Raw genomic sequence first — 56,819 nt, forward strand, 5'->3', positions numbered from 1 at the left:
GCATCCGCTTGCAACTCGTCATCGATGCGCATAACCAACGCATAGAAGCAGATGGCTAATCACCTGCTATTTTACCACCACCAGATTTTTTTGAACCTCACGTCTACCTTGTAAATGATCAAGCTAAAAAAACTTTACAGCCAGCCAGAAATATTTGACCCTATCACCTTTGAGTATGGGTTAAATATAATTATGGGCGAAAGATCAGAAAGCAGTGACAAAAAAATCGGGGTTGGAAAATCTATCTGCATAGAATTCCTTAACTATTGTTTGCTCAAAAATTATTCTACGAGCAGAATATCTTTAATACCTAAAGAGGCTTTAGATCTTGATACTATAATTTGCCTTGACCTTGATTTCAAATCATATCAATTAACCATTAATCGCTCTCTTGGAAACCATGAAAGGATAGTCATCTTCAAAGATGGCGAACCTATTGTTTTCGAAAAGGCCGATGAGGCTTCTGAATATCTAGGAAGCCTGTATTTTGAAGATTATCCAGTAGCAACAACACGAATTAGCTTTAGAAATTTATTAGCTCCAATTATAAGAGATGAAAGATCTGAGTTTAAGGATATAATCAAATGCTTTGATACAAGCAAATTAATACCAAGAGATTATAAACCCCACCTATTTTTCTTAAATTTAGATATTGAGCTGTACAATGAAATTGCAAAAACTATTTCTAACTACGACAAAAAAAGTAGCTTTGTATCTGAAACAAAGAAACTACTAACCAATAATGGTACAGTTAAAATAAGTGATGCTAAAGCTCATTTAAATGAACTTGAAAGCGAAGTATCTAAGATCAATTCCTCTATAGAACAGCTAAAAAGCTATGAATCATTTGACGTCATACAAAGTGACGTTATTAAATTTGAAAGCAAATTATCAGATTTAAGAAGCAAACAAAAAGCAATTAGACACGAAATAAAACAGATAACTTCTTTTCCGCAACACGAAAATATTGATGACAATGAGATAGGAATGCTCTTTAATCAATTTAAAAGCGGATTGGGAGACATAGTAAGCAAATCCGTAGAACAAACTAGAGAATTCAAATATAAGATTGACAATTTTAGAAATACAATTATACATAATAGGTTAGAAACCATAAAGCTTGAACTTTCTATAATTACTAACGAAATCAAAGATATTGACGAAATACTATCTAACAAACTTAATTTAATAGACAATGGAACACTGGTTAAAGATCTTAAATCAGCAATAAACATTTTTAACAGCAAAAACACTGAATTAAGCAGACTTAGATCTTTAATAGATAGATATGACACTTCCGAAAGGGAGAAAAAGAAGCTACAAGCAGAAAAAATCAAGCTTATCTCAAAACTTGACCAACATATTTTTGAAACTGAGCTAATTATAAATAGTTTTAAAAACACAATATTAGATATACACGAAAAAATAATGGGCAACAAAGAAGCTCATTTTGAAATAAAAACCACAAATAATAAAGAATTTATAAATTTCATACTAAGAACAGATTATGATGGAAGTCATACAACAGAGCGAATGAAAGTCTTTATATATGACACAGCTCTAATGTTTAACGAATACACAAAATCAAGACACCCTGGCTTTTTAGTACATGACAACATATTTGATAAAGATGATGATACTTTAGAGAAGAGTTTAAACTTTATTTTTAAACAGGATTTTGACAATCCTAACACCTTTCAATATATATTAACATTAAATAGTGACTTAGTAGATTCTATAATCAGAACAAATACGTTAAATTTCGATATTTCAGATTACAAAGTAGCCTCTTTCACAAAAGATTCCCGTTTTTTAAAGCATACTCCAAAATACACAGAATTGGCAAGCAAGAAATAAAAAGCGGCTGAAGCTTCATAAAGCTCCAGCCGCTTTCGCGTTAATGATGTTCAGCAGGAATTACATGTGAATCGCGCGGTTCTCTGTAGCAGCTAAGCAGGCTTCCTTCATGGCTTCGGCGTAGGTGGGGTGGGCGTGGCTCATGCGGGCTACGTCCTCGGCGGAGGCGCGGAACTCCATGGCCGTAACGGCTTCGGCAATGAGGTCGGCGATGCGCGGGCCAATCATGTGCACACCCAGGATTTCGTCGGTTTCCTTGTCGGCCAGTACTTTCACGAAGCCATCGAGGTCCATGGAGGCGCGGGCGCGGCCCGAGGCACGGAAGGGGAACGAGCCGGTTTTGTAGGCCTTGCCCTGCTCCTTCAGCTGCTCCTCGGTATAGCCGACTCCCGCCACTTCGGGCCAGGTGTACACTACCCCCGGGATGAGCAGGTAGTTTACGTGCGGCTTCTGGCCGGCAATGGTTTCGGCCACGAACACGCCTTCTTCCTCGGCCTTGTGGGCCAGCATAGCTCCCCGAATCACGTCGCCGATGGCGTAGATGCCGGGCACCGAGGTTTGCAGGTGTTCATCGACCTTGATGCGGCCGCGCTCCTCCATTTCTACGCCGGCCGCTTCCAGATTCAGGCCTGCGGTGTAGGGCACGCGGCCCACAGCTACCAGGCAGTAGTCGCCTTCAAACTTCACTTCCTCGCCTTTGGGGTTGGTAGCGGTTACGGTTACGGCGTCGCCCTCGCGGGTAGCACCGGTTACTTTGTGGCTCAGGAAGAACTCAATGCCGATTTTGCCCAGGATGCGCTTCAGCTCTTTGCCGAGGGCGCGGTCCATGGTCGGGATGAGGGAGTCCATGAACTCAATCACCGATACTTTCGCGCCGAGGCGAGCGTACACTGAAGCCATTTCCAGCCCGATTACGCCGCCGCCAATCACAATCATGTGCTTGGGCACCTCCCGGATGTTCAGGGCCTCGGTGCTGGTGATGATGCGCTGCTTGTCCTGCTGAATGAAGGGTAGCACGGTGGGCTTGGAGCCAGTCGCAATGATGACGTTTTTCGTCTCGATCTGCTGCTCCTCACCGCCCGCGGTGGGCTGGATTTTGATGTGATTCTTATCCACGAACGAACCGACGCCGTGCAGCACGTCGATCTTGTTCTTCTTCATCAGAAACTGGATGCCGTCGGTATTGGCCTTCACCACCCCGTTCTTCCGGTCGATGAGTTGGTTCATGTTGATCTGCAAGTCGCTCAGCTCAATGCCGTGCTCCTTGAAGGTGTGGCCGGCATTGTGGAAGTGCTCCGTGGAGTCGAGCAGGGCCTTGCTGGGAATGCAGCCCACGTTGAGGCAGGTGCCGCCCAGGGTGTCGTACTTCTCGATAAGGGCCGTTTTGAGGCCGAGCTGGGCGCAGCGGATGGCCGCCACATAACCGCCGGGCCCGGAGCCGATGACGGTAACGTCGTATTGGTTCATGCTAAGGTGAATTCGGTGGAAATCAACGGAGCGAAGGTACGGACGGCGAAGTTGGGAAATGGTGCAATGGCAAGTTTTTACGTTCCAATGATGCAGGTGGCAACGTTGCTTAAACCAGGTCAGAGCCAGAAACCATCTTTGCCTTTCGGCTGAAAAGCAGAACCGTTTTCTGCTGGACAGGCCACCCCGAAAAACGAGCAGCTCCCTTTCCGGGTTGGAAAGGGAGCTGCTCGTAATCATAGCTCAGATGGCGGCATCTCTACCCCACAGCAGGCTCCAACTGCCCCACCTGGCTGCGCAGCACCTCGCGGGCCATGGCCAGGCTGGTGCTACCGGAGTCGACGACCAGGTAGATAAACCGTCCGCCGTTGTCCGTTAGTTGCAGCAAGTGCAGCTGGCTGGAAAGGGTAATGAGGATGTCCTCGATGGCCTCACCCTGCAACGCCAGCGCGGTCAGGGCTTTGAGCTTGTGCTTGACCACTTCCGCGTTGTAGGCGGCCGCCGTGCCGGGGTCGATGGCAGATGAGTTGGTGTGCACCGCCAGGCTAGTGCCGGTGGCTACCTCTACTACGGCCACGGCCAGCAGCTCCGGCAGCTGCGCCAGCACGTTTTGCACGACCAGAGTCGCTAGCGGGTCGGGCTTGGGAAGCCTGTCGGGCCGGCGGGAGGCTTTCTTACGGTACGATTTCGGCTTCACTCCCTCTGGTTACTAGGTACTCAGGCGCGGTAGGCGCCTAGAAAAACAGCCAGCGCTTTTTCTGCTGGGCGCGGGGCAATAGGGTTACATCGGCGGTGCGGGAGCCTTTCACGGCCACCTCTTCGTCGTGGTAACCACCGTAGCCATACTTCAGAGAGCTGGTGCCGGCGGGTACCGTCAGCACGTACTCGCCCTGGGCGTTGGTAGATACCCCGCGCAGGCTGCCGGGCTGCATCACGGTAGCACCTACCAGGGGCTGACCGTTTTCGCCCTTAATCTGGCCGCGCACGGTAATCATGCGCATGGAAGCAGCTGCGGAGGCCATTTCGGCCGAGGCGCCGGCTTCCAGCGCTTCCTTAGCTGCTACATCCGTAGGCAGGCTGCCAGTGGGCAGGTTCTCGGTGGGGGTGCGAGTGCCGGCAAATACCACGGTGCCTACCAGCACGGCCGAGGCCACGAGGGTAGTGGCGCGACGGCGGAAGCGCACGGGCTCGGCCCGGATGTATTGAATCTGACGGTTTACCCAGCTCGGGGCCAGGGCTGCCTCTTGGGCGGCCTGCAACTCCTGCCAACGGGTAAGGGTCGAGTGGGCCTGATCGGCATCCCGATGCAGGTAGGCTTCCACGGCTTGCGCCGAAGCCTTGCTTAAGTCGCCACGTAGGTAGGCGTCCCGGTACACGGGCAGCAGCTCACCGGTTTGCGGATCGAAGGGAGAAGCTGTCAATTTCATAGGCGGGTAGGAAGTTGAAGTGAATAATTAGAAAAAGGAAACGTGGTACTCTTCTCCTCACAACACGGCAGCCCGATCCGCAACTACTCCTCACAGGTCCGCATCACCTCGCGGGCAATGCCCAGGTTGGTGTCCCGGCAGTCCACGGCTACGTACAGAAACCGCCGGCCATCGGGCAGCAGACGCAGCAAGTGCAACTGTGAGTGCAGCGTAATCAGGATTTCTTCCAGCTGCTCCTCGGCCCCCAACTGCAAGGCGGCCAGCGCCCGGCGCTGCTGGCGTACTACCTCGGCGTTGAAGTCCAGTGCCTTACTGAGGTTAAACTCGCGGGAAGTGGTGTAAGTAGCCAGGGCCTGCCCGGAGTCTACTTCTACCACGGCCGCTCCCAGCAATTCAGGAAGGCCAGTCAGTACCTGCTGTAGTATTCGTTCAGAGGCAGCCTTTTCAGGACCCGTTGCTGAGGAAACAATCCGGTTGGTAACGGGCCCCGTTAGCTCCTGCAACCGTTGAAAAAAAGGAATTTGCATAGGCCTACTTAAAAGCGCCGGTGCACAAGCGCCCCTCGGGCATCGGCCCTGGCCGGCCACTCTGGCCCTTCGCCGCCACGCCAAGCAGCGCCACCGGAACGGAACCGGCGAGTACCGAACGAGTGGGCCCGGCCCAACCCGTCCGGCCTGGCTTTAGGTGTACAGCTCCCGTCCTTAGGCTTAGTTATTAAGGGTAGCCACGTGGCTGCGCAGCACCTCGCGGGCAATGGCCAGGTTCGTGTCGCGGGAATTTACTACCAGGTAAATGAACTTGGTGCCGGCCTCAGTCAGCTTCAGCAGGTGAATCTGGTTGGAGAGGGTAATGAGGATGTCCTCGATGGTTTCCCCCTGCAGCTTCAGGGCCGTCATGGCCTTTTGCTTCTGCTTTACTACTTCGGTGTTGTAAGCGGCCGCCGTATCGGGGTTGAGGGCAGGCGAGTTGGAGTGCGACGCCAGGCTCATGCCGGAGGTAACATCAACTACAGCCACGGCCACCAGGCTGGGCAGGTCGTTGATGATGCCTTCTACTACTTTACCGGCGGGGTTATTAACTGAGTAAGCCATGCTACTGAATGGAGAAAATATAAGAGGAGGTGAAAAGTCAATCCGCACAAGCCGCCTGTTCCTCTGCTGCTACCCAGCCCCCGGCCCACGCGTTGGCCCGTTGCTGATTGCTTAAAAGAAGTCGTAAGTAAAACTTGTGGCAAGACTCCTGACTTGCTGGCACCGAGGGCCACAACAGGATGAATTGGTTTACAAATCTCTCTAGAATCCCGCCCCTAAAAAATGACTTTCGTCAACACAAAAAATGATATTGATTAAATTTTTCCCGCTGCTTACAGCCTGGGAAACCATAATGGGATTAATAAAGTACTATAAATACTAACTTATAAAATACTCCTCATTAAAACAAAACTCCCCCGCCAATTAGTACCGGCCGGGGGAGTACGGAAAGGCTGTTCTGCTGGTTTCAGCAAGGGGCATTTTTTTTCAGGCCAGGCCAGCTAACCTGTTTTACCAGGTTGCCTTATAGCATACCAGCCGTAGTACGAGCTACGCGGGAGGCCCACCGCTAGAATGAGCGGGTACTCGACCAAGACCTGACTAATGCTACCCCTGCCTTAATCGTAAAGGGCAGCCAAATAGGTCAGCTTATCTACGTTTAGGATAGTGATGCGGCTGCCTTGGGTGGCCACCAGCCCTTCGTCGCGGAACTCGGAGAGCAGGCGGCTGGCGGTTTCCTTGGCCGTACCCATTAGCGCGGCCAGGTCTTCGCGGGAGATGGGGATACTGAAGGGCTCATCGGTGGCGGGCCGAAATACGTTGTAGAGCAGTAGCAGGGCTTCGGCCAGCCGCTCACGCACGGGTTTGTAGGAGCCGTGCAGCATCCGCTCCTCAGCCTCGCCCAGGGCCTTGGCCAGCAGGCGCATCAGGGAATGAGCAAACTGAGCATTCTGCTCAATGAGGCTGAAAAAATCAGTGCGCGGCACCAGGCACACCACGCAGTCGGTGAGGGCGGTGGCAGCCGTGGAGTAGCTGCCCCCCATCATCAGGGAGCGGTAGCCGATAACGTCGCCTTCCTTCACCAACCGGATGATGTGCTCCTTGCCATCAGCACTGAGTTTGGACACCTTAATCTTGCCCTGGTGCACGCAGTAGAGCCCATTGGCCCGGCTACCCTGCTGAAATATTACTTGCCCTTTGTGGTAGGACTGGTGCACCTTTCCACCCGAAATAAAGGCCAACTCGCCGTGCTGGCAGGCCCCCAGCAACGACTGTTGCACGTGCGGGCAGTTCTGACAATTGACGGGAACAGAGGGAACTATCATAAGGTAATACGATATAGACTACTTGCCCTGGCGCTGCAGGCTGTGCTGAAAGCCGTTGGTAGTACGACTGCCTTGGCAAAATTCAAATCACCTTCTCTTCAAAAGCTAGCCCATTGCTGCGGCTATCGTTCTCTTAATTGGCTATCTAAACTACAGATAGCACGCATTTGTGCCATTACCACCAGCAAAATTAACTTATTTTTAATCCTATAATGCACTTAATTAGCTCACGCACTGTCCTATAATGACACAATGCTTTTCCATTAAGAGAATGAGCTTCTTAAAATAAGACTACTAGTACGTTTACCCCTGTCCCCTTGGCTGTTTAGTCGTAGCTACAACGGCGCGCTTATATTTATCCTAACCTCCCCTATCTGTTACCCATAGCTTTGGACGTAAGCCTGGGTTATTCTACCAGCACCCCGATATAGTAGTTTTCCGTGTCAACTTCCAGATTCTCGCGGGTGAGGCCGGGCAGGTTCAGGGGCTGGAAGGAGGTAGTAAGCGGCAGGGTGCGGTACTCGCCGCCTTTGGTGCGCAGCCGGATGGGTAGGTTGAACTCCGGCACGTTGGCAATCCAGCGGCCCAGGGGCTTGCCCTCCTCGAAACGAATTTCCAAAGTAGGCAGGCTGGAATAGCGCAGGTACTGGTCGAAAATGAGCGTGAGGTTGTAGCCGGTTTGCTGGCTGAGGTAGCCCACCACCTGTGGGGTAGTCACGGTTTGGTGGTAGAAGGTGCGCGAAAGGCCTCGCAGCAGTTCCCGCCACCGGGCATCGTCGGGCACGTAGGCCGTCCGGATCAGGTTCAGCACGTTGCTACCCTTGTCGTACATATCGGATGAGCCCTCCCGGTTTACTTCATAAGGACCGATGATTGGCGCGTCGTTCTGGATATTACGGCGCTGCCCGCGGATGTACTGCTGGGCGGCCGGCTTGCCGAACTGGCTTTCCACGAACAAGGCTTCAGAGTAGGTAGTAAAGCTTTCGTGAATCCACATGTCGGCAATGTCCTTGCTGGTGATGTTATTGCCAAACCACTCGTGCCCGCTTTCGTGGATGATGATGAAGTCCCACTTCAAGCCCCAGCCCGTGGCGGAGCGGTCCTTGCCCAGGTAGCCGTTCTGGTACTTGTTGCCGTAGGCCACGGCACTCTGGTGCTCCATGCCCAGGTGCGGGGCCTCCACCAGCTTATAGCCATCCTCATAGAACGGGTAGGGCCCAAACCACGACTCCAGGGATTTGAGCATGGGTTTTACGTTGGCCGCAAACTGGGTTTTGGCCTTGGTCAGGTTTTCGGGCAGCACCCAGTAGTCCAGGGTCAGCCTGCCTTTTTCGCCGGCGTACTCATCGGCGAAGTGCGTGTAGTCGCCCACGTTCAGGGCCACGTCGTAGTTGTTGATGGGGTTGCTTACAAACCAGTCGAAGCGGGTAGCGCCGCCCTTCAGGGTGGTAGTACGGCGCAGGCGGCCGTTCGACACGTCCTTCAGGCCCTTGGGCACCGTCACGCTGATAAGCATGGAATCGGGCTCGTCGGACTGGTGGTCTTTGGTAGGCCACCAGATGCTGGCCCCTACCCCCTGGCAGGCCGAGGCAACCCAGGGCTGGCCCTTGCTGTCCTGGGTAAACACCAGCCCGCCGTCCCAGGGCGCGTGCTTGGCTTCGGTGGGCTGCCCGGAGTAAAACACGGTGAAGGCGGCGCGGCTCCCCCTGCGAATGGGCGCCGGAAACGTAACGAACACGGCGTTGGCCTCGCGGGTAAATGGCACCGACTTGCCCTGGAACTCCACCTTTTCCACCTTCAGGTTCGCAAACAGATCAAACTGCAGCCGGCTAAAATCCTGGGTGGCCGTGAAACCGAACAGGTTGGAGCCGCTGATGGCTTTCCGGCCGACATCCAGCCGCACATCCAGGTGGTAGTAGGTAACGTCGTAGCAGGTACGCAGGGGCGTAAGGGCCCCGCGCAAAGAATCGGCGCGGGTGAAGGCGGGCTTGGCCTGGAGCAGCTGGGCGGCGGCCGGACCGCTCAGGCCCACCGACAGGCTCAGCCACAGAAGCAGAAGAGAAGAGCGCACGGGCAAACAAGGTAGGAGTACGCGGTAAAGAACGGCATTCGGGCGCAAGCGCTGCACCCAATGGCTCAAACGAGCTGGTAAGCCGCCTCACCTGCTTTGCCCTGCCGCTCGTTGCCCGGCAAAGTAGTTCGAGGAGCTGGTGGTAGCGCGCGGCCATCCTGCCAAAACCGGCGTAGGTTTGCAGCCTACTTCCTTTCGGCTTTCATGGCAACTCAGCTACCTCCTTCCCGCACGGCCCTGCTGTTGGCCTTCGCGGCCATCTACCTTATCTGGGGCTCCACCTACCTGGGCATCCGTTTTGCCATCGACTCAATGCCGCCCCTGCTTATGGCGGGCAGCCGCTACGCGCTGGCTGGCGCAACACTCTACGGCTTCATGCGCCTGCGCGGGGAGCCGGCCCCTAGCTGGCGCGGCTGGGGCGTGGCCCTGCTGATTGGTATCTGTCTGCTGGCTTTCGGCAACGGGGGCGTCACGCTGGGCGAGCAGTACATTCCCTCGGGGCTGGCGGCGTTGCTGGTGGCCACGGTACCCATGTTCCTGGCCGTGCTGGGGTGGTGGAGCGGGGTAGCCCAGCGCCCTACCCCGGCCGTAACTCTAGGGCTGGTGTGCGGCCTGGGCGGCGTGTATCTGCTGGCCCGCACGCCCGGCGTTAGCCACGTAGCGCTGCCCGGCCACGAGGGCATTGGCCTAACCCTAGTGCTAACCGCGGCGCTGGTGTGGGCCATTGGCTCGTTGTACTCCAAGCGTCACCAGCCGAGTCCGTCCCCTTTCTTGTCAGGAGGTATGCAGATGCTATGCGGGGGGTTGGTGATGCTGGTCGTAGGCTTTATCCGGGGCGAGGCCCAGGGCTTTGAGCTGGCGCAGGTGACTTCCAAATCGTGGCTGGCGTATATCTATCTGGTTACGTTTGGGTCGATTGTCGCCTTTACGGCCTACATCTGGCTGTTGCGGGCCGTGGAGCCGGCGCTGGCCGGTACCTATGCTTTTGTGAACCCCGTGGTGGCCGTGCTGCTGGGCTGGGCCTTTGCCGGCGAGCAGCTGAACGCCGGCATGCTCGGGGGTGCGGCCCTGATTGTGCTAGCCGTGGGGCTGGTGGTGCTGGGGGGCAGGCACGCCGCCTGAGGCCGTTTCTTCTACCAGAAGTAAAAGCTAGCAACCCGAATTTCCTCTGCTCCGATTCCTTCTGCCTGCTACCGCCATGGAACATCTACCTGATATACAATCCGAAGAGGACATTCGCCTGTTGGTCGACGCCTTCTACAGCCGGGTGCAATCCGACGAGCTGATTGGGCCTATCTTCGAGGCAGTAGTGCAGGGTCAGTGGCCCCGCCATTTAGCTACCATGTACGACTTCTGGAGCAGCCTGCTGCTGGGCACGGGGCGCTACCGGGGCCGGCCCTTTCCCAAACACTTGGCCCTGCCCGTCGACAGCCAACACTTTCGGCGCTGGCTTACTCTATTCGTGGAAACGGTTGAGGCTCACTTCGAAGGCCCTACCGCCGACGAGGCGCTGCATAAAGCGGGTAACCTTGCCTCCATTTTCGAGTATCGTATCCAGCAAGCCAGAAATCCGCTAAATCTGCTTTGAAACTTTTTTATGCAGAGTTCAGCTTTAGTAGCTGCTAATCAGCTAGAAAGGATATAATTTCAAGGAATCAGAAAAATATTTTTCGCTCGTTAGCGAAATTTGCGCAACCTGCGTAAATTCGCTGCGTATCCACTGGTCCTACCTCTGCTCGTATGGCTACTTCTACTCTTCCCGATTTGTGCACCGAAGGTGACATCAAGACGCTGGTGGATACCGCGTTCAGCAAAGCCAATGAAGATGAGCTTTTGGCTCCTCTGTGCAGTGCCGTTGCGCGCGTGCACTGGCCCCGCCACCTTACTTCCATGTATGATTACTGGAGCACAGCACTGCTAGGCACCACCCGCTACCAGGAAGGACAACTGGTTCCCCTGCACTCAGCACTGCCGGCCCAGGGGCCTTTGTTTCAGCGTTGGGTGTCCTTGCTGAAGCGCACCGTTGACGAGAAGTTTGCTGGCTCCAAAGCCGAAGAAGCTAAAAGCAAAGTAGCAACGCTGGCCTCCAACTCCCGCGCTGCCTAACTCATACTACCCCGCTCTTTTCCCCACCCCCAATTCCCGCTCCTTTCTCACCCACCCATCCACCCACCCGCTGAAAAGCCCTCTGGTTTATTCCAGAGGGCTTTTTTGCTATAACCCCTTCTTGATATTAACACAGAAAGGGCTACCCATCATAACGGGTAGCCCTTTCTGTTCACGCATCAACACTAGGTTTACACGCCCAGCAGCAGACGGGTGGGGTCTTCGAGCAGTTCCTTCACGCGCACCAGGAACGACACTGACTCGCGGCCGTCAATGATGCGGTGGTCGTAGCTCAGGGCCAGGTACATCATGGGCCGAATTACTACTTGACCGTTTTCGGCAATGGGGCGCTGCACGATGTTGTGCATACCCAGGATGGCCGACTGTGGGGCGTTGATAATCGGGGTACTCATCATGGAGCCGAACACGCCACCGTTGGTGATGGTGAACGTGCCGCCGGTCATCTGCTCAATGGTGAGCTTGTTGTCGCGGGCCAGGGTAGCGAGGCGCACGATTTCCTTCTCAATGCCATCAAACGACAGTTCCTCGGCGTTGCGAATCACCGGTACCACCAGCCCTTTCGGGGCCGATACGGCAATGCTGATGTCGCAGAAGTCGTTGTACACGATGTCGGTACCGTCAATCTGGGCATTCACGGCGGGCCACTCTTTCAGGGCCACGCACACGGCCTTGGTGAAGAATGACATGAAGCCGAGGCCGACCGAGTGCTTCTCCTTGAACTTGTCTTTGAACTTGTTGCGCAGGTCCATGATGGGCTGCATGTTCACCTCGTTGAAGGTGGTGAGCATGGCCGTCTCGTTCTTCACTGACACCAGACGGCGGGCTACCGTCTTGCGCAGGTTGCTCATCCGCTCCCGGCGCACGTTGCGGTTGCCGCTTGTAGCCGGAGCTGCTGCTACTGGCGCGGCAGCTTTGGCCGGAGCTGCAGGGGTAGCAGCCGGAGCGGCCGGACGAGCCTGGGCGTTTTGAGCATCTTCTTTCGTGATGCGCCCGTCGCGGCCGGAGCCTTGCACATCGGCAGGGCTGATGCCCTTTTCACCCAGGATCTTACCAGCCGCCGGCGACGGGGTGCCGGTAGCATAGCTAGTAGCGCTGGAGGTTGCTGGGGCTGTAGCGGCCGAAGCAGCCTGCGCGGCGGCCGGAGCAGTGGCCGGAGCCGAAGCTACCGGAGCAGCGCCGCTGCCGCCCTCAATGCGGGCAATGGTAGCGCCGATGCCGATGGTTTCGCCTTCCTTAGCGGCGTGACGCAAGGTGCCGCTACCCTCAGCGGGCAGTTCAAACGTAGCCTTATCAGACTCCAGCTCGGCAATGATTTCGTCGCGCTGCACTTGGGCTCCATCTTCCTTCAGCCACTTGGCCACGGTTACTTCTGTAATGGACTCGCCAACAGCCGGAATCTTCATTTCTACGGTAGCCGCGCTTCCGCCGCCATTGCTGGCGGGTGTAGCAGCCGGGGCCGGGGCCGCTGCGGTAGGCGTATCAGCCGAGCCAGCCTGGGAGCCGCCGTAGCCGCTTTGGTTGCTGGCCTCGGGGTTTTGCTCGCCCTGGGATACTGGATCAGCACTGGCCGCGGCAGCTGGCGCACTGGCTGCCGGAGCGGCAGCGGGGGCCGGAGCCGCCGAAGCGCCAGCGGCGCCGTCGATATCGGCAATGGTGGTACCGATGCCGATGGTTTCGCCCTCGGCCACGCGAATTTTCAGGATACCGTCAGTTTCAGCGGGCAGCTCAAACGTGGCTTTGTCTGATTCCAGCTCAGCAATTACTTCGTCGCGCTTCACGGCGTCGCCGTCGGCTTTCAGCCATTTAGCAATGGTAACCTCGGTGATGGACTCGCCGACGGCGGGGATTTTAATTTCCAGACCCATAAGTGGGAGAGTTGAAGGGTTTCGGTGGGTAGTAGGGCAAGCCAAGCTAGGCAGCTTGCACTCCTGAACGACTATCGGAAAGAGCTTGGCACAACCCGCCGGTCAGCGAGGCAGTTGCCTGGCCAACCGGCGAGCAACCAGCTTAGTCAGCTTTTTGGGCGTTGGCAGCAGTTTCCTTGATGGTGGCATCGGCCACGGCTTCTTTAGGCTTGTCGAAGGCGCGGGCCACGAGGTCCTTTTGCTCCTTGATATGCACCTTGTTGTAGCCGGTAGCGGGCGAAGCGGAAGGTTTGCGCGAAATCACGTCTTCCAGCTCACGGCGCATGAAGCGCAGCAGGTAGTTCCAGTAGCCCATGTTTTCGGGCTCCTCCTGTACCCAGTACACTTTGGCCTTCGGATACTTCGCCAGCTCGGTGGCCAGCTGTTTCTGCGGGAAGGGGTGCAGCTGCTCCAGGCGCACAATGGCCACGTCGCGGCGCTCCGACTTCTGCTGCTCTTCCAGCAGGTCAAAGTACACTTTACCCGTGCACAGCAGCACGCGCTTCACCTTTTTGTCCTCGGCGTACACGTCGCCGAGCACTTCGCGGAAGGTACCGGAGGTGAACTCCTCCACCGGCGACACGCACAGCGGGTGGCGCAACATCGACTTGGGCGACATCACCACCAACGGCTTGCGGAACTCCCAGGTCAGCTGCCGGCGCAGGGCGTGGAAGAAGTTGGCCGGCGTGGTCATGTTGGCTACCACGATGTTGTGCTCGGCGGCCAGCTGCAGGAACCGCTCGGGGCGGGCGTTGGAGTGCTCCGGGCCTTGGCCTTCGTAGCCGTGGGGCAAGAGCATCACCAAGCCGTTCATGCGCTGCCACTTGCTTTCCGACGACACAATGAACTGGTCAATCATGGTCTGGGCACCGTTGGCGAAGTCGCCGAACTGCGCTTCCCAGATAACCAGGGCCGTGGGGTTGGCCATGGCGTAGCCGAATTCAAAGCCCAGCACCCCGTACTCGCTCAACAGGGAGTTGTAGATGCGCAGCTGCTCCTGGCCTTGCTCAATATAGTTCAGGGAGTTGTAAGGTGCCGAGGTTTCGGCATCGTGCAGAACGGCGTGGCGGTGCGAGAACGTGCCGCGCTGCACATCCTGGCCGCTCAGGCGCACAATGTGCTTTTCGGCCAGCAACGAACCGTAAGCCAGCAGTTCACCCGCCGCCCAGTTCAGGTTCCGCGACTCAAAGAACATCTTCCGACGCTCCTCCATCAGCTTTTCAATCTGCTTCAGCGGGCGGAAGCCTTCGGGCAGGGTTGTCAGGGCCTTGCCTACTTTCTGCACCAGCTCCTCGCTGATGCCGGTTACCGGCGACTGGTCAAAGTCCTCGGGCTTGCTGCGGCGCAGGCTGCGCCACTCGTTTTCGAGGGCCTGGTAGTTGTAGGGCAACGGCTTCTGCTTCACCAAGTCCAAGCGGGCCTGCAGGGTGTCGCGGAACTCTTTGTCCATCTGGTTGGCCAGCTCCTTGTCCACGTCGCCGCGCTCTACCAGCATGGCATTGTACACCTCGCGGGGGTTCTGGTGCTTGCTGATGAGGTTGTAGAGCGTGGGCTGCGTGAACTTGGGCTCGTCCGACTCGTTGTGGCCGTGGCGGCGGTAGCACACCATATCGATAAAGATATCGGCGTGGAACTGCTGGCGGTACTCGGTGGCCAGCTGCACGGCAAATACCACGGCTTCGGGGTCGTCGCCGTTCACGTGCATTACCGGCGCGTCGATAATCTTGGCCAAGTCGGTGCTGTAGATAGACGAGCGGGCGTCCTCGAAGTCGGTGGTGAAGCCTACCTGGTTATTGATGACGAAGTGCACGGTGCCGCCGGTTTTGTAGCCTTCCAGCTGCGACATCTGGGTCACCTCGTAGCCAATGCCCTGCCCGGCCACGGCGGCGTCGCCGTGAATCAGGATGGGCAACACCTTATTGTAGTCGTTCTGGTAGCCGTGGTCGAGCTTGGCCCGCACGAAGCCTTCCACTACCGGGTTTACCGCCTCCAAGTGGCTGGGGTTGGGCGCTAGCTTCAGGTTCACGGTGCGGCCACCGGCCTCTACCTGGCTGCTGTAGCCCATGTGGTACTTCACGTCGCCGTCGCCCATGGTCAGGTCCGGTACGGCCGTGCCCTCGAATTCCGAGAAGATCTGCTCATAGGTTTTGCCCATGATGTTGGCCAGCACGTTCAGGCGGCCGCGGTGGGCCATGCCAATCATCACTTCTTCTACCCCCAGCTCGGCGCCCTTCCGAATGATGGCATCGAGGGCCGGAATGGTGGTTTCGCCGCCTTCCAGGGAGAAGCGTTTCTGCCCCAAGAATTTAGTATGCAGGAAGTTCTCGAATACAACGGCCTCGTTGAGCTTGCTCAGGATGCGCTTCTTGTATTCTACGCCGGGGTTGAAGCTCAGCGAGTCCTTTTCTACCTTCTCGCGGAACCAGTCGAGCACCTGTGGGTCGCGGATATACATGTACTCGAACCCGATGGTGCGGGTGTACACTTTATCCAAAGCGGCCACAATGTCGCGGAGCTTGGCGTTCGATCCGAGGCCTAGTACTTCGCCGTTTTTGAACGTCGTATCCAAATCAGCCTCGCTCAAGCCAAAATCCGACAAGCTCAGGCGGGCTTTCCGGTCTTTTCGCTCCCGCACCGGGTTGGTGCGGGCTACTAGGTGGCCCCGGCTGCGGTAGGCGTGGATCAGGTTGCGAACCTGAGTTTCCTTGTCGGCCGAGACGGTATCTACGGCGCGGATAGCCCCAGCTTGGTTGGTGCTGGCAGTAGTGCTTAGCACACCTTCACCGTCTGCTTGCGTACCCCCATCTTCGGAGTACTGCTGGGCGAAATCGAAACCTTCAAAGAATTTCTGCCAGCTTACGTCAACCGATTGCGGATCGGCCTTGTACGATTGGTAGAGCTGATCAATGTATTCGCCATGTGCGTTGGCGATGTAAGAGTAAGCATCCATGCGGTGGGAACTGGTAGTGTCAGGAGTAAAGGTAAATAGCTTGAGTAGAAAGCTAAAACCAATATGCGCATATGCAAATAAACTTGTTAATCAAGCGTATGCGCATCTTCAACACTGAGTGGGTAGTTAGAATGCCCAATCTATCAAATAAATACAAAAGCCGTCCCTATAATCAGGGACGGCTTTTCTACTCATCCACTTACTTCTTATTTCGGTAAGCTCATCTTAAAGATGTGGTAGGGCTGGTCCTGCTTGCCAACACCTTTGTTCCAAGTAGGCGTTTTGTGGATGGCCGAATTGGTAACGTACAAGGTGCCGTCAGCCGTGAGCGAAAAGCTGTCGGGCCACTCCAGGCGCGGATCCTGGACCACCAGTTCGATCTTGCCTGCGGGCGTGCGGCGCTTAATGGAATGATCCTCGAACGTGGTCATGTATAGGTTGTTCTGTGCATCCAACTCCATACCGTCGCAGGCCGGCACCTTGCCCAAGTCCTCAATTTGCTGGGCTAGTTGCGCATCCGACAAAGCCGGATTGCGCAAAGCTTCGGTTTTGATGCGGTAGAGCTTATAACTGGTCAGGGGCTTCCAGTAGAGGTACTGCAGGTCCTGGCTCAACGCAATGCCATCAGCGTTGAAGCGGGCCTTGTTGCCGCTGGGGTCAATCAGCTCGTGCCCGTCGGCCTTGATGTTGAGGGTAGTGTCGGCCATCATGGTAGGGTGCTGGGCCAGCAACTTCCGCGACTTGCCTGATTTCAAGTCAACCACCACCAAACTCCCTACCCCCGACTCGGTGATGTAAGCGTACTGATTTTGGGTATCAACACGCACGTCGTTAAGGTAAGATTTGCGCGAGGCCACGCTTTCGGGGATGCTGATATTCTGCACCACCTTATCCGTTTTAGGATCTATCTTGACCAGTTTGGGGCCGCCGGGCACGGTGCCTTTGATGCCGGGGGAAGCGGGATCAAGCACCCACAACATGCCGGTTTTATCCGTGTACACGCTCTGTGGGCAGATCCAGTGCTTCTGCGGCTCATTGCGCACGCTCTCATTCCACAGGTTCCAGTTGGCATCGGGGTAGCCTTTCACAGACCCATCGGGCATGATTTCGGCCACGGGGTTCACCGGGTTGTTGTCCCAGCGCGGAAAGTCGCCGAACACGCGGCCATCGGGCGTAACGGCCACGCCCACAATCTGCGGCTCCCGGAACCGGGCCACCACCTGCAAGGGCGAATTGGCCGGCGCGACGGGAGCAGTGGTACTGGCAGAATCCGTAGCGGTAGTAGTACCGGCCGCATCACTGGGGGTAGTGGAAGGCGAAGAACAAGCCGTTAGAAGGCCAGCAAGCGCGCCCGCCAGGGCAGTAGCAGTTGGCTTTGACAAAGTAGGGTGAAGCATAGTTGGCAAGGGTTGGTTGGAAATGAGGCAGGGCAAAAGGCTAATAATTTCTAATCATGTCCATACGGCCTGACCTCAAGCAGGTTCCTACCTCGCCTATAACCTTGCCCTGACAACTCCCGTAAGGGGCGGGACTATTCGCGTTTTGAAAGCCGTTTTCTACTAATTTTTTTAGCATTGCGTAGAAAGGCCACTTAAAAAAAAGTTCTTACCTTTGAGGCCTTAAAAACGACAACATTTTGTAAGTACAACTAATTATAATAATTATCTATATTTAACTCCTTAACATTCCTTTCTCACGCATGTTTTCGGCCTTTAAAGCCGCTTACCATACCTAAAAGGCGTTTTTATTCTGCTAATGCAGATGGCGCGCTTCCCACTAGCCGAGTCGGGCCGGCTGTCCATCCTCTCCGGACCCAAGTGAGAGTTCACGAACCCAACCATCATGTCCATTGCGTTATTCTTACTGACCTTCCTCTTCCCTCCCCGTACTCTTTCTGTCTCCGCTCTGGCTCTTCCTTCCACGGTTGCTAGCCTAAGCCCCCGCCCGGTATCCGTAGCCATACCGGTTGTGCCCTTAAAAAAGGCCCCCCAAACCCTGTCGTACCGCGTAACGGCAACCACCTACTGGCCCGAAGTGGGTCAGACCGATGATAACCCGATGGAAACCGCCGATGGCTCCATCATCCCTACCCGGCACTCCAGCAAAACCCGCTGGCTAGCCGTTTCCCGCGACCTGCTTAGCAAGTGGGGCGGCCCTTTCCACTACGGCGACAAGGTGCGCGTACGTGGCATTTCCGACGACCTAGATGGCGTTTATGTAATTCACGATACTATGAACCGACGCCACCGCCACTGCGTGGATGTACTGGTTAGTGAGCGTGAATGCAAGAAGAAAAGCGGTTTTGAAGGCCGCTGGACCAACATCAAAATCACGAAGTACGCGGAGCCTACCCCCTGGCAAGCCAGCTAGGTTCGGCGCGTCAGCTAGTGCCCCCGGCCATTTTAGGAAAATGCTCCAGCAACTGGGGCTGCCCGTCCGCATCATACAGGAAGGTGAGCGGCTCGGCCGGATTACGCATGATTTCCTTCAACGGAATCTGCCATTTTTTCCACATTTCCAGCAGCGACTGCGCGTACCCGCTATTCTCCCAGGGGTTGAATATAGCGGTGTTGATGTCGTCAATTAGCGTATCCAGGGTTACTTCCGTGTCGCCGGGCTTTACGGCGCGGGGGTAGTAGTCAGGGATGATGTTCAGCAAGTACGCTGCGTAATATACCCGTGCCTTAAATTCGGCTATCTGCACGGGGTGTAGCGGCCGGTACGCATCTTGGTACACGCGGCGCATGGCTTGCTGAATAATGCCGTTATCTACTAGACAAGCCACTAGCACGGTATTGTCCAGCTTAATACTGAAGGCTATGGTGCTCAGGTCGTCGTCGTACTCAAAGGGAATGGTGTCCTCGCGCGGGTCAGTTTCCAGAATAAAGATGGACCCGGGCGTGAAGTCATCATACTCCATGGGCACCCGCAAGGCCTGCAGGGGCTGGAAAAACGCCTGAAAGCGGCGCAGCAGCAGGGCATTTTCGGCCAGCGGGTACTGGGGGCGGGCCAACGGGTCCAGCTCGTTCAGCAGTTCGGTTACCAGAATGCCGTAGAACATTTTGCCCAGCCAGAGAAACAGCGTTTGCTCGTCGAGGCTGCGGAAGCCGGTTATTCCTTCGGCGGCGGCCGCTTCTACCTGGGCCTCCAGGGGCGCTACGTGCTGGGTGCGGCAGTGGGCACAGCAAGCAATACGGAGTTGCTGATACTGCACAATGCTCATATCCAGCAACTTAATTTGCCGCTCGTGTAGGTTATAGCGGTGCATTAGCCACTCGGCAAACACGGGTATGGTATCCTGAGGAGGCATGGTAGGGGCACCGCACAGAAAGCAGTGACGCATGCCGAAGCGCATCCCTTCGAAAGGATCATACAAGGTTAACTTGGCGAGGGGCGGAAATTCAGACATAACAGCTGGAATGAAACCGCAAAAGTACGGCAAGCAGGCGTCTGACCGCACAAGCACCGACAGACAACTTCTTACCGTTGCGGTAAGTGAAGCCTAAGTACTTGGCCGCTGGCGAATTGTTTGCTGCGAAAGGCCTAACAGAGCACAGCCCCTGACTACTGAGTAGTCAGGGGCTGTGCTCTGTTGCTTAAGTCGCTAACCCTTAGCGCGAAAGGCTGGAACCTAGCTTGATGAGCAGCTTTCCTAGCTGGGCCAGGGGTGCACTGTAGTCATCCGAGGTTTCGTCGGCTACTTTCGACGTTTCGGCCCCGAGCGTGGCCATGGTTTCGGCAATATCGTGCGCTTCGGTTTCCGGGGTACTTAGTTGCTCGCGCAGGGTAGTCAGCTCCTGAATAATTTTAGCCAGCCCAGGACGCTCCGAAGCGCGCAACACTTCAGCCCACCGGTCGATTTCGGTCAGGCCTTTTTCACCCGCTTTATCGGGCGCCCCGGCGCTCAGCAGGCTCAGGGTATCATCAAGCAGGGCAGAGTTCTGCTGATCCGTAACGTCGAGGGGTACGGTAGGGGTAGCCGGGGTTTGGGGGGTGGAGGCGGTGGAATCCATAAGCGGTAAAAAAATCAAACGGATGAGTAAGAAGGCTACAACCTATACTTGCCCCGGCTCGGAAAAGTTGGCATACCCCAACCGCTAAATGACCGTACAATGCCGCGCGGCCCATTCTGGCCGGAAAGTTGCGGCCCGCGCCGCCCACCTATGCTGCACATCTACCAATCGGCTCCATTTTCTTCTCCCTCCCGGCAGCAACAGTTTGAAGCCGTAGTGGCCGCCTTGCGCGCGGAGGCGGGGGCTCCCTACACGCTAGTTCTAGCGAACATCACCCCTGACCCTACCCAGCCCGACCTACCGATAGATGCAGTAGTTATTCGACCGCGCAGCCTCACTGTTCTGCAGCTGGTGCCTGCCGGAGGGCTGCTGCACATTCCGGATTTGCGCGCCAGCACTTGGCTACTGGATGGTATGCCCTTGGAGCTGCCCGGCGAAGCAGCTAACCCGTTTGCCTTATTTGAGCAGCAGCGCACTATGCTGGTCACGTGGCTGGCCCCGCATTTACCACCCGAAGCAGCGAATCTTCAGTTTACCACTGGCTTGGTGCTGTTTGGGGCGCCGGTGCGGTTTGGGCCCGAGGTAGAGGCGCGCATGGCGGCCGTGCCCGCTGCCTCTGCCTTTCATTTGCTCGCCGACCCGGCCCGCTTCACACGCCGCCTGGCCCAGCTGGCCACCCCAGAAATCGACCTGACGCCTGCCGACCTTGAGCAGCTTAGCCACAGCCTCGGCCTTAGCGCAGGTTCTCCGTCGGTTGCGGCAGCGCCCGAGCCTGATCAGCCAGTAGCGACTGAACCGGCCCGGACCGGCGACTTGCTGCGGCAGAAAGCCGGCCAACTGTGGCGGTGGCTGGGTGCTGAAGATGTGGATGAGCTGGACCGCCGCTCCACGGGCTATGAGGTTGACTTGGAAGCGCGCAGCCAGGAAAAGCAGGAGTTGGAGCAGCTCCGCACCAGCTTACAGACCGACCTGACTCAGCAGCTGCGCGCCATGGAAACCCGCGAAACCGAGCGGGAGCAGCGTATTCAGCAACTACAGCAGCAACTGGCCGCCGCCCCCATAGCCGCCGAGGCCCCCGACCTGCAAGCCCAGCTGGCCGCCGAAAAGCGTGAAAAGGATGCGCTGGAATCCTCCATCCAAGCGTATCGTACGGAGCTAGAAAGTAGGAATCAGGAGCTGGGCAGCAAGATTCAGCAGTTAGAAAACCTGATTCAGCGCCTTTCTGCGGCCCCTACCGTCGTGCCCCCGGGTAGTTCGGCTACCTTCCCCGAACCACCCGTTACACCCCAGTCGGTCCCCAACCCGGACCCTACACCTGTTGCGCCAGCACCTGCGGCACCGGTACTTCCGCTGGCACCTCCTGCGCCCACGCCACCAGTGGCAGCCGCTCCGGCGGCACCCCAGCCGGCTACCACGGCGCCCCCGCGGCGGGAGCAGTTTGGCCGGCCAGCCGAGGCGCGGCAGCGGTTGTTGGCCGGGCTGGACCGCTGGCGGCCGGCCGTGCGCCACTTAGCTAGCCGCTTCGGACCGTGGGCACACAAGGTGCGCCAGCAGCCCCGGCGCACCTTGTATGCCGTTGGCGGCGGGGTAGCCCTGCTGCTGGCCGTGGGTATTACTCGCTGTGGTGGTTCCAAAGCGCCGGTTCCTTTTGAGCAGCAAGGGCGCTTTGGGCTGTTAGCTTCCGATGGCGACACGCTCCTGCCGGCTCGCTACACCACAATTGGCGAGTTCAAAGACCACTTGGCGGTGGTGGAGCAGAACGGTGTATTCGGGTTTGTGCGCGACGATGGTACCGAAGCGGTGAAGCCTGCTTACGACGCCCTGTATCCGTATTCCGATGGGTACGCCCGCGCCCGGGTAGGTCAGCTCTATACTTTTCTGGACGCTAAAGGCCAGGAGTTTGGGGCTTATTACTACGCCGCCCGCGACTTTGCTGGGGGCTACGCCGCCGTGCTCGACTACCGGGGCTGGCACTACCTGACTGGACCCGATGAGCCGGCCACGGCGCCCGTTATTTTTCAGGAAGCTTACTCCTTTGACCAGGAACTAGCCCGGGTCAAGACGCAAAACAAGTTCACCTTTATCCGGCCCGAATTCTTGGCCGACACTACCGTGGGAACGGCTCCGTTCGGCCGCTACAATAGTGCCACCGACTTCGATGCTCAAGGCCGCGCCCGGGTCAGTCAGCAGGGTCGCACCTTTTTCATCGACCGGGACGGCGACGAAGTCAAGGAGTAGCCCGCCGGGGGCGCTAATCGTCGTTGCGCTTGTGTTTGCGCTTGTACTTGCCGTGCCCTTTGCCCTTGCCGTGCCCTTTGCCCTTGCCCCGGCCTTCCAGCCACTGCCACACGGCCGCCTGGTAGCTGCTCACGGAAGCGGAAGTGGAGCGGCCGCTGGGGCGGGAAGCCGAAGCCGTAGCCAAGAGCACCCGCCCGTCGGGCTGGGGCTTGGTGGCCACGGCTTCTCCAAGCAGAGAACAGCCCTGGCCGTCCTTCACCTCGGTCCGGCTTCCGTCGCGCCCTACCACAAACCCGTCGCGGGTAATCAGGCGGCCATTGGGCAGGCGTACGTCGTGGGTCATGGGGCGGCTTTCCCCGTTTCGGATCAGGTACATGCTCCCGTCGCGTCGCTGAAAACCATCATTGGCCTGGGCGGTAGCGCAGTGGGAAATCAGGGCTAAGCAGCAGGTCAGTAGGCTTAATCGGGACAACATAGGTAGGCGAAATTCCAAGGGAAGCTGAGCGGTTAGGGGCTGCCCGCAGTACGCGGAAGCCGGCAGGAAGTTAGAAGTGCAAAGCAGAAGCCAAAATCTGGGCTGAGGCTGGGTTACCTTCTGCGCGGGGAGTTATAAAAGCGTACGCAACAGCAACTGTTGTGCTTCCCAACTACCCTCACTTTACATTTTAACATCATGAAAGCTACCTTCAAATCGATGTTCTTGGCCGTTGCCGTTGCTTTTGCTGCTACTTCCTGCACCCAGGAGGGCAAAGAAAACGCCGATGCTGCCGCTGCCAACACGGAGGCTGCCGCCGAAAACGCCGGCGACGCCGCTGCTGCTGAAGCCAGCAACGCCGCTAACGCCACCGAAGCCGCCGCTGAAAACGCTGGTCAGGCCGTAGAAAATGCTGCCGACAACGCCGCTAACAAAACGGAAGCTGCCGCCACCGAAGCCGCCGCCGAAACCAAGGCTGCTGCCAACCGAACCGAAGCTGCCGCCGACAAAGCCGCCGCTGACGCCAAAGCCGAAATCAACGCGGCCACCCAAAACGACTAATTGCCGCCAAGGCTATTGGCCTTCTAAAGAGCCCGTGCTGCTAAGTAGCACGGGCTCTTTTCGTATCTATCTGCCTAGCTAACCAGGGCCGCGTCGGAAGCGCCGGCTAGCTCCAGCAGCACCTCGTAGTACGGGCGGCCTTCGATGCGGGCTTGCAACCAGCTGTAGAAGCTCAGGGCTTGTAAGTCCTCCTGCTCCAGGGGTACAAAGGAGGGAATACTGGCCGCGCGGGCGACAAACTCCGGGGTGCGGGCCAGGGTAGGCTCATCGATAATATCGCGCACCAGCTGCAGGTAGTAAAGTACGGCCGCGTAGCCGCCGCCATCGGGCCCGAATCGCTCCTTAATCAGGCGCTCAATGGCCCGCAGCCGGTTCAGGGCCAGATCGGGGTTGCCGAGTTCCAGCTGGGTCAGCATTTCGCCCATGTTGCGGTTGAGCACCCACTCCACGCCCATTTCCTGCTCGCACCAGTGGTCGGTGCGGCCAATAGCCAGCAAGATTTGGTTGGTTTTCTGAAACTGCCCTTCGGCAAAATAATGGAAGCCCAGGCCCAGGCGGGCCGTGAGCTGGTCGCGGGAAGTAAGCGGAGTGCGCAGAATGTCTTCCAGCAGCCGGATGCTGTCGGCGTTGCGGCGCAGAAAGGCGTAGTTGGCGGCCAGCAGGAAGGTGTAGCGGGCCAGCAGCTCGGTAGCCTGCAGTTTCGGGCCCGCTTCCAGCACAGCCCGCAGCCGCTCCAGGTACTCCACCGATTCGCGGAACCGCCGAGTGCGGTACAGGGAGTGCGCAATCATGTAGAGCAGGCCCAGCTGCGCCTCGCGGTGGGCGGGCTGGAAGCCGTGGCGCTTCTCCATGATGTGGTAGCAGCGCATCACAAAGGGCGCAAACGAGAGGTAGTCGCGGCGCACGAGCATGGCCGCCCGGGCAATGGACATGAGCCGGTAAAGCAGGGCCGGGCGCCGGGCAAAGGCTTCCTGCAAATCATACTCGCGCAACACGTCCTGCAGAATGGTATCGAACGACTCGCCGGCCCGGCCTTTCACGCGCGCCTCGCGCAGGCGCTGCCGAATCAGGCTGTCGGCAATGTTGGCGCGCTCCTCTTCGTCGGCCGCTTTTTTGTTGAGGTTGCGCCGCTGAATAATGTCCGCCAAGTCATCGGCGTACTTACTACCGGCCTGGGCAATCTGCAGGTTGTACACGGTGTTGAGCAGCTGGTATTGCTCGTTCTGGCGGGCCAGCTTTTCGGCTTTGCGCACCGTGTTCCAAGCCAACCGGGGCACGCTTACCTCAAACAGGTACTGGGCCAGGGTCAGGAGCCCGCGCACGGAGGAAGCCGCCGTGGGGTCTTGCTGGCGCTGGCGCAGCAACAGGTAATCGGTGAGGTGGCGCATGAGGCGCTTGCGCAGGGCGTAATAGGCCACGGCGTTGGGCTCCTCGGGGTACAAGCGGGCCAGCAGCTCCTCGGTAGCATACTCTTTCTGGTGCAAGAGCAGGTCGCAGAGACGGACGTCCATGCGGCCTTTCTGTTTGCGGCGCTGACGCTGGATGAACTGGCGGAAATCCTTCCGGTCGTCAGCAGAAAAAGTAAGTAATGTGGTACGCAAATCATCCATGTCCGGAAGATATAGCACCGCTTGTTATCCCCCAATTCTCCAACCGATAAGTCAGAATATATTTACGCAACTTGTTGTTTGTCAGCAGTTTATTTGTTAGTATATAAGTATTGCATAGTCTGAATAAAACAAAAGCTGGTTGGGGTTATCGGTTCTGAATACTCACCTTCGATTCATCATTTATCTCCCTCTCATTCTGTTCCGTTGTATGACCCGGATACTGTTTACTTTCTTATTTGTCTTGGTTGGGGTAGTAGTCCAGGCCCAGGATTTGCTTACTAAATCCAGCGGGGAGGAGCTGCAGGTAAAGGTGCTGGAAATTACCCCCACCGAAATCCGATACAAGCGTACCGACAACCCCGACGGCCCGCTTATCACGGTGCGCCGCACCGACGTGTTCATGATTCGCTACGCCAACGGCACGAAGGAGCTCCTGGGTGGGGCCAGTGCGCTACCCAGCGCGCCACCGGCGGGTAGTAGCGCAGCCGCCCCCAGAACCGGAACCGTGCCCGGCGATGAGGAGTCGATGTACGAGGAGGTGCAGTTGAACGGCCCCCGCCTGGGCTTTACCGTCCTGAGCGGCGGAGTTGCCGCCAAGGCCGAGCGGGATTACAACGTCAACCCATTCCTGACGCAGTTCGGCTGGCAGTTTGAAACCCGGATTTTCCGCCTGCAGAACGGCACCTCGGGCCTGTTGGAGCTGGTACCCCTGATTGGCGGCCTGGAGCAAGGCAAGTTTCTGCCCAGCCTGAACGCGCTGATTGGGATTCGCGGGCCCAAGGGCTTCGAGTTTGGCCTGGGGCCCAACGTGTCGCCGGCCGGGGCCAGCATTGCTTTGGCCGTGGGCACTTCCTTCCGCAGCCAGGGAATCAATTTCCCGGTGAATTTTGCGGTAGTTCCCGGCAACGGTGGAGCCCGCTTTAGCTTGTTATTTGGCTTCAACTCCCGCCGTCGGTAGTTTATTTTTTCGCCTACTTATTCCCATCCGCATGCGCTTTATTCTACTCTTCCTCTGCGGCTTACTCCTGACGCTGCGCACCACGGCCCAGGACATTATCCTGCAAGCTGATGGCACCGAAACTCCGGGTAAAGTTCTGACCATCACGCCAGAGCGCATTACCTACGTAAGCGCCACCGCCGATACCATGCAGCTGCCCGCCGCGCAGGTATTTCTGATCCGCTACGCCAATGGCACGAAGGAGGTGCTACGCAACCTGGCTGCCCCGGCCCCCGCCCTCAACCCAACAGAAGCTTACGCCCAGGGCCGCCACGATGCCCGCGTGCATTTTAAGGCTCCGGGCGCATTCTGGGGTACGTTTGGGGCTACGGCCGCCACCATACCCGTGCTGGGTGGCCTGGGCGGCCTGGCTACCGGCACGGCCATTGCCGTGACGCCCCCGAAGGAATACAACCTGCGCGTGCCCGACCCCATGCGCCAAGCGGATGCAAACTACATGCGGGGCTACGAAAAGCAGGCGCAGCGCAAAAAGGTAGGCAAAGCCGCCGCCGGTTTTGGCACAGGCCTAGTGGTTGGGTCCGCCCTATGGGTGCTCATTGCACTTTCCACCATCAACCATATGTAGCCGCGGGCTGGAGCAGGCCGCCCTTTCCCGCTTCTATAATTCCGTCACTTGCCAGGAAGTAGCAACGCTTACCCTCCTGGAGCAAGGCTAATTAAGTACTGTGCACTATCGGGGCTTACCCTGCGGTGGGGCAAGTAAGATTTTGGTTTCTACCGCAGCCGGAAAAGGGTTAGGTAGGTGCTCGTTACTGGATACGTTCAGTGTAACCCGGGGCCCACCCAGTGGAACTTCAGCATAACCCCGCGCCAAGCTGGACCGTACACCGGGTATCCACCTACTTAACCCCCTTTCCCATGGACGCTAATAACAACGGCATCAACGACTCCACCGAACTGCGTGCTCGAGGTAACTGGAACGAAGTAAAAGGACAGGCCAAGCAGAAGTGGGGCAACCTCACCGACGACGACCTGCACTACGAAGAAGGCAAACAGGACGAATGGTTTGGCCGCTTGCAGGCAAAAACCGGTGAAACCATCGACGACATCAAAACCTGGTTCCAGCGCACTTTCTAAGTGCCTACCACGCCACGAAGAGCAGCGCCCGACACTACGCTAGTGTCGGGCGCTGCTTTTTTATAAGTAGTTGAAGCTGCGCAACATATAACCTATTGCATATTATTTATAACTTAACACGTGTAAGGAGGAAGAAAGATGGTGGCTGAAGAATTAAGAACATTAGGCAACGCGGCCCTGCTGCGTCTACCTAAAACTGCATTTTTGTGCTCCCGGGAATATCCAGTGAGCGTTCAACGGACTACCTACCTCTGGGCCATGGAACAGCGTCAGCTCGGCTACTGCGTGGTTTCAGGGTTTAATTCCCGGCTGGAGCAGTCCGTCTTTCGGTTTTTGCGGCAGGATCTGCAGCAGCCTATTGTGTACGTACTGGGCCGGGGCATCCAGCCCAACTTGCCATTTGACTACGAACGGGACATTCAGCTCGGCCGGCTGCTGTTCGTGTCGCCCTTCGAGCCCTCGGTTTCAACGGTCACTCAGGAAGCGGCCGACATCCGCGACCTGCTGCTGGTGGAGCTGGCCGAGCGCTTTTTTATTCCCTACGTCACGCCAGGGGGCAACCTGGAACGGCTATTGCAAAGCGAGGCAGCCCGCTGCAAGCCCATCATTACGCTGGACCTGCCCCAAAACGAGGCCTTGCTGCGCTGCGGCGCCCATATTTATCAGCCCCCGGGCCTACTGACGCACTCCGTGGCGGCGCCTCAGCCTAACCTTAGTTGAGCTTTCTCCCGTAGTGGGGGTATCCTTCACCTAGCTCCCCTACCCTATGTCTGCTGCCGATACTGTACTTTCTGCCGTGCCCAACTCGCCTTCCTCGGGCATCCGGGCCCTGGCGCGTTTTGGTTTTGCCGCCAAGGGCGTAGTCTACCTCCTGATGGGAATTCTGGCCCTATTGGCGGCTACTGGCCAACAGGGCGGCCAAACTGCCGACAAAAAGCAGGCCGTGCAAACGCTGCAAGATTTGCCCGGCGGCTCGGTTTTGCTGGGCCTGGTTGCCTTTGGTTTGCTCGGCTACATTATTTGGCGGTTTACCCAGGCCCTAATCGACACCGAGCAAAAAGGCTCCGGTGCCAAAGGCCTCGGCCGGCGCCTGGGCTACGCAGGCAGCGGCCTGCTCTACGCCAGTGTGGCCTGGTATGCCGCCCAACTGGCGCTGAATGGCTCGGCGGATAGCAGCGGCAACGGCCAACAGACTCTAACCGCAAAAATCCTGAGCTGGCCCGCCGGCGACTGGATTATCATGGCCCTTGGCCTAGCTATCATTGGCGGTGGCATCTACCAAATTTACAAGGCGTATTCTGGTTCTTTCCATAAGCACGTAAACGCCAGCGGGCTACCGGCCAACCAGCAGCAGGTAGTGTACCGCGCCGGCCAAGTGGGCTACACGGCCCGGGGCATTGTAATGAGCCTCATCGGCTACTTCTTTGTGCAGGCGGGCCAGCAGTCGCGCGCCGCAGCTGTTGGCACTACCGGCGAAGCTTTTGATCTGCTGGCTACCATGGGCCCGGCCGTGCTGGGAATCGTGGCCCTGGGCCTGATGGCCTACGGGTTCTACATGCTGGTACAGGCCCGCTACCCCGTGCTGCGCATCTGATGTAGTTGCTGGCTGGTAGTAGCTGCTTACTTGGCAATTGGTAGCAAAAGGCTGTCATCCAGAGCGGGAGCGAAGAACCTTATCACGCCTGAACGACCTCGTTATAACGAATCGTCTAAACGTGACAAGGTCCTTCGCTCCCGCTCTGGATGACAGCCTTTTGCTGATATCTGACAGCTACCGACTACAACCAACAACTAACCAACGGCTACATAATCAGCCAGGTATTGATACCGTTCCGTGAGCTGGCCGCCGCGGGCAATGGTGGCCCGTTCTACTACCTCATCGGGGCCGTGTGCGTGCACCAAGTGGGGTAACACGTTATCGATGAGCTGACGGCCGAAGTCGCGGCTAGCGTTGCGGGGTAGCTCGCAGGGCAGGTTGTCCACGGCCATAACGGTGATGTTGTTGGGGCGGGAGTAAGCAGGCTCCAGCTGCCGGGTCTGGCAGTTGTAGTCGAAGGCGGGCTCCTGAATGCTGCTGCTGCGCAACGTGGTCGGAATGGAGCCGTTCACGTCGCAGGTCACGTCGGCAATAGTGTCGATGCGGAAGTGGGCGCGGCAGGTATCCTCCAGGGTAAACAGCTTGGGCGCGGCCGGATGCCAGTAGGCGCAGGCTATTAAAAGGTTGGTAACGGGCAGGAAATTCTGAAACGTGGATTCGTACTCCTGGGGGTTGCGGTGAAAATCGGGCGTATCCCACACGCGGCCGTCGCGGCGGTTGTAATCGGCGCTGCGCAGCTGGGTGTACACCGGCTCGTTGAAGTCCTGGTAGAGGTAGTCGTACACGCTTACCCGCCGGATGCGCATCAGGTTTAGCACTTCCACGGCGCCCTGGGCCACGCGGCCGGAGCCGGTAACGGCAATTTTGATGGGCGGCAGCTTCTTCACCTTAAAGAACTCCTCCTGCATGTCCTCCATGTCGACGCACTGGTAGGCGGGCTTTAGCTCATACAGGCCGTGCTTGCGGCCGTAGGTGAGCAGGGCATTGTAAGCGCCCACAATACCGGCCCAACGCCCGAAAGCCACAATTCTTTCGCCCTGCTCGTTGGTCAGCATTTCGTAGTCGATGAGGGTAATGTTCTTGGCCAGCACCTGCCGTAGCAGTTCCCGGTTGGCCGGCTGCTTTTTCACGGTGTGCGAAAAAAACAGGTAGGTTTTATTGGGAATAAGCTGAGCGACTGGCACTTCCTTCACGCCCATGAGAATGTCGCAGTCGGCTACCTCGGGGCGCACCTCAATGCCCAGGCTGCGGTATTCCTGATCCGAAAAGCAGCGGACCGGGCTTTCCTGCACCACCAGCTTCAGGCCCGGAAACCGCGCTTCGGCTTCGGCGCATTTCTTGGGGGTGAGCGGTACGCGCTTGTCGGGCGGGACTTTTCCTTCGCAAATCAGGCCAATGGTTATGGGGCGCATGGGGTAGAATGGGTAGGATGGGGCCTCAATCTGGGCAAAAAAATTTACCTGTGCCGTGGTGCTGCTCCCGCTGGTGCGTAGCGGCGGAACAAGGCCAAACATTTGCGGGTTTTAGGACTTACCTGTGAAGCCGTTTCGCGCTACCTTTGTCAAGGGCCTACCCCTGGGCCTGTTCTGTTGCCACCCTCACCCCTTCTTTTATGTTGCTTCAACCCAAGCCCGCTGATGTGTTCGTGGACCGCCACAACGGCCCCGACGACGCTGCCGTAGCCCAGATGCTGCGCACCATCGGTGTGGAGTCGATTGACCAGCTCATCGACGAAACCGTGCCGGCCGCCATCCGCTTGCAAAAGCCGCTGAACCTGCCCGCAGCCCTCACGGAGCGGGCCTTTTTGGCGAAATTCAAGAAGATTGCCGGGAAGAATAAGCTCTTCAAGAACTACATCGGCCTGGGCTACCACGACACCCAGCTACCTCCCGTCATCCAGCGCAACATTCTGGAGAACCCGGGCTGGTACACGGCTTATACGCCCTACCAGGCCGAAATTGCCCAGGGCCGCCTGGAAGCCCTCATCAATTATCAGACGATGATAATTGACCTCACGGGCCTGGAAATTGCCAACGCCAGCCTGCTCGACGAAGGCACCGCCGCCGCCGAGACCCTGCACATGTTCCACTCCCTGACCAAGAAGAAGAATGCTACCCGCTACTTCGTCTCGGAACAGGTATTGCCCCAAACCATTGACGTGCTGCGCACCCGCGCCACACCCCTGGGCATTGAGCTGGTAGTAGGCGACCACCGCACGATTGACCTAACCGACGAAACGTTGTTCGGGGCCATTTTGCAGTATCCCGCCGCCGATGGGGCCGTGTACGACTACACCGACTTTATTGCCCAGGCCCACGACAATAACCTGTTCGTGACCGTAGCCGCCGACCTGCTGGCCCTGACCCTGCTCACGCCGCCCGGCGAAATGGGGGCCGATGCCGTGGTAGGTAACTCCCAGCGCTTTGGCGTGCCCATGGGCTACGGCGGACCGCACGCCGGTTTCCTGGCCACTAAGGATGCTTTTAAGCGCGTGATTCCGGGCCGTATCATCGGCCAGAGCATTGACGCCGCTGGCAACAAGGCTTACCGCATGGCCCTGCAAACCCGCGAGCAGCACATTCGCCGCGAAAAAGCTACCTCCAACATTTGCACGGCGCAGGTGCTGCTGTCGGTGCTGGCGGGCATGTACGCCGTGTACCACGGCCCCCAGCGCATCCGGCAGTTTGCCGCCAACGTGCACACGCTAGCCCAGACGCTGGCCGGCGCCCTGACCGGCCTGGGCCTGAACCAGCGCAACGAGTTCTACTTCGACACGCTGGATATCAAGCTGGAAAGTGCCGAGCTGCAGCAGGCCATCCGGCAGGAGGCCGAAGCGGCGGGCATCAACTTCCGCTACTTCGAGGAGCACGGCTCGCCCCGCGTGGGCATTTCCTTGCACCAGAACACCGAAATCGAGGATGTGCAGGACATCGTGGCCGTGTTTGCCAAGGTCCTGGGTAAAGACGCGCCGCAGGTAACGCTACCCGCCGAAGTATCGGTAAACTGGACCAATGAGCTGATCCGTAAGAGCGAATACCTGACCCATCCCGTCTTCAATACCCACCACTCCGAGACGGAGATGCTGCGCTACATGAAGCAGCTGGAAAACAAGGATTTGAGCTTGGCTCACTCCATGATTCCGCTGGGTTCCTGCACCATGAAGCTGAACGCTACCGCCGAAATGATTCCGGTAACGTGGCCGGAAATTGGCGGTTTGCACCCCTTCGCCCCGCGGGAACAGGCCCAGGGCTACGCTGAAATCTTCCGCGACCTGGAAGCGTGGCTCTGCGAGGTAACGGGCTTTGCGGCCGTTTCGCTGCAGCCCAACTCCGGGGCCCAGGGCGAGTACGCCGGCCTGCTGGCCATTAAAGGCTACCACGATGCCCGCGGCGACCAGCACCGCAACGTGGCCCTGATTCCGGCCTCGGCCCACGGCACCAACCCCGCTTCGGCCGTCATGGCCGGCATGCAGGTAGTGGTGGTGAAGAGCACCGAGGAAGGCAACATCGACGTGGAGGACCTCAAGGCCAAAGCCGCCCAGTACGCCGACAAGCTGAGCTGCCTGATGGTGACCTACCCCAGCACCCACGGCGTGTACGAGGAAACCATCATCGACATCTGCCAGACTGTCCATAACCACGGCGGCCGCGTGTACATGGACGGCGCCAACATGAACGCCCAGGTAGGCCTCACCTCGCCCGCTACCATTGGGGCCGACGTGTGCCACCTGAACCTGCACAAAACGTTCTGCATTCCGCACGGCGGCGGCGGGCCTGGCGTAGGCCCCATCGGGGTGGTGGCCGATCTGGCCCCCTACCTTTCCGGCCACGTGTTAGTTGATGCCGATGGCCGCACGGCCGGCGCCGTAACCTCGGCGCCGTGGGGTTCGGCCAGCATTCTGCCCATCAGCTACGCCTACATCAACATGATGGGCGGCGAGGGGCTAACCCAGGCTACCCGCACGGCCATCCTGAACGCTAACTACATTAAGGCCCGCCTGGAGGCGCACTACCCCGTGCTCTACACCGGCGCCAACGGCCGCTGCGCCCACGAAATGATTCTCGACTGCCGCCAGTTCAAGAAGACCGGTATTGAGGTGGAGGACATTGCCAAGCGCCTGATGGACTACGGCTTCCACGCCCCCACGGTATCCTTCCCGGTGGCGGGCACGCTGATGGTGGAGCCCACGGAATCAGAAAGCAAGGAGGAGCTGGACCGCTTCATTGAGGCCATGATTTCCATCCGGAAAGAAATTGCCGCCGTGGAAGAAGGCCGGGCCGATGCCAAGGACAACGTGCTTAAGCACGCTCCGCACACCGCCGCCACCGTTCTGACTCACGAGTGGACCCGCCCCTACACCCGCGAGGAAGCCGTGTATCCCACCGAGCACGCCCGCGCCTACAAGTTCTGGCCCGCCGTGTCGCGCATCGACTCGGCCTACGGCGACCGGAACCTGATCTGCTCCTGCACCCCGCTGGAGCAGTACGTAGATGCCGAGGAGCAGCTCGTGGATACTGACAAAGGTCCTTCGTACTAAGTACTAAACAGTAGTTTAAATAAGCACCCACAAAAAGCCCCGGCTATGGCTTAGCCGGGGCTTTTTGCGTCTGGTATATTTTCCTGACGGGCTCAGAGGCGCGTAAGCAATATCCTTACTTAGAGAAGCAGGTACGGTACATGTAGCCGTTCTGGGTCTTGCCGGCCGCTGTCACCCGTACTTTCACGAAGTGAGCGTCCACCGTGTCCATCACCTGCACTTCATTGCCGGAGCCAACGGTCGTGAGTTGCTGCGATTCTTTCGTCATTCCATCGTACAAGATGCACTCTACCACGGTGTTGTGGGCCACGGGCCCCGTGGTTGCTTGGTTGGAACGGGATTCGTTGCTGGTGGCGCTGCAAGAGGCGAGCAGGGCTAGGCTGCTCAGGCAAAGTAGATGTTTTTTCATAGGTCCGTACGTGGAGAAATAGCTCCCCAAAAGATAGGCACATTTTAAGACGGAAAGGAATTTTCCTAGGCGGATTCTTCGCTTAATTATTCTGCAAGCATCCTATTTCCCGGGGAACGACCTGGAGCGTACTACTGTTTATTCGGCAGAGCTAGCCAGGAACTTCGGGTTTGTCCGCGTCTGGTGGCTTTCATCCCTACTGATTTCTTCCTATGAACCGTATTCCGAAATTCTTGGCCCTCCCCCTGACGTTGTCGGTGCTGGGGTTAACCCTGCTCCTGGGCGTGAGTGGCTGTGCTACCTCGGCTCGTGTTGGGGTTAGCAACGATTTTGATCATTCTGTAAACTTCCGCGCCTACAAAACCTGGGCCTGGTACCCGCAGCAACCAACCGATACGGAAGGTGGCCCGGCTAAAGGCTACGAGTCGTTCCTGGATAAGCGCATCCGGAGCGCCGTGGAGCAGCAGCTCGCCCAGAAAGGCCTTTCTCAGGTTGAAAAGAACCCTGATGTGTACGTGGCGTACAGTGCCCGCGTCGAGGACAAGCAGCGCACCACGGGCGGCTACGGCCCCTACGGGTATCCCTACGGCTACGGCTGGGGTGGCTGGTACGGCCGTGGCTTCAACCAAGGAGTTATCGAGTACAAAGCCGGCACCGTAATTCTTGACTTCGTAGATGCCCGCCGCAAGGAGTTGGCGTGGCGTGGTCAGGGTCAGGCCCAGGTCGACAACCAGACCATTTCCGAAACCGAAGTACAGCGCATCGTGACCAGCATTCTGGGCACTTATCCTCCCGGCGCGGAGCAGGCCAGCCGCTAAACTGCCAGCAGTCCTGTTTCTGAAAACCTATCCTGCGCTATGTGGGGTAGATTTTTTCTTTTCTGAAGATACGATAAACAACAAGGCCCCACTCTATACCAGAGCGGGGCCTTGTTGTTTCTGTTAGCTAAGCGAGTTGCTAAATAGGTACGTTTACGTGGCGCTCGGCGTGGTAGCTGGAGCGCACCAGCGGGCCGCTTTCCACGTACTTCAGGCCGCGCTTCAGGCCTTCTTCCCGGTAGTGGGCGAAGAGGTCAGGGTGAATAAACTCGGCTACCTCAATGTGGCGCTTGGTTGGCTGCAAGTACTGACCCAGGGTCAGGATGTCGAGGCCGTTGGCGGCGAGGTCGTCCATGGCCTGGTACATCTCGTCCTTGGTTTCGCCCAGGCCCAGCATAATACCCGACTTGGTGCGCTTGCCAGCCTGCTTGGTGCGGCGAATTTGCTCCAGGCTCCGGTCGTACTTGGCCTGGGGACGCACGAGGCGGTAGAGGCTACCCACGGTTTCCATGTTGTGCGACACCACCTCCTGGCCGCCGGCAATCATGGTATCCAAGGCGTCCCAGTTGGCTTTCACGTCGGGAATCAGGGTTTCAATGGTAGTGGTAGGCGAAAGCAGCTTGGTTTGCACCACGGTTTCGTACCACACGCTGGCGCCCCGGTCCTTGAGCTCGTCGCGGTTGACGGAAGTAATAACGGCGTGCTTTACGCCCATGAGCTGAATGGCTTCGGCTACCCGGCGCGGCTCATCGAGGTCGTATTCGGTGGGGCGGCCGGTAGCCACCGCGCAGAACGAGCAGGAGCGCGTGCACACGTTGCCCAGAATCATGAAGGTAGCCGTACCCGCGCCCCAGCACTCCCCCATGTTTGGGCAGTTGCCGCTTTCGCAGATGGTATGCAGCTTGTGTTCATCCACCAGGCGGCGGACATTGGCGTAGGCCGGGCCCACGGGCAGCTTCACGCGCAGCCAATCGGGTTTGCGCGGTTTGGCAGGCGCTACGGGAGCAGCCGCCACGGGCTGAATGATGGGCAGGGTCAGCAACAGTTCATCCATGTTGCAAAGGTAAGGGGAATGGGTTGCTACAGAGTCAGCCTCTAAGACAATTCCGCCCCGCTTGTGGTTTCGCGGCTTCCCCGGAAAAGGCAACAGCCCCCGAAGGATGGCTCCGGGGGCTGTTTTTCACTTTTTTAATTTCTGGTACCCAAGTAAAGCGTCAGGTAAACGGAGGGCAAAAACTGGTCGTTCAGGTCTTTGTCGGGTATCTGGGCCACCCGAATGATGGCGGGGTCCTTGGCGTAGGTTTCCAGCAGGAACCCCACTTCTACCCCGGCCACGGCATCCCGGTAGCGGCCGTACTCGAAGCTCAGGGCGCCGCGCAAGTGAGCCCCAAGGGCCGGCTTGGTTTCGCCAGCGCCCGAAAACAACGGCGCCCGGTCAACTATCAAATCGGGGGCCCGGTGAATGTCAGGATTGTACTGCTCGTTGCGGATGTCGGAGGCGCTGGGGTTGCCTTGGCCGTTGCTGTAGTCGTAGCTAATGTAATAGGGCATGAGCAACCCAATGGTAGGCCCGGCCCCCACCAGCGCATTTACCTGCACGCCCGACTCCGGCGCCTTGCGGAAGATTACCCGCTGCAGGCCCACTGAGGGCCGGATGGCAAACAAATAGTTGCTTTTGCCATACACGTAGGAGCCGCCGTAGCGCGTGGCTACCTTCTGCTCCTTGGGGTGCTTGATTTCCACGGCCTCCAAGCTCCAGAAGCGCGACCAGTCCTGGTTCAGCAGGCGGGTGGAGCGCACGGAAGCGCCGCCAATCAGGCCGCCCCGGGTATTGAAGTTAACGCCGTAGGTAAATTCCTTGCGGTACGAAGGCTCATCGTTGCTGGAGGAAGTAACCTGGGTTTGCTGGGCCTGGGCCACCGGAGCAGCCCCCAGGGCTGCCAGCAGCAGGCCGCAGCCAAGAACGAACGGAGTGCGCACGGTTCGGGGAAGGAAGGAACGGTAGGAAAATTGTGGGCGCCGCAGCTTCAGACCACCGGCAACCCTATCGAAAGTACGTAAATTTACCCGCATACCAGTACCTGATTTTCGATTTCCTATGAGCACTGCCACCGCCCGCTACGCCGGCCATTTGCGCACCGAAGCTACTCACGTCGCCTCCGGCAACACCATCCTGACCGACGCTCCCGTGGACAACCACGGCCGGGGGGAGGCCTTTTCCCCCACTGACCTGGTAAGCGCTGCCTTGGGCTCCTGCATGATGACCATTATGGGCATCGTAGCCGAACGCCACGGCCTTGACTTAACCGGGGCTAGCTGGGATGTAACCAAGCACATGCTGGCCGAACCCCGCCGCATCGGGCAGATTGACGTCACGTTTCGCCTGCCTGCTACCCTCACCGAGAAGGAGCAAACCATCCTGGAAAATGCGGCGCGCACCTGCCCGGTAGCCCTAAGTTTAAACCCGGAAATCCGCCAGGAGGTTCGGTTTATTTACGAGTAGTAAAACGGTGATTCAGTGAGTTATAGTTACCGCTGGTGCAAGAAACCACCAGTCACCTAAACTTGCGCAGGACCTTATTAGGCATGAACGGGTCGTTGGTACGAGGTCGTGCTAGCCTGATAAGGTCCTGCGCGTTGCTTAGGATGCCGGACGGTTTCAATTCGTCAGTTTCACTGCATCACTACCTCGCTAACTCACCGAATCACTATTTCACCAATTGAGCTACCTCGCTCAGGCGGATGCCCATGTGGGAGGCGTCGTAGCTGCACTCGCCGTTTTGGATCAGCAGCAGTTGGGGCGATTCGTGACGGACGCCGAATTTCTCGGCTATTTCGCTGGAAATGGGCCGGAAGCGCAGCAGATCGAGGTAGTAGAGCTTGGTAGCCGACAGGCCCACCTCGTCCCACTGGCGCTCTACCTTGCCTTTAGCCGCGGCGCTGATAGAGCAGGAAGTGCTGTGTTTGAAGATAAGAACCGGGTGCTCGTATGATTCGCGGACGATATCAGAAAGCTGCTCGGATTGCGTCAGGGGTTGCCAGGGAGTCATGGGCGGGGTGATTATTGGGAACTAGATTCTTTCTTCTTCCGAAGACGAAAACTCGCGCGGGATGGTTCGGTTACGCGCGGCGTACCGGTGCGGTCAAACTGGTAACTGGCCCGACCATCGGTAGGTTTGGCCGCCGCCTGCCGTCCGCTGCCGGCATGCTTGAGTTCGGCTTTCGTGACCGTCAGGTGCGACTCTTTGTATTCACCCTGGAACTGGGCGGCTTCGCGCAGGGCGCGGCGGTTGGCGGCGCGCTGCTGGGCCGGCGAAGTAGATTCCAGTTGCGCCTGGGCCCCGGTGCTTACTAGGCTAACCAACGCGAAAGTAGTGAGGAACAAGTAGCGCATAGAGGAAGAAGGATAACGTGAGGGGTAGAGAAATAAGCCGCCACCCGAACAGCGGGCCAGCCCCAAGATAACCCTGATACGGCAGGGCAACCAGGGTAGCTCGTTTTACTGCATGAAATCGGGCAGCGTAATACCCAGAATTTTACGCTGCCCCACTTTGCGCTTCAGGCGCCGCCGCTCGTACTTGGGCTTCTTGAGCAGCCCGTTTTTGTCGTAGCTGTTTTTCTTGGTTTTCACGGCTTCTTTCTCCACGTCCAGGGCCCGCCCGTCGGCCGATTCATTGTCGGGGTTGCTGGCTTTCTTGACTTTGGGCTGGGGCGGCCCCGTTGGGCTGGGCAGGCGGTAGCGGTGGCAGGCCGAAGCCGTGAGCAGCAGCAAAGCCGCCAGCATCAGCAGCCGTATACGCGCGCCGGAAGCAGTTAACACGTTCATTTCAAGTTCAAATCAGCTTCTTGTCAGCGGGACAGAGGACGCAAATTACAGATTTCGCGGGCTAGTAGCTGCGCAGCTTGGCCACGGTTTCGCGCAGACGCTGCTGGGGCAGAAACACCTTCTCCAGGGGCGGGGCGAAGGGCACGGCCGTGTCCAGGGAGGCCACGCGGTGCACCGGCGCATCGAGGTGGGTAAAGCAGTGCTCGGCAATCCAGGCGGCTATTTCGCCGCCCAGGCCGCCTACCAGCGTGTCCTCGTGCAGAATGATAACGCGGCCGGTTTTCTCCACGGTCTGGCGCACGGCTTCCGTATCCCAGGGCAGCAGGGTACGCAGGTCCAGAATATCAGCCGAAAGGCCTACCTCCTCCGCCAACGCCAGGGCCCAGTGCACACCGGCCCCGTAGGTGATAATGCTCATTTCGTCGCCTTCCCGCACCAGGGCTGCTTTGCCGATGGGCGTGGTGTAGTAGGCGTCGGGCACGGGCGCCGAAACGCTGCGGTAGAGCAGCTTGTGCTCGAAGAACATGACCGGGTTGGGGTCCTCAATGGCGGCGCAGAGCAAGCCTTTGGCATCCACGGGGTTGCTCGGAAACACCACTTTCAGGCCCGGGGTGTGGGTAAACCAGGCCTCGTTGCTTTGGGAGTGGAAGGGACCGGCCGCGGTGCCCGCGCCGGTGGGCATGCGCACCACCACATCGGCGTTCTGGTCCCAGCGGTAGTGGCTTTTGGCCAGGTTGTTTACAATCTGGTTGAAGCCGCAGGTCACAAAATCGGCAAACTGCATTTCCACCATGGCCTTTTTGCCCTTGATGCTCAGGCCCAGGCTAGCCCCCACAATAGCCGACTCGCAGAGGGGTGTATTGCGCACCCGGCCCTTGCCAAACTGCTGCACAAAGCCTTCCGTGACTTTGAACACGCCGCCATAGTCGGCAATGTCTTGGCCCATGAGCACCAACTCGGGGTAGCGCTCCATGCTCTGGCGCAGCCCGTCGGAAATGGCATCGACGTAGCGCTTGTCGGTAGTATTTAGAGGTGAGAGCTCAGTACTAAGAGCTGAGAACTGAGAGTTAAGCGGCGAAATAGCTACAGCTGCTATTTCCTGTGCTCTAAGTTCTAGGCTCTCATCTCTACTATCTCCAGTTGGCGCGTACATATCGGCCAGCTCCTGGCGAGCATCGGCCGTGGGCATGGGGGTAGCGTCGGCGATGCGCAGGCCTTCCTCAATTTCACGCTTGATGGTTTCGCGGTAGCGCATGCGGGCTTCCTCGTCCAGGATGCCCTCCTGCAGCAGCCACTTCTCGTAATTCTCGACCGGGTCTTTCTGGGCCCACTCCTCAAACAGCTCCTGGGGCACGTACTTGGTGCCACTGGCTTCCTCGTGGCCGCGCATCCGGAAGGTAAGCGCCTCCAGCAGCACGGGCCGCGGGTTCTGGCGCAGGTCCTCAGCTAGGCGGCGCACCGTGTCGTACACTTCCAGCACGTTGTTGCCATCGACCTGCACGGCTTCCATACCGTAGGCCGGGCCCTTGTCCACGAAGTAGCGGAAGCGGAACTGCTCCCGGCTGGGCGTGCTCAGGCCGTAGCCGTTGTTTTCAATGATGAAGATGACGGGCAGCTCCCACACGGCAGCCACGTTCAGGGCCTCGTGAAAATCACCCTCCGAAGCGCCCCCGTCGCCGCTGTACGTGATGGTTACTTTAGGCTTCTCGTCGAGCTTATCGGCCAGGGCAATGCCGCCCGCTACGGCCAGTTGGGGGCCCAGGTGCGAAATCATGCCCACGATGTGGTGCTCGTTGGTGCCGAAGTGAAACGACCGGTCGCGGCCCTTGGTGAAGCCCGTGGTTTTGCCCTGCCACTGCGCAAACAGCCGGTCCAGAGGCACGTTGCGGCCCGTGAATACGCCCAGGTTCCGGTGCAGGGGCAGGATGTACTCGTCGGGTTCCAGGGCCAGGGTGCTGCCCACCGAAATGGCTTCCTGCCCGATGCCCGAAAACCACTTGCTTACCTTGCCCTGGCGCAGCAGAATGAGCATTTTTTCCTCAATCATCCGAGGCTTGAGCAGGCCCTGGTACAGGTGCAGCAGCGTATCGTTGGCGTAGTCCTTGCGGTCGAAGTTCATCGGGAGGTAGCAGGTAGTGGTGGGTAGGGCCAAAAGTACGGGTTTGGGTTGGAAGGGAAATTATCGGCTGGGCTTTATGGATTCGGCTGCGGCCGGGCATCTATCTTCGGGACCGACTTCCTCCCTACCCATTCGCTATGGCCCGACTACTACCATTCAGTTTATTCTTTCCACTCTCCCTTCCAGCCCTGGCCCAGCAGCCCGATAGCCTCGCTTCGCGCCGCGTGGGGACGGTGATAAACTCTGCCAGCAGCTTACCTAATACTATTGTTCAAGATAGCACGATAGATAATAGACTATATCACAGGGTTAAAGGTGTTAGAATTCAATCACATCATTTCACGTCCTACCTTCCCCTGCAAGAGCAACTCCGCCAGATAGCCGGGGTGCAGGTCACGCCGTATTCCGGCGCGCCGGGAGCCCAGGTGGCGGTGCGCATCCGGGGGGCGGCCAGCCTCTCCAATAACGCGCAGCCGCTGTACGTGGTGGATGGCATGCCGGTATTTCAGCACACCTTCCGGCCGAACGGGGTGAGCTTGCTGGGCGGGGTAGTGCCGGCCGAAGTGCAGGAGCTGGACAGCAATCCGCTGCTGAGCATTCCCAATGAGGACATCGAGCGGGTAGAAATCCTGAAAGGCGCCTACGAAACTGCCCTCTACGGCTCCCAGGGAATTAACGGGGTGGTGCGCATCACTACCCGCCGGGGCCAAACGGGCAAGCCGCGCCTCAGCTACGCTGGCTACGGCGGCGCGCAGCAGGCCCGCTACCGCTACGATTTGCTGGACGCCCAGCAGTACGCGGCCCTGCGCAATGAAGTAACCCAACGGGCCGGCCAGCCCCCGCAGTATAGCGCCGCCCAACTGGCTGCTTTCGGCCGGGGTACCGACTGGCAGGAGAAGCTGCTGCGCACCGCGGCCGTGCAGGAGCATCACCTGGGCCTGTCGGGTGGCACGCCCACCACGCGCTACTACGCCGCCGCCGACTACCTGAACCAGCAGGGCGTGGTGCTAAACTCCCGGCTGCGCCGCTACGCCGCCCGCGCGGCCATTACCCAGCAACTCGGGCAGCGCCTGCACGTTGAGGCCGCCGGCAGCCTCAGCCAGACCGAGCAGCGCGTACCGGCGTACTATACCTTGCGCAATGCGCTGTTTGCTCTGCCCACGCAATCGGAGACGGACAACCCCAACCCCGGCTACTACGTGAACCCCGTGGCGCAGGCCCGGCAGAGCTACCAAACGCCGGAGCAGCGGCGGCTTCTGACCCAGGTGGGGGTCCGCTACGAAGTGGCAGCCGGCCTTGCGGTGGAGGTCCGCGGTAACCTGGAGCGGGCCACGCTCCGCAGCCGCTCCTACCAGCCAGCTTTTTCCTCGCTTCCGGCCGGCGAGAACGGCAACCTTACGTTTACCTACCGCCAGTGGGTGGTAAATCCGGCTTTACGCTACGCCCGCAGCTTTGGCGGGGAGCGGCACGCGGTAACGGCCAGCCTGGAGACCATGCGCCAAGACCGCCAGAACACGGCAAAGCAGATTAGCTATCCTCCTGGCTCTACTCCCGGGTCTTTGGCAGCTAGCGGCAGCACGGCGCAGGCCCGGCTGAATTTCTACCAGCTCACGGCGGGCTATACCTTTGATGAGCGGTATCAGGTGCGCGGCACCCTGCGCCGCGACGGGTCCAGCACCTTCGCGGCCCATGACCGGTGGAGCTGGCTACCGGGGGCGCAGGTGCTGTGGCACGCGGCCAAGGAAAAGTTTTGGGCCTCCGCCCCTAGTAAGCTGGATGTGTGGGTAGGCTGGGGGCGCACTTCAGGAGGAGGCAACCACGGGCGCAACTTCTTTCAGATTCCGGTACCGGGCCCGGGCGGCCAGACGCAGCTGCTGCCCGTGTTTCTGCCGGAGCTCACCCAGCAGGCCGATGCGGGCATCGAGGCCAGCCTCCTTAACGGCCACCTCACCGTAACGGCCCAGGCCTACGCGCGCCGCACTACCAGCACCACCTACCTGCCTGGTTTCCCCCTTACCCCCGGCGCGGCCGAGAATGACTATGTGCGCAACACCGGCCTGGAGCTGACGCTGCACAGCACATGGCGGGCGGGCCCGCTGCAAGGCAGCAGCTGGCTGGCCGCCGCCGCCAACCGCAACCGGTTTGAGGCGGGCCGCACTGCCAGCTCCTACTTTTTCCCTTATCAACGCACACTGGACGAGCAGCCCCTGGGTACCTTCTACGGGTACCGCACCCAGGGCCTGGATGCCGCCGGCAACCTGCGCTACCAGGATGTGAACGGCAATGGGTATACTGATTTTCAGGACCGGGAGCCGCTGGGCGGCGGCCTGCCCCGGCAGCTGCTGAGCCTGGGCCAGCAGCTTTCCTACCAGCGCCTTTCCCTGCAGGCCCAGCTCGACGGTATGTTTGGCTACCAGGTGAACAATACCAACCTGTATGACCTGGATTCGCCTACCAGCTTTACCAACGCCTCCACCCGCGTTCTGAGCCGCTGGACGCCTGCCTCCCCCAACACCGAGGTACCGGCCGCCGGCAGTAACCTGCCGCTGGGCCCGGTCAGCACTTACACCTTACAGTCGGGCAGCCATGTGCGCCTGTCGGCTCTCACAGCCAGCTACAAGGTGTGGGAGCACGACCTTCGCGCTGTCACCCTGTGGGTAGGCGGGCAAAATTTGCTGGTTTTAAGTAAATACCGGGGCTACGACCCTAACGTCAGCTCGGCCGGCTCCGACAACCAGCAGCCCGGCCTGGATGCCGGGGCCTACCCCGTAGCCCGCACCATACTTCTGGGCGTACGGGCCACGTTGTAAGCTTTCGGCCCGCAACGGCCCACGCCTTCCCGGGCCCTACCCCACCGCCCGACCCGAAACTATCAATCCGGGCCGCTGGTTATCCTTCACAGTACTTTTCAGACTCTCCTTTGCCCCGCGCATGATTCACTTCGAAGAATTTACCCTGGATAACGGCCTGCGCTGCATTGTGCACGAAGACCACACGACCCCCATGGCCGTGCTCAACGTGCTCTACAACGTAGGCTCCCGCGACGAAGACCCGGCCCACACCGGCTTTGCCCACCTGTTTGAGCACCTGATGTTTTCGGGCTCCGTGAACATTCCCAGCTACGACGAGCCCCTGCAGCTGGTGGGCGGCGAAAACAACGCCTTTACTTCCCCCGACATCACCAACTACTACCTCACCCTGCCCGCCGCCAACCTGGAAACTGGCTTCTGGCTGGAGTCGGACCGCATGTTGAACCTGGCTTTCTCCGAGAACGGACTAGAAGTGCAGCGCAAGGTGGTAGTGGAAGAGTTCAAGCAGAACTACCTCAACCAGCCCTACGGCGACGTATGGCTGAAGCTGCGGCCTTTGGCCTACCAGCGCCACCCCTACCAGTGGGCTACCATTGGCAAGGAAGTTAGCCACATCGAAGACGCGACGATGCAGCAAGTGCGTGACTTCTTCGCCAAACACTATTCGCCCAGCAATGCCATTTTGGTGGTGGCCGGCGACGTAACTGTGGCCGAGGCCAAGCGGCTGGCCGAAAAGTGGTTTGGGCCTATTCCGGGCGGTACACGCTACGAGCGGCAGCTTCCCCAAGAGCCGCGCCAAACGGAAGCCCGCCACCTGGAAGTAACCGCCGAAGTGCCCTTGTCGGCTCTCTATAAGGTGTACCACATTCCGGGCCGCGCCGAGGACGGCTACTACGCTGCCGATTTACTCGGCGACTTGCTGGGTCGGGGTAAGTCTTCGCGCTTATATCAGCAATTGGTGAAAGAAACGCCGTTGTTCAATTCTATTTCGGCTTCCGTAATGGGCTCCTTTGAGCCGGGTCTGCTGGTCGTAAGTGGCAAGCTCAACAGCGGCGTAACCTTGGAGGAGGCGGATGCAGCAGTGGAGGCAGTGTTGGCCGAGCTTCGCGCTGCGGAAGTACCCGCCATAGAGTTGGAAAAAGTAAAAAATCAGGCCGAAGCCAGCATCGTTTTCAGCGAGATAGAGCTGCTCAACCGCGCCATGAATCTGGCGTTCAGCAAGCTGCTCGGCAACGCTGACCTCGTTAATCAGGAAAGCGCCAAAGTGCAGGCCGTCACTCCGGCGCATGTGCTGGCCGCCGCCCAGGAAGTTTTGCGGCCTGACAACTGCAGCACCCTGTACTACCGGGCAGCATCTATAGCTACTGCTCTCCCGGCAGAGCCAGAACTGGCAGAAATGGCAAGCTAAACGTAACGTGTAGCCAGTTTATAACAGAACAGCCCGCCTGGTTTTCCAGGCGGGCTGTTCTGTTGTAAGGTCGTCTGATGGCTTGGCTTACCAGCCGCTGCCGCCACTACCCCAGCCGTCATCGGCCTTTTTCTTGGGAGCAGCTTTTTTAACCGGAGCAGCCGTTTTCTTGGTGGTAGAGGCAGCACCACCGCTTTTAACTGCACCCGAAGCACCGGCACCGCTGGCTTTGGGAGCCGCTGGGGCCGGCGTGGCCGCTACGGGAGCGGGCTCGGGCTCAGCAACCGGAATAATGGGGGCGGGGGCCGGCGCAGTAGGCATGGGGTCGGCGGAACGCACCGTGCGGCGCACGTAAGGCTTCATGGGGCGGCCCCGATAATCCGTGGTTACGCGGCGGGAGGGCGCGGCCGAAAAGCCCGGAGCCAAGCTAGCTCCAATAGGCTGGCTTTCTGCTGCGGGGGCGGCCGAAGCACCACCGGCCGAAGCACCACCCCACTCGCCACTACCCGAAGCGGGAGCGGCAGTGGCAGTAGGAGCAGGCGTAGCAGCGGCAGGCTCAGCAGCAGGAGCTACTGCCGCTTTGGTAGTCGTAGTTTTTTTAGCGGGAGCGGCCGATTTTTTAGCCGGAGCACCCCAGCCATCAGAAGAGGTATCCCAGCCGCCCGATGATTTTTTCTGGGCTACAGCCGGCGCTGCCAGCAGTACGCCGCCAATCAGCAACAGTGGGAGGAATTGACGAGTCATAAAAGAAGGTGTAAAGCAGATTCTTACCGCAAAGGTACGGCACCCCGCGCGGGCTCGAAACCCCCGCCTCATTTTTTGGCCTAACGCGGCCTTGCCCGAGAAGTTCCATCCCCAAGCCGAAATTCAGAAAATCAACAAGCTACTACGTTGCTGTACCTCAACAGTAGCAGAACCATAAGTGGCGCGGGCTTCTACGGTCGACCAGCGGCCTTCTTGCCACCCTCAGCTGAAATGGTACTTGATCCGCTAGCAGGCTGCTTAGCGGGCTTTTTCTTCAGGGGCCGGCCCATGTAGTCGGTGGTAGGCGGGCTGGGCATGTTTAGGCGCAAGCCAGGGGCCAGCTTCAGGTTTTCCTCATCGCGCCGGCCTGAGCGGTCGTAGCGGGCATAGGCGCCTGCGCGGGCTTTTGTGCGGGAACTGGAGGTCCGCTGGTAGGCCGCTTTGGCGCGAGTGGCTGACTTGGTTTGCGCCTGGGCAAGCGTTTCCGTAAACAGGCAGATTACGCCAATCAGCAGAAAGGGTAGCAGTGAGGTTCTCATAGAAAGGAAGCCGTAAGAAGTTCAAGTAGTTACCACAATTTTTCTTGCATACGGCAACAGCCCGGCAACGGCTATGCCGTCCGGGCTGTAAGCGGAACCACACCAGTAGAATATTGGCTTACCAGCCCGCTGCTACGGGCTCCTGGCTTACATCGGCCTGGGCCGACACGGTAGTATTAGCCACGGGCTTGCGCACGGGGCGGCCGTGGTAATCGGTGCTGGTGCCACGGTAGGGGGCCGTGTTCATCCCGGGGGCTATCATCACGCCCGAGGACTGCATCATCGGGTCGTTCTGGGCTACTTCCACGGAGCGGGGGCGCTTAGATTTCGGCTTGGCTACGGGGCGGCCGTGATAGTCGGTGCTAGTGCCGCGGTACGGCGAGGAGCTCATGCCAGGGGCCACCATTACCCCCGAGGACTGCATCATTGGGTCCGTATCGTTGGTAGCGGCGGCTTCCCAGCCGTTGCTGGCGCTGGCTGGTGCGGCAGGCTCGTTCCAGGTTTCCAGGGCTGGCCACTCAGGCTCCGGGGCGGCGGCGGCGGGCGCCACACTGGTGTTGGCCAGCTTGCCAGATTTTACTTTCGACTGGCTTTGAGCTTGCGCCTCCTGCGACGCACTAAAGAAGGCCACTGCCACGGCAGCGGTGAGAAGGTAACGTTTCATCGGGAAAGGCAGATCAAGAGGTGAATACCACACCCGGCCAGACCGGGCTTGCAGCCAGCTGGCTAACGGGTGGCGCCCCACGTTCAGCCTCAGTTGCCGCTTGTACTCAGGCTGTTTGCAGCAACCGTACCAGTTTTTCACTCGGGTTGAAATCGGAAGCTAGCGCCAGCGCATTTTGCGTCAGTCAAATCATATATACCTGATAAACAGACGGTAATTTTCGCAAATCTGCGGGTAGCAAGCATCTAGCTGCAATCAAGTTACCTTTGCACTATGATGCAGGATAACATCGCGCGGCTGCGGGCCGAAATCGAAGCCTACGACCTTTCTACAGCGGAACAGCTCGACCAGTTTCGCATTGCTTATACCGGCCGCAAGGGCCAGTTGGCCGACCTATTCGACCAGTTGAAAACCGTTCCGCAGGAAGACCGGCGGGCCGTGGGCCAGGAGCTCAACCAGCTGAAGCAACTGGCGCTAACCCGGTTTGAGCAGCGCCAGCAGGAGCTGGAGGCGGCCTCCGCCAACGCCCCCGCCGACCCCACCTTCGACTACACCCTGCCTACTACTCCGAATGCCCTGGGCACGCGCCACCCCTTGAGCCTGGTGCGCGAGGAAATCGTGCGCATTCTGGCCCGGATTGGCTTTAACGTGGAGGAAGGCCCGGAAATTGAGGACGACTGGCACAATTTCACGGCTCTCAACTTCCCGGAGAATCACCCCGCCCGCGACATGCAGGACACGTTCTTTGTGCGCCGCACGCCCGGCGAGCAGGAGTGGGTACTGCGCACGCACACCAGCCCGGTGCAGGTGCGCGTAATGCAGACGCAGAAGCCTCCGATTCGCAGCATCATGCCCGGCCGCGTGTACCGCAACGAGGCCATTTCAGCGCGGGCCCACATGATGTTTCATCAGGTGGAAGCCTTGTTCGTGGATGAAAACGTGAGCTTCGCCGACCTCAAGCAGACGGTGTATTACTTTGTGCAGGAACTCTTCGGCCAGGATATGCAGGTGCGGTTCCGGCCCTCCTTCTTCCCGTTCACCGAGCCCAGCGCGGAAATCGACATTACCTGCCTGATCTGCAAAGGCAAAGGCTGCAACATCTGTAAGGGGACGGGCTGGGTAGAAATTGGCGGGTGTGGTATGGTTGACCCGGCCGTGCTGGAGCAGTCTGGCATCGACCCGGAGCGCTACTCCGGTTACGCCTGGGGAATGGGCATTGAGCGCATCACCATGCTCAAATATCAGATCAAGGACCTGCGCCTGTTTACTGAAAACGATACCCGCTTTCTGCGCCAGTTCGAAAGCGCCCAATAGGGTAGGCAGCCATTGCTAGGCGGGCTCCCATCTGCGGCTGCAGATGGGAGCTTTTTATGTTCCTACCCTGCTGAGCCCCGTCGGAATTTTCTCGTAAGGAGTACAACTCCCGGTCGAGCCTGTATCACTGCGGGCAAGTTGTGCGTTCTTCCTCTTCTGCCGCTTCACGTTTCACGTATGTTTTCTGCTTCCTTTTTGCGCACCTTCGCCGTTGCCGGTAGTATCCTAGTTGCCGGTCTGGTGTCAGCAGCCTGCAACTCCTCCGCCAACGATGCCCAGCCCCAAATTCCGCTGGCGGCCGTAAACGAAGTAGTGTTCCTGACCAATCAGGAAAACAGCAACCTGCGTTTCGACAATGGCGCTGTGTACCATAAGGGCGGCGTGCGCGGCCTGATCATCGTTCGGCAGAATGCCAGCACGTACCTGGCCTTCGACCGTAATTGCCCCTACCAACCCCAGGATACTTGCGCGCGGGTAAAAATCGACCCGTTTCTGCGGCTTTTCGATCCGTGTTGTCAGTCGCAGTTCAGCTTCCAGGGGCAAGTGCAGGGCGGGCCGGCTACCCGCCCGTTGCGCCAGTACAACACGGCCCTATCTGGCAATACTCTGACAATCACGAACTAATTGTTTTTCTGCATTTTTTTCGAAATACATGTTTGGACGTTCCAGAACTTTGCTCTAATATTGCACCAGCAACGGCGAAAAAGACGCCGCCATAACCGCTTCCTTAGCTCAGCCGGTTAGAGCATCTGACTGTTAATCAGAGGGTCCCTGGTTCGAGCCCAGGAGGGAGCGCACAAGTAGAAAACCCCGATAACGCACTGCCTGCCAGCATGTTATCGGGGTTTTTCTTTGCTGGCGGACCAGTCCACGGGACAACTCGCAACACGTCCTCCCGTTGGATGCCTTTCGCCTCTACTCCACCGGCTCCCCGTTCGTGTCAATCGTGAAGCTGCGGCCGCTCTGCGTGACCTGGGCCTTTCCATTCTCAAAATCAGTAGCGGACTCGTAGCGGCCAAAGGGCGTAGTGCCCTGGCTTGAGTCACTCAGATAGTCTTTGGTGATGTAGGTGTAGCCGTCCGCTAGGCGTACCCGCGCCAAACCATCCCGAAACGAGTAGGCCTCCTGAAACAGCGCGGGTTCCTTGTTCGGCTCCTGCGGCCCCGTGATGTAATACCAGCCCCGGTGGTCGAGCACGGCGGCAACTCCCTCAGAAAAGTCCAGGGCGTTGAAGTAATAGGTATCAAACTCTTGCCCCTGCTCATCCACGAAGGTGTACGCGTCGCCAACGCGCACCCGGGCGTAGCCTTCCGCGTAGGGATTAAGCGCGTCATAGGCCAAGGGCACTACCTCTTTCCCCTCGGCATCAACTATGCCGTACACCCCGTTTTCCTCCACCACCGCCCGCTCCTGCTGGAAACTGCTAACGGAAGAATACTTAGCGGGCACCACCTGTTTGCCGCTCGGGTCAGCAAATCCCCATTTCCCGTTTTCCTGGTAGGGAGCCGGAGCAGCCGCACCTCTGCCCAAGTGGCTAGCGCCCCAGACACCTAACCCCAACAAACCAGCTACACCCGCTACCGCTGCCAAACGCGGCAGCCGCCGACGCCAGGTTCGTAACCGACGATACCCGGCGGAACGAGGGCCAGCGGTGGCAGAAGAACCGGAAGCTGCTGCAGGAGCTGAGCCTACTGGAGCGGCAGTCACCGTACGGGCCTGCAACTGGTCGAGTAGTCCTCCCAGGCGCTCGATTTTGGCATCCAAGTCTCGGTTGCGAGCTTCCGATTCGGCCCGCGAGGCTTTAATGGCCGCTTCTAACGCCGCTTTCTCACTGCTTTCTGCGGCCAGTTGGTCCCGTATGGCTTGAGCTTGGCTTGGGACCGGGGCCGCCTGCGCTAACTGAGCCTGCAGCTGGGCCATGTTATGTTCGCGCTGGGCCTCGCGAGCCTCCAGGGCCTGGAGTTTCTGCCGCAGCTCCTGTTGCGCTTCCAGCCGCAATTGTTCCAGGCGCTGCTTTTCGGCCTGACCTTCCGCTACCTGCCCGGCAGGGTGGCCGTAGGGCGTGTCTTCCGGAATATCCTCCGCGCCAAGCCAGCCCCACAACCGACCCAACACACCCTTGGAGGAAGCAGGCGCGGAAATGGGAACAGGTGCGGGCTCTACTGGGCTGGCCGGCTCTGCTACATCCTGCGCCAGCTCCCGGGCCCAATTAGACAACTCTTCGGCACTCAAGTCGATTTCGGGCCGGGCAAGTTGCTTGAGTTGTCGCGGGAACTGGGAAGCATCCGCCAGCAGGTGAAACCCAGCATCTGGATGCTTGCGTACTTGCTGCTCTACCCCTTCCGCAAAGCTGACCGGCGCGGCAAACAGAACTACGCCCGTCACAACCTGCAGATTCATCTGCTCAGGACCGAACTGCGGCGCGAGCCATTCTACTACCGCCGCTTTCTGCTGCCGATACTGCTCGAAGGGATTGTCTGCCTCCTTTCCTGTCCCACCTAGTGGCTGTCCGTTGAGTTGCCACCCGCCATACTCGAAAGCGGGAATAGCAAGTTTTCCACCCTGCGGGACGAAGAGTACGAGCGTGATGCTGTGCGGGCGAACGACCAGCGCATCGATAACCGTATCATGCTCCCCCACGGCGAAGTTGCCCAACAGCAGCGAGACGGGTGCGGTAGTATCGGCCTGCAAATCAGCTAGTAGCTGCTCGTATTGCCGCTGGCGGATGACGTTAGAAAAGGGAGCGAACAGGAAATGGTGCAACATGGAAAATGGGAATAGCCGCTAGCAAGTGGGCCGCCGCTCATTGATACGGGCAGGGGTTTCCCCTACGGTTACTGTAGAGCAAGCGTTGGTCCGAACTTTGCCCAGAAGCCGGCGTACACCCCCCACCCTTCATTTTTCCTACCCCGTATGAGCCGTATTTCCCTGTTATTCATTGCTGGCATGTGGCTAGCCTCCGGTCCTGTTGCTTTCGCCCAAGGGCGAGGAAATGATAAGGATAAGGACAAGAAAGAGTACAAGTACGACCAGGATAAAAAGGAGAAGGAGTACAAAGACAAGGACGACAAGGAGAAGGACGATAAGTACAAGCAGGAGAAGGACCGTTACAAGGACGGGGACGGTAGGTATGAGAACCGGGGCCCGCGTGCTACGGGAGGAAAGCTAGGCGGCATCCTGGGCCGAGTAGTTTTGCCGCCGGCGGGCTCACCGGGCCCCCGTCAGCTGGCGGGCGTGCCGCGCGGACACTACCCGCCCCCCGGCCAGTGTCGGGTTTGGTATCCGAACCGGCCGGCCGGGCACCAGCCCCCACCCACCAGCTGCGAGCGGCTACGCGGCATTCGCCTGGAGCCGGGCGCTTTCATCCTGCATGGAGACCGGGCCTACGACACCGCTTATGATTGGCGCGAAGAGGAGCGGCGGCGCCCGGGTTCCGTGGCGCGCGACATCCTCGACATTCTCTTTCCCAACCGCTAGCCGCCGTCCTGAGTAAACATACCAACGCCCGGCCGCTCCTAGGAGAGCGGCCGGGCGTTTCTTTATGATAAGCAGCGGGTTAATCGTCCCACTTCTTGCCTTTTTTCCATTTCTCCTTCCACTTTTTCTCTCGCTCCCGCTCGTGCTCCTCGCGGCGCTTCTGCTCCTCGCGCTGCCATTCCTCTTCTTTCTTGCGCTGCTCCCGGGCCTTCTCCTCGTACTTCTCGTCGTACTCTTCGCGCTCATCGTCCTGGTCCTCCTCGCGGCGGCCCCGGCCCAGCAAATCCTCCAGTACCGCCCGCACCTCTTCCGCGGCGGGAGCCTCCGACGCGGGGCGGCGCGGAGTGCTAACCGGTGGGCTTAGGGCAAGTCCGCCCCCAGCGGTAGCGACAACCGATACCAGATTACCCTTCAGGTCACACCCTTGCCCTTCCTGCAGCTCGGTCCGTTTCCCATCAGGCCCTACAACGAAGCCGTCTGTACCAACCACAGCCCCGGTCGGCAGGTGAGCATCCCGCAGCATGGGACGCACTTGCCCGTTGCGCAGGATATGCATTTGCCCGTTTCGGCGCTGAAATCCGTCGTTGTTAAGTTTCTGCGCCGCGGCTGAGGTAGCACCACCGAAACTCAGACTGAGCCCAACGAGGAGGAAATAGAACTTTGACATGAACGCAGCTAGGGAAAAAAGGGAGTACAATGCTCGGGGAAACAAATACGAGGCCAGTTGCAATAAGGCTGAAAAGCAACTCCGCAGGCGAGTATTCCCTGAGGCAAAAGCAGTTCACCAATAAGGACTAGTCATTACTAGCTGGGAAGGGCGCGCGCCTAGATGAAAACGGGAAAGCTGAACCGGACGGGTCCTTTTCACGGCAGAAAGCACTTTGCGTAAGGCAGCCGGTTATGCCTAACCGCAAAACGATGTGGGGCTTTCAGCCCTGGCCTAGCGACTTCCTTACGTGGGCCCCTTATCTTTACCCGATGGCTACACCTTCCCGGCTGCTACCCGACAACGAGCCGCAACGCCTCGCTGCGCTACAGGCCTATCTGGTTAGCGGCGACGCGCCATTCTTCGATGAATTCGTGCGCCTCACGGGCAAGCTGTTTCAAGCCCCCATTGCCCTGGTGTCGCTGGTGGAGGCCGATGCCGTGTGGTTTCGCGGCAACGCTGGCCTGGACGCGCCTGAGCGCATGCCCCGGGGAGAAAGTCTATGCTCCGCCGCCATCTTGTCCCATGAGGCCACGGTGTTTGAGGACCTAAGCCGCCAGCCCTGTACGCTGGTAAGCCCCGCCGCCGTCGATGCCCTAGGGCTCCGCTTTTACGCGGGCTACCCGCTACACACCTCGACCGGCCATGCCGTTGGTACACTGTGCGTTATTGACCGTAACCCCCGTATTCTAACGGCCGAGGAAATAGAGCTGCTGCGTGATTTGGCCGGAGTGGCGCTCCTGCTGCTCGACGTGCAGGTGGCGCTGGGTCAACACACCAAAACCCTACACTCCCTGTGGCCCGACATCTACATTGCCATTGCGGGCTCCATGAGTCGGCTGGACACGTTGGCGGAGCTGGCGCAGTGGGAAGAATCGGAGGATACGGCCGCGGCGCAGGCCTACCAAATGTCGCGCGCGGAGGAAGTAAAGCTGATAGTCAAAGCGTTGCAGCAGCAGCTCACCACGGCTATCCAGCACCTGGCTTAACCTGCATCAGGAAGCCCAGCTAAGCCCGGCCCAGCCAGATGCGGAACGTGGCGCCGGCTCCTACTTGGCTTTCTACCTCAATGTGACCACCGTTAGCTTGCACAATACGGTTGACCAGGTACAGGCCCACGCCCGTGCCGGCCGTGTGCTGGTGCAGGCGGCGGAAAAGGTGAAACAGCTCCTCGCGGTAGCGGTCTGCATCGAAGCCCAGCCCATTATCTTGCACCACCAGCACGGGCTGGCCGGCGTCAACCCACACGGAAAGGTGCACGCGGGCCGGCCGCTCCGGGTCAGCATACTTAAGCGAGTTGCTAAGCAGGTTGAGGAGCACAGTGCGCAGGTTGGCCCGAGGAAACGACAAGGTAGGACGAGCATCGAAGTTGGTGGTAATGCGCGCCCGGGCAGCCCGCACCTGGGGCTCCAGGGCCGTGAGAACTTCCTCGGTCAGCTCGGCCAATGATACGGTTTCGGGCCGGGCCTCACTGGCTTGCTGGGCCTGGCCCAGGGCCGCCAAATCGTCGATGGTAACGCTGAGCTGCTGCAGGGCCTGCTGAATCAGGGGCACCAGAATCTGTTCTTCCTGGGGGTCAGTAAAGCGAATACTGCGGTACAGTTCGTTGAATAGCCCGGCCAGATTATTAACAGGCTGCTTGAGGTCGTGGGAAGAAGCGTACACGAAGTTATCCAGGTCCTGGTTGGTGCGCGTGAGAAGCTGGTTGGAAGCGCCCAACTCGGCATTGGCGGCCTGCAGCTGCTCGTTGAGAGCCTGCACCTGCTGGCGGGCCTGTACCTGCTCGCCTACCTCCGTAGCCACAACCGCTACCCCCGTAATATGGCCTTGCGCATCGTGCAGGGGCTGGTACACGAAGTTAAAGTACACCGTTTCGAGGTGGCCGTTTCGTTCCAGCATGGCTGCAATTTCCTGGGCCTCGAAGGGCTGCCCCGTATCCCGCACTTGCACCAGCAGTTCGGGAAAGCCTTGGTCGCGCACTTCCGGCAAGGCTTCCAGCAACGGCTTACCTATCACCTGCTCAGGCCGGCGGCCCCAGAGCTGGGCTACCCGGGAATTAGCGACCTGAATTGTTAGCTCCGGACCCTGCAAAATGGCCACCGCTACCGGAGCCTGCTCGAAAAGTGCCTGCAACTGCGCCTGTTGGGCGGCCGCTTCTTGCCGGGCTTGCACCTGCTCCGTCACGTCGAAGGCGAAAATGGATACGCCGGCGGTGCGGCCCTTTTCCTGGTAGGCTTGGTACGTGAAGGTAAAATAGGCTACGGGCAGCTGGCACCCGTTCTGCGCCGTTACCCGCAACGGCATTTCGGCCCTGAACACAGCCTCCCCGGTCTGGTACACGCGGTCCAGCAGGGCAGTAAAGCCTTGCTCATGCGCTTCGGGTAGGGCTTCCGCCAGGGGCCGGCTTAGTAGCTGCCGCCCCGGAAACAGCTGCTGATACGGCTCATTGATGAAGTCGAACCGGTGCTCAGGCCCGCGCAGAATGGCAATGCAGGCCGGCGTTTGCGTGAATATCTGGTAGAAGTTGTTGCGTTGCTCGGCTAGCTGCTCGGCAGTGGCCTGAGCCTTTTCCTGGGCTTCAGTGGCGCGCTGTTGGCTTAGCACCTTCTCGGTGGTATCCAGCACGAAAGCCAGGATGCCTTGCGTGTGCCCGTGTTCATCCACCAGGGGCTGATAAATGAAATCCACGTAATGCTGTTCGGGTTGGCCGTTGACTTTATTATAGAGCAAGACCGGGGTAGCCATGCCCACAAACGGCTGCCCCGTGCGGTACACCCCATCGAGCAGATCAACAAAGCCTTGCGCCACCACTTCGGGGAAAACTTCCGCCACTGTAAGGCCCAGCCGGGTACGCCCGCCGGACAGGTCCTGATAGTGGGCGTTGAAGAAGGTGCAACGGTGCTCCGGTCCGGTGAGGGTAGCCACGGCGGCAGGCACCTGCCCCAGAATCTGCTGCAAAGTACGCTGCTGCGTGAGCACCTGCTCGCGCTGGTGCTCAGCCTCCCGTAAAGCTTCCTGCAGGGCTTGGGTACGCTCTGCTACCCGCGCCTCCAGTTGCAGGTTTAGCTCGCGCAGGTTGTGCTCAGCCTGCTGCAGTTCCTGGTTATTGGTTCGGATTTCTTCGTTGGCGGTGGTCAGTTCCTCGTTCAGGTCATGGCTGCGCTGCTCCTGGGCTTCTACCTGCCGACGCGCTTTCACCTCCTCACTCACGTCGTAGGCAAAAATGAGGACGCCCTGCACCTGCCCCGCTGCATCGCGGGTGGCCTGATAAATAAAATTGAAGTAGCCGGGCTCGGTCTGGCCTGAGTTGGTGCGGTCAATGTAGGCCAGGGTTTCGCTGGCTGCATACGTCTCGCCCGTGCGGTACACGGCGTCGAGTAAGTCAACAAAGCCCTGCTCGCCCAGCTCCGGCACGGCTTCGCGGTAAGGCCGGCCTACCAGGCTGCGGTGCCCAACCATCTGGCAGAACCTGTCATTGGCCAGTTCTACTACGTGGTTGGGGCCGCGCAAGCTGGCAATCAGGGCGGGAGCCTGGGCAATGAGGGTTTGCAGGCGGTTGCGCTGGGCTTCGGCCTCGACCTGGGCAGTATGCTCCCGAGCCTGACTAGCGTGTAGCTGCTCCTCTTCCTGCACCTGCGCCGTCATGTCGCTGACTAGGAGTAGGTAGTACAGCAATTGCCCCTGCTCGTCGAGAATGGGCAAGTTGCGGGGTTGCCAGTAGCGCGCCTGCACGCGCTCGGGCTGGGCGGGGTCGGGTAGGTCGTAGCGCAGGCGGGCCATTTCGTGGGGCTGGCCGGTGGCTTGCACCCGGCGCAGCGAATCGCGCAAGCTGATGGAAACGGCTGCTTCGGGCAGGTGGGCGTGGTCTGGAAAGGCGTCGAACAACTGCCGGCCCACCAGGTCTTCCCGCCGGGTGTGCGTTAGGGCCAGGTACGCGTTGCTGACGGCCGCAATGGTCAGATCGGGCGTTAGCAGCAGGTAGGCATCGGGCAACGCGTTGAAAACGGGCAGCGGTAGAGTTGGGAGCATGAAACGGAGCAGCTGGCCGGAAGATACACAATACAAGGACCAGGAGTACCCAGCCCGAACTGCTTTCAGCGCCGCAAGCAACCTCTGATAGCAAGCAGAGGCACCTGATAAACGGCCTGGGAAGGAATGCGGGCGAAGGTCATTTTTCGGCCCTGTTGGTACGCTATACGCGGTTGGCAAAGAACTGACGCTGTGCAGCGTTGGCCACTGCTTATTAGGGGGCTGCTATATACTTTTCAAAACCTACCCATTACTATTTAACTTACTAAATATCAGCATCTTAATTCAATCTATCAGTTCTATGAAAAGTCTGATAATGCGCTAACTAGGCTTGGCCTCCAGTACTCCGGCGTCTACCTTTCATCCATCTTCTTCGCTCCGCTGATTCAGCAGTTCCACTTACTCAGGTCCGCTGGGGACGGAATCCGCAGCGGGGCCGCCTCAGGCTGGCCGCGCAGTCAAACAACATACTCTCACTACCCATCCTATTTAGTATGATGCAGCTTTCCGCAACCCGTATCCGCTTATTGCTGAGTACTGTGGGCCTGCTTTGGACCGTGGTTAGCATGGCCCAATCCTCGGCGCCAGCCTGGCAGGTAGCCATCAGCCCCGGGGGTACTACCCCACCGCTAATCCGGTCCGTTGCCGCCGACTCAGCCGATAACGTGTAC

The 56,819-nt window shown here is 58.7% G+C and carries 50 protein-coding genes and 1 tRNA gene (1 of these 51 running past the window's edge); 23 read left to right on the plus strand and 28 right to left on the minus strand.

Features of this window, described 5'->3' with window-relative positions; genetic code table 11:
* The first annotated feature begins 114 nt into the window (after positions 1-114).
* The gene (locus IEW18_RS05875) at positions 115-1,857 is read left to right on the plus strand and encodes a DUF2326 domain-containing protein (protein ID WP_188556905.1); all 1,743 of its coding nucleotides are present in this window, start codon (positions 115-117) and stop codon (positions 1,855-1,857) included.
* A 60-nt stretch (positions 1,858-1,917) separates the two neighbouring features.
* Here the strand turns inward: IEW18_RS05875 and lpdA are convergent, their stop codons facing one another.
* The 7 genes from lpdA to IEW18_RS05910 form a co-directional block, all read right to left on the minus strand.
* Positions 1,918-3,324: a dihydrolipoyl dehydrogenase gene (gene lpdA, locus IEW18_RS05880; protein WP_188556906.1), complete on the minus strand. Its 1,407-nt coding sequence runs from the start codon at positions 3,322-3,324 to the stop codon at positions 1,918-1,920.
* Between the two features lie 259 nt (positions 3,325-3,583).
* The gene (locus IEW18_RS05885) at positions 3,584-4,021 is read right to left on the minus strand and encodes a hypothetical protein (RefSeq protein WP_229728619.1); all 438 of its coding nucleotides are present in this window, start codon (positions 4,019-4,021) and stop codon (positions 3,584-3,586) included.
* A gap of 37 nt (positions 4,022-4,058) precedes the next feature.
* Complete coding sequence (locus IEW18_RS05890) at positions 4,059-4,751, minus strand: carboxypeptidase-like regulatory domain-containing protein (RefSeq protein ID WP_188556907.1); 693 nt, start codon at positions 4,749-4,751, stop codon at positions 4,059-4,061.
* Between the two features lie 83 nt (positions 4,752-4,834).
* Positions 4,835-5,278, minus strand: a complete 444-nt coding sequence (locus IEW18_RS05895) for a hypothetical protein (RefSeq protein WP_188556908.1) — start codon at positions 5,276-5,278, stop codon at positions 4,835-4,837.
* A 180-nt stretch (positions 5,279-5,458) separates the two neighbouring features.
* Entirely contained in the window at positions 5,459-5,842 is a 384-nt protein-coding gene (locus IEW18_RS05900) for a hypothetical protein (protein ID WP_188556909.1), read from the minus strand.
* Between the two features lie 557 nt (positions 5,843-6,399).
* Complete coding sequence (locus tag IEW18_RS05905; RefSeq protein ID WP_188556910.1) at positions 6,400-7,107, minus strand: Crp/Fnr family transcriptional regulator; 708 nt, start codon at positions 7,105-7,107, stop codon at positions 6,400-6,402.
* 406 nt (positions 7,108-7,513) lie between these two features.
* Positions 7,514-9,178, minus strand: a complete 1,665-nt coding sequence (locus IEW18_RS05910; protein WP_188556911.1) for a M1 family metallopeptidase — start codon at positions 9,176-9,178, stop codon at positions 7,514-7,516.
* Between the two features lie 204 nt (positions 9,179-9,382).
* Between IEW18_RS05910 and yedA the strand changes: the two genes are divergently transcribed.
* The 3 genes from yedA (at position 9,383) to IEW18_RS05925 (ending at position 11,284) form a co-directional block, all read left to right on the plus strand.
* The gene (gene yedA, locus IEW18_RS05915; protein WP_188556912.1) at positions 9,383-10,300 is read left to right on the plus strand and encodes a drug/metabolite exporter YedA; all 918 of its coding nucleotides are present in this window, start codon (positions 9,383-9,385) and stop codon (positions 10,298-10,300) included.
* A gap of 76 nt (positions 10,301-10,376) precedes the next feature.
* Positions 10,377-10,766, plus strand: a complete 390-nt coding sequence (locus IEW18_RS05920; protein WP_188556913.1) for a group III truncated hemoglobin — start codon at positions 10,377-10,379, stop codon at positions 10,764-10,766.
* Between the two features lie 152 nt (positions 10,767-10,918).
* Positions 10,919-11,284 carry a group III truncated hemoglobin gene (locus tag IEW18_RS05925; protein WP_188556914.1) on the plus strand — a complete coding sequence of 122 codons (366 nt, stop codon included), beginning with the start codon at positions 10,919-10,921 and terminating at the stop codon, positions 11,282-11,284.
* A 191-nt stretch (positions 11,285-11,475) separates the two neighbouring features.
* Here the strand turns inward: IEW18_RS05925 and odhB are convergent, their stop codons facing one another.
* From odhB to IEW18_RS05940, 3 genes are all read right to left on the minus strand, one after another.
* Positions 11,476-13,170 carry a 2-oxoglutarate dehydrogenase complex dihydrolipoyllysine-residue succinyltransferase gene (gene odhB / locus IEW18_RS05930; RefSeq protein WP_188556915.1) on the minus strand — a complete coding sequence of 565 codons (1,695 nt, stop codon included), beginning with the start codon at positions 13,168-13,170 and terminating at the stop codon, positions 11,476-11,478.
* A 142-nt stretch (positions 13,171-13,312) separates the two neighbouring features.
* Complete coding sequence (locus tag IEW18_RS05935; RefSeq protein WP_188556916.1) at positions 13,313-16,159, minus strand: 2-oxoglutarate dehydrogenase E1 component; 2,847 nt, start codon at positions 16,157-16,159, stop codon at positions 13,313-13,315.
* Positions 16,160-16,365: 206 nt separating this feature from the next.
* Positions 16,366-17,556 (minus strand): L-dopachrome tautomerase-related protein, encoded by a 1,191-nt coding sequence (locus tag IEW18_RS05940; protein ID WP_188556917.1) that lies wholly within the window; start codon positions 17,554-17,556, stop codon positions 16,366-16,368.
* Positions 17,557-18,127: 571 nt separating this feature from the next.
* Here IEW18_RS05940 and IEW18_RS05945 point away from each other — a divergent pair.
* The gene (locus IEW18_RS05945; protein ID WP_188556918.1) at positions 18,128-18,529 is read left to right on the plus strand and encodes an RlpA-like double-psi beta-barrel domain-containing protein; all 402 of its coding nucleotides are present in this window, start codon (positions 18,128-18,130) and stop codon (positions 18,527-18,529) included.
* A 10-nt stretch (positions 18,530-18,539) separates the two neighbouring features.
* Here the strand turns inward: IEW18_RS05945 and IEW18_RS05950 are convergent, their stop codons facing one another.
* Entirely contained in the window at positions 18,540-19,568 is a 1,029-nt protein-coding gene (locus IEW18_RS05950; protein WP_229728620.1) for a hypothetical protein, read from the minus strand.
* A 202-nt stretch (positions 19,569-19,770) separates the two neighbouring features.
* Positions 19,771-20,172 carry a hypothetical protein gene (locus IEW18_RS05955; protein ID WP_188556919.1) on the minus strand — a complete coding sequence of 134 codons (402 nt, stop codon included), beginning with the start codon at positions 20,170-20,172 and terminating at the stop codon, positions 19,771-19,773.
* 150 nt (positions 20,173-20,322) lie between these two features.
* On the opposite strand from IEW18_RS05955, the gene IEW18_RS05960 reads away from it, so the two are divergent.
* Complete coding sequence (locus tag IEW18_RS05960; RefSeq protein WP_188556920.1) at positions 20,323-22,410, plus strand: WG repeat-containing protein; 2,088 nt, start codon at positions 20,323-20,325, stop codon at positions 22,408-22,410.
* Positions 22,411-22,423: 13 nt separating this feature from the next.
* Here the strand turns inward: IEW18_RS05960 and IEW18_RS05965 are convergent, their stop codons facing one another.
* On the minus strand, positions 22,424-22,885 hold the full coding sequence (locus IEW18_RS05965) for a DUF6799 domain-containing protein (RefSeq protein WP_188556921.1): 462 nt from the start codon (positions 22,883-22,885) through the stop codon (positions 22,424-22,426).
* 198 nt (positions 22,886-23,083) lie between these two features.
* Here IEW18_RS05965 and IEW18_RS05970 point away from each other — a divergent pair, with 198 nt between their 5' ends.
* Positions 23,084-23,446, plus strand: coding sequence for a hypothetical protein (locus IEW18_RS05970; RefSeq protein WP_188556922.1), 363 nt, complete (start codon positions 23,084-23,086; stop codon positions 23,444-23,446).
* A gap of 74 nt (positions 23,447-23,520) precedes the next feature.
* On the opposite strand, the gene IEW18_RS05975 is transcribed toward IEW18_RS05970, so the two are convergent.
* The gene (locus IEW18_RS05975) at positions 23,521-25,056 is read right to left on the minus strand and encodes a hypothetical protein (RefSeq protein ID WP_188556923.1); all 1,536 of its coding nucleotides are present in this window, start codon (positions 25,054-25,056) and stop codon (positions 23,521-23,523) included.
* A 208-nt stretch (positions 25,057-25,264) separates the two neighbouring features.
* Here IEW18_RS05975 and IEW18_RS05980 point away from each other — a divergent pair, with 208 nt between their 5' ends.
* The 5 genes from IEW18_RS05980 (at position 25,265) to IEW18_RS06000 (ending at position 28,745) form a co-directional block, all read left to right on the plus strand.
* On the plus strand, positions 25,265-26,014 hold the full coding sequence (locus IEW18_RS05980) for a hypothetical protein (RefSeq protein WP_188556924.1): 750 nt from the start codon (positions 25,265-25,267) through the stop codon (positions 26,012-26,014).
* A gap of 31 nt (positions 26,015-26,045) precedes the next feature.
* Positions 26,046-26,639, plus strand: a complete 594-nt coding sequence (locus IEW18_RS05985) for a hypothetical protein (protein ID WP_188556925.1) — start codon at positions 26,046-26,048, stop codon at positions 26,637-26,639.
* A gap of 293 nt (positions 26,640-26,932) precedes the next feature.
* Positions 26,933-27,151: a CsbD family protein gene (locus IEW18_RS05990; protein WP_188556926.1), complete on the plus strand. Its 219-nt coding sequence runs from the start codon at positions 26,933-26,935 to the stop codon at positions 27,149-27,151.
* 258 nt (positions 27,152-27,409) lie between these two features.
* On the plus strand, positions 27,410-27,871 hold the full coding sequence (locus tag IEW18_RS05995; RefSeq protein WP_188556927.1) for a hypothetical protein: 462 nt from the start codon (positions 27,410-27,412) through the stop codon (positions 27,869-27,871).
* Between the two features lie 46 nt (positions 27,872-27,917).
* Positions 27,918-28,745, plus strand: coding sequence for a DUF1206 domain-containing protein (locus IEW18_RS06000; RefSeq protein WP_188556928.1), 828 nt, complete (start codon positions 27,918-27,920; stop codon positions 28,743-28,745).
* Positions 28,746-28,942: 197 nt separating this feature from the next.
* On the opposite strand, the gene IEW18_RS06005 is transcribed toward IEW18_RS06000, so the two are convergent.
* Positions 28,943-30,160, minus strand: a complete 1,218-nt coding sequence (locus tag IEW18_RS06005; RefSeq protein ID WP_188556929.1) for an NAD(P)-dependent oxidoreductase — start codon at positions 30,158-30,160, stop codon at positions 28,943-28,945.
* A 200-nt stretch (positions 30,161-30,360) separates the two neighbouring features.
* On the opposite strand from IEW18_RS06005, the gene gcvP reads away from it, so the two are divergent.
* Positions 30,361-33,285: an aminomethyl-transferring glycine dehydrogenase gene (gene gcvP, locus IEW18_RS06010; RefSeq protein WP_188556930.1), complete on the plus strand. Its 2,925-nt coding sequence runs from the start codon at positions 30,361-30,363 to the stop codon at positions 33,283-33,285.
* Between the two features lie 115 nt (positions 33,286-33,400).
* Here gcvP and IEW18_RS06015 read toward each other — a convergent pair whose 3' ends face one another.
* Positions 33,401-33,694 (minus strand): hypothetical protein, encoded by a 294-nt coding sequence (locus tag IEW18_RS06015; RefSeq protein WP_188556931.1) that lies wholly within the window; start codon positions 33,692-33,694, stop codon positions 33,401-33,403.
* 212 nt (positions 33,695-33,906) lie between these two features.
* On the opposite strand from IEW18_RS06015, the gene IEW18_RS06020 reads away from it, so the two are divergent.
* Positions 33,907-34,512 carry a DUF4136 domain-containing protein gene (locus IEW18_RS06020; protein ID WP_188556932.1) on the plus strand — a complete coding sequence of 202 codons (606 nt, stop codon included), beginning with the start codon at positions 33,907-33,909 and terminating at the stop codon, positions 34,510-34,512.
* Positions 34,513-34,651: 139 nt separating this feature from the next.
* On the opposite strand, the gene lipA is transcribed toward IEW18_RS06020, so the two are convergent.
* A complete protein-coding gene (gene lipA, locus IEW18_RS06025) occupies positions 34,652-35,554 on the minus strand; it encodes a lipoyl synthase (protein WP_373285710.1) in 903 nt (300 codons plus the stop codon).
* A gap of 146 nt (positions 35,555-35,700) precedes the next feature.
* On the minus strand, positions 35,701-36,492 hold the full coding sequence (locus IEW18_RS06030) for a hypothetical protein (protein WP_188556933.1): 792 nt from the start codon (positions 36,490-36,492) through the stop codon (positions 35,701-35,703).
* Between the two features lie 118 nt (positions 36,493-36,610).
* On the opposite strand from IEW18_RS06030, the gene IEW18_RS06035 reads away from it, so the two are divergent.
* Positions 36,611-37,015 (plus strand): OsmC family protein, encoded by a 405-nt coding sequence (locus IEW18_RS06035; protein WP_188556934.1) that lies wholly within the window; start codon positions 36,611-36,613, stop codon positions 37,013-37,015.
* 205 nt (positions 37,016-37,220) lie between these two features.
* Here IEW18_RS06035 and ytxJ read toward each other — a convergent pair whose 3' ends face one another.
* The 4 genes from ytxJ to IEW18_RS06055 form a co-directional block, all read right to left on the minus strand.
* Positions 37,221-37,562, minus strand: a complete 342-nt coding sequence (ytxJ, locus tag IEW18_RS06040; protein WP_188556935.1) for a bacillithiol system redox-active protein YtxJ — start codon at positions 37,560-37,562, stop codon at positions 37,221-37,223.
* Positions 37,563-37,573: 11 nt separating this feature from the next.
* Positions 37,574-37,906, minus strand: a complete 333-nt coding sequence (locus IEW18_RS06045; protein ID WP_188556936.1) for a hypothetical protein — start codon at positions 37,904-37,906, stop codon at positions 37,574-37,576.
* A 105-nt stretch (positions 37,907-38,011) separates the two neighbouring features.
* Positions 38,012-38,338: a hypothetical protein gene (locus tag IEW18_RS06050; RefSeq protein WP_188556937.1), complete on the minus strand. Its 327-nt coding sequence runs from the start codon at positions 38,336-38,338 to the stop codon at positions 38,012-38,014.
* Positions 38,339-38,399: 61 nt separating this feature from the next.
* Entirely contained in the window at positions 38,400-40,457 is a 2,058-nt protein-coding gene (locus IEW18_RS06055) for an alpha-ketoacid dehydrogenase subunit alpha/beta (protein WP_188556938.1), read from the minus strand.
* Positions 40,458-40,594: 137 nt separating this feature from the next.
* Between IEW18_RS06055 and IEW18_RS06060 the strand changes: the two genes are divergently transcribed.
* Together IEW18_RS06060 and IEW18_RS06065 are read left to right on the plus strand one after the other, a co-directional pair.
* On the plus strand, positions 40,595-43,267 hold the full coding sequence (locus tag IEW18_RS06060; RefSeq protein WP_262891884.1) for a SusC/RagA family TonB-linked outer membrane protein: 2,673 nt from the start codon (positions 40,595-40,597) through the stop codon (positions 43,265-43,267).
* Positions 43,268-43,388: 121 nt separating this feature from the next.
* Entirely contained in the window at positions 43,389-44,675 is a 1,287-nt protein-coding gene (locus IEW18_RS06065) for a M16 family metallopeptidase (RefSeq protein WP_188556940.1), read from the plus strand.
* An 87-nt stretch (positions 44,676-44,762) separates the two neighbouring features.
* Here the strand turns inward: IEW18_RS06065 and IEW18_RS06070 are convergent, their stop codons facing one another.
* The 3 genes from IEW18_RS06070 to IEW18_RS06080 form a co-directional block, all read right to left on the minus strand.
* On the minus strand, positions 44,763-45,419 hold the full coding sequence (locus tag IEW18_RS06070) for a hypothetical protein (protein ID WP_188556941.1): 657 nt from the start codon (positions 45,417-45,419) through the stop codon (positions 44,763-44,765).
* Positions 45,420-45,610: 191 nt separating this feature from the next.
* The gene (locus IEW18_RS06075) at positions 45,611-45,958 is read right to left on the minus strand and encodes a hypothetical protein (protein WP_188556942.1); all 348 of its coding nucleotides are present in this window, start codon (positions 45,956-45,958) and stop codon (positions 45,611-45,613) included.
* 118 nt (positions 45,959-46,076) lie between these two features.
* Positions 46,077-46,622, minus strand: coding sequence for a hypothetical protein (locus tag IEW18_RS06080; RefSeq protein ID WP_188556943.1), 546 nt, complete (start codon positions 46,620-46,622; stop codon positions 46,077-46,079).
* Between the two features lie 276 nt (positions 46,623-46,898).
* Between IEW18_RS06080 and pheS the strand changes: the two genes are divergently transcribed.
* From pheS to IEW18_RS06095, 3 genes are all read left to right on the plus strand, one after another.
* Positions 46,899-47,936: a phenylalanine--tRNA ligase subunit alpha gene (gene pheS, locus IEW18_RS06085; protein WP_188557304.1), complete on the plus strand. Its 1,038-nt coding sequence runs from the start codon at positions 46,899-46,901 to the stop codon at positions 47,934-47,936.
* A 177-nt stretch (positions 47,937-48,113) separates the two neighbouring features.
* Positions 48,114-48,560 carry a QcrA and Rieske domain-containing protein gene (locus tag IEW18_RS06090; protein WP_188556944.1) on the plus strand — a complete coding sequence of 149 codons (447 nt, stop codon included), beginning with the start codon at positions 48,114-48,116 and terminating at the stop codon, positions 48,558-48,560.
* Positions 48,561-48,657: 97 nt separating this feature from the next.
* A tRNA-Asn gene (locus IEW18_RS06095) sits at positions 48,658-48,731 on the plus strand.
* Between the two features lie 120 nt (positions 48,732-48,851).
* Here IEW18_RS06095 and IEW18_RS06100 read toward each other — a convergent pair.
* Positions 48,852-50,702 carry a WG repeat-containing protein gene (locus IEW18_RS06100; RefSeq protein WP_188556945.1) on the minus strand — a complete coding sequence of 617 codons (1,851 nt, stop codon included), beginning with the start codon at positions 50,700-50,702 and terminating at the stop codon, positions 48,852-48,854.
* Between the two features lie 147 nt (positions 50,703-50,849).
* Between IEW18_RS06100 and IEW18_RS06105 the strand changes: the two genes are divergently transcribed.
* Entirely contained in the window at positions 50,850-51,413 is a 564-nt protein-coding gene (locus IEW18_RS06105) for a hypothetical protein (protein ID WP_188556946.1), read from the plus strand.
* A 79-nt stretch (positions 51,414-51,492) separates the two neighbouring features.
* On the opposite strand, the gene IEW18_RS06110 is transcribed toward IEW18_RS06105, so the two are convergent.
* Positions 51,493-52,080, minus strand: a complete 588-nt coding sequence (locus IEW18_RS06110) for a DUF6799 domain-containing protein (RefSeq protein WP_188556947.1) — start codon at positions 52,078-52,080, stop codon at positions 51,493-51,495.
* 311 nt (positions 52,081-52,391) lie between these two features.
* Here IEW18_RS06110 and IEW18_RS06115 point away from each other — a divergent pair, with 311 nt between their 5' ends.
* Positions 52,392-53,108, plus strand: a complete 717-nt coding sequence (locus tag IEW18_RS06115) for a GAF domain-containing protein (RefSeq protein WP_188556948.1) — start codon at positions 52,392-52,394, stop codon at positions 53,106-53,108.
* A gap of 19 nt (positions 53,109-53,127) precedes the next feature.
* Here IEW18_RS06115 and IEW18_RS06120 read toward each other — a convergent pair whose 3' ends face one another.
* The gene (locus IEW18_RS06120; protein ID WP_188556949.1) at positions 53,128-56,148 is read right to left on the minus strand and encodes a PAS domain-containing protein; all 3,021 of its coding nucleotides are present in this window, start codon (positions 56,146-56,148) and stop codon (positions 53,128-53,130) included.
* 494 nt (positions 56,149-56,642) lie between these two features.
* Between IEW18_RS06120 and IEW18_RS06125 the strand changes: the two genes are divergently transcribed.
* On the plus strand, positions 56,643-56,819 hold the start of the coding sequence (locus IEW18_RS06125) for a T9SS type A sorting domain-containing protein (protein WP_188556950.1). 1,557 nt of this gene lie beyond the right edge of the window; 177 of the gene's 1,734 nt are visible here — the first part of the coding sequence; its start codon is at positions 56,643-56,645; its stop codon lies beyond the right edge, outside the window.

Source organism: Hymenobacter glacieicola (genome assembly GCF_014640315.1).
In the GTDB taxonomy this organism is placed as follows: Bacteria; Bacteroidota; Bacteroidia; order Cytophagales; family Hymenobacteraceae; genus Hymenobacter; species Hymenobacter glacieicola.

What these genes read in the sequence shown, in the direction of transcription:
- IEW18_RS05875 (WP_188556905.1), top strand. Translation starts at nt 115, where the DNA reads ATGATCAAGCTAAAAAAACTTTACAGCCAGCCAGAAATATTTGACCCT.
- lpdA (WP_188556906.1), bottom strand. Translation starts at nt 3,324, where the DNA reads ATGAACCAATACGACGTTACCGTCATCGGCTCCGGGCCCGGCGGTTAT.
- IEW18_RS05890 (WP_188556907.1), bottom strand. Translation starts at nt 4,751, where the DNA reads ATGAAATTGACAGCTTCTCCCTTCGATCCGCAAACCGGTGAGCTGCTG.
- IEW18_RS05895 (WP_188556908.1), bottom strand. Translation starts at nt 5,278, where the DNA reads ATGCAAATTCCTTTTTTTCAACGGTTGCAGGAGCTAACGGGGCCCGTT.
- IEW18_RS05900 (WP_188556909.1), bottom strand. Translation starts at nt 5,842, where the DNA reads ATGGCTTACTCAGTTAATAACCCCGCCGGTAAAGTAGTAGAAGGCATC.
- IEW18_RS05905 (WP_188556910.1), bottom strand. Translation starts at nt 7,107, where the DNA reads ATGATAGTTCCCTCTGTTCCCGTCAATTGTCAGAACTGCCCGCACGTG.
- yedA (WP_188556912.1), top strand. Translation starts at nt 9,383, where the DNA reads ATGGCAACTCAGCTACCTCCTTCCCGCACGGCCCTGCTGTTGGCCTTC.
- IEW18_RS05920 (WP_188556913.1), top strand. Translation starts at nt 10,377, where the DNA reads ATGGAACATCTACCTGATATACAATCCGAAGAGGACATTCGCCTGTTG.
- IEW18_RS05925 (WP_188556914.1), top strand. Translation starts at nt 10,919, where the DNA reads ATGGCTACTTCTACTCTTCCCGATTTGTGCACCGAAGGTGACATCAAG.
- odhB (WP_188556915.1), bottom strand. Translation starts at nt 13,170, where the DNA reads ATGGGTCTGGAAATTAAAATCCCCGCCGTCGGCGAGTCCATCACCGAG.
- IEW18_RS05935 (WP_188556916.1), bottom strand. Translation starts at nt 16,159, where the DNA reads ATGGATGCTTACTCTTACATCGCCAACGCACATGGCGAATACATTGAT.
- IEW18_RS05940 (WP_188556917.1), bottom strand. Translation starts at nt 17,556, where the DNA reads ATGCTTCACCCTACTTTGTCAAAGCCAACTGCTACTGCCCTGGCGGGC.
- IEW18_RS05950 (WP_229728620.1), bottom strand. Translation starts at nt 19,568, where the DNA reads ATGTCTGAATTTCCGCCCCTCGCCAAGTTAACCTTGTATGATCCTTTC.
- IEW18_RS05955 (WP_188556919.1), bottom strand. Translation starts at nt 20,172, where the DNA reads ATGGATTCCACCGCCTCCACCCCCCAAACCCCGGCTACCCCTACCGTA.
- IEW18_RS05960 (WP_188556920.1), top strand. Translation starts at nt 20,323, where the DNA reads ATGCTGCACATCTACCAATCGGCTCCATTTTCTTCTCCCTCCCGGCAG.
- IEW18_RS05965 (WP_188556921.1), bottom strand. Translation starts at nt 22,885, where the DNA reads ATGTTGTCCCGATTAAGCCTACTGACCTGCTGCTTAGCCCTGATTTCC.
- IEW18_RS05970 (WP_188556922.1), top strand. Translation starts at nt 23,084, where the DNA reads ATGAAAGCTACCTTCAAATCGATGTTCTTGGCCGTTGCCGTTGCTTTT.
- IEW18_RS05975 (WP_188556923.1), bottom strand. Translation starts at nt 25,056, where the DNA reads ATGGATGATTTGCGTACCACATTACTTACTTTTTCTGCTGACGACCGG.
- IEW18_RS05980 (WP_188556924.1), top strand. Translation starts at nt 25,265, where the DNA reads ATGACCCGGATACTGTTTACTTTCTTATTTGTCTTGGTTGGGGTAGTA.
- IEW18_RS05985 (WP_188556925.1), top strand. Translation starts at nt 26,046, where the DNA reads ATGCGCTTTATTCTACTCTTCCTCTGCGGCTTACTCCTGACGCTGCGC.
- IEW18_RS05990 (WP_188556926.1), top strand. Translation starts at nt 26,933, where the DNA reads ATGGACGCTAATAACAACGGCATCAACGACTCCACCGAACTGCGTGCT.
- IEW18_RS05995 (WP_188556927.1), top strand. Translation starts at nt 27,410, where the DNA reads ATGGAACAGCGTCAGCTCGGCTACTGCGTGGTTTCAGGGTTTAATTCC.
- IEW18_RS06000 (WP_188556928.1), top strand. Translation starts at nt 27,918, where the DNA reads ATGTCTGCTGCCGATACTGTACTTTCTGCCGTGCCCAACTCGCCTTCC.
- IEW18_RS06005 (WP_188556929.1), bottom strand. Translation starts at nt 30,160, where the DNA reads ATGCGCCCCATAACCATTGGCCTGATTTGCGAAGGAAAAGTCCCGCCC.
- gcvP (WP_188556930.1), top strand. Translation starts at nt 30,361, where the DNA reads ATGTTGCTTCAACCCAAGCCCGCTGATGTGTTCGTGGACCGCCACAAC.
- IEW18_RS06015 (WP_188556931.1), bottom strand. Translation starts at nt 33,694, where the DNA reads ATGAAAAAACATCTACTTTGCCTGAGCAGCCTAGCCCTGCTCGCCTCT.
- IEW18_RS06020 (WP_188556932.1), top strand. Translation starts at nt 33,907, where the DNA reads ATGAACCGTATTCCGAAATTCTTGGCCCTCCCCCTGACGTTGTCGGTG.
- IEW18_RS06035 (WP_188556934.1), top strand. Translation starts at nt 36,611, where the DNA reads ATGAGCACTGCCACCGCCCGCTACGCCGGCCATTTGCGCACCGAAGCT.
- ytxJ (WP_188556935.1), bottom strand. Translation starts at nt 37,562, where the DNA reads ATGACTCCCTGGCAACCCCTGACGCAATCCGAGCAGCTTTCTGATATC.
- IEW18_RS06045 (WP_188556936.1), bottom strand. Translation starts at nt 37,906, where the DNA reads ATGCGCTACTTGTTCCTCACTACTTTCGCGTTGGTTAGCCTAGTAAGC.
- IEW18_RS06050 (WP_188556937.1), bottom strand. Translation starts at nt 38,338, where the DNA reads ATGAACGTGTTAACTGCTTCCGGCGCGCGTATACGGCTGCTGATGCTG.
- IEW18_RS06055 (WP_188556938.1), bottom strand. Translation starts at nt 40,457, where the DNA reads ATGAACTTCGACCGCAAGGACTACGCCAACGATACGCTGCTGCACCTG.
- IEW18_RS06060 (WP_262891884.1), top strand. Translation starts at nt 40,595, where the DNA reads ATGGCCCGACTACTACCATTCAGTTTATTCTTTCCACTCTCCCTTCCA.
- IEW18_RS06065 (WP_188556940.1), top strand. Translation starts at nt 43,389, where the DNA reads ATGATTCACTTCGAAGAATTTACCCTGGATAACGGCCTGCGCTGCATT.
- IEW18_RS06070 (WP_188556941.1), bottom strand. Translation starts at nt 45,419, where the DNA reads ATGACTCGTCAATTCCTCCCACTGTTGCTGATTGGCGGCGTACTGCTG.
- IEW18_RS06075 (WP_188556942.1), bottom strand. Translation starts at nt 45,958, where the DNA reads ATGAGAACCTCACTGCTACCCTTTCTGCTGATTGGCGTAATCTGCCTG.
- IEW18_RS06080 (WP_188556943.1), bottom strand. Translation starts at nt 46,622, where the DNA reads ATGAAACGTTACCTTCTCACCGCTGCCGTGGCAGTGGCCTTCTTTAGT.
- pheS (WP_188557304.1), top strand. Translation starts at nt 46,899, where the DNA reads ATGCAGGATAACATCGCGCGGCTGCGGGCCGAAATCGAAGCCTACGAC.
- IEW18_RS06090 (WP_188556944.1), top strand. Translation starts at nt 48,114, where the DNA reads ATGTTTTCTGCTTCCTTTTTGCGCACCTTCGCCGTTGCCGGTAGTATC.
- IEW18_RS06100 (WP_188556945.1), bottom strand. Translation starts at nt 50,702, where the DNA reads ATGTTGCACCATTTCCTGTTCGCTCCCTTTTCTAACGTCATCCGCCAG.
- IEW18_RS06105 (WP_188556946.1), top strand. Translation starts at nt 50,850, where the DNA reads ATGAGCCGTATTTCCCTGTTATTCATTGCTGGCATGTGGCTAGCCTCC.
- IEW18_RS06110 (WP_188556947.1), bottom strand. Translation starts at nt 52,080, where the DNA reads ATGTCAAAGTTCTATTTCCTCCTCGTTGGGCTCAGTCTGAGTTTCGGT.
- IEW18_RS06115 (WP_188556948.1), top strand. Translation starts at nt 52,392, where the DNA reads ATGGCTACACCTTCCCGGCTGCTACCCGACAACGAGCCGCAACGCCTC.
- IEW18_RS06120 (WP_188556949.1), bottom strand. Translation starts at nt 56,148, where the DNA reads ATGCTCCCAACTCTACCGCTGCCCGTTTTCAACGCGTTGCCCGATGCC.